The sequence below is a fragment of the Serratia sp. Res13-Sevr-LER1-36-b genome (assembly GCF_015673035.1).
Classification (GTDB): domain Bacteria; phylum Pseudomonadota; class Gammaproteobacteria; order Enterobacterales; family Enterobacteriaceae; genus Chania; species Chania fonticola_C.
In genome coordinates this window covers 230,686-288,356 of record NZ_JADACK010000005.1, presented here as the reverse complement: position 1 = coordinate 288,356, position 57,671 = coordinate 230,686, and the positions used below count along the sequence as shown (strand labels likewise).

The following is a 57,671-nucleotide window of genomic DNA, read 5'->3' as shown; positions in this document are numbered from 1 at the left end:
AACTGGCAGAGTAACAAACGAGGGCTCAAACCTTGGCGAAGGAATTTAAACCAAGGGCTTAAAGCAGCTTTAAAGCTCATTGCCTATTTGGATGATAACGAGGCGCAAAATGAAAAAGACAGCTATCGCATTAGCAGTGGCACTGGCAGGTTTCGCTACAGTAGCGCAAGCCGCACCAAAAGACGACACTTGGTACACTGGTGCTAAACTGGGTTGGTCCCAGTTCCATGACACCGGTTTCTACGGTAACGGTTACACCGTTGATAACGACGCACGTAAAGACCAGATTGGTGCTGGTGCGTTCGTTGGCTATCAGGCAAACCAATACCTGGGCTTCGAAATGGGCTACGACTGGTTAGGTCGTATGAAATATACCGGCGCTAACACCGGTTCTTTCAAAGCTCAAGGCGTTCAACTGGCAGCTAAACTGAGCTACCCAATCATGAACGATCTGGACATCTACACTCGTCTGGGCGGCATGGTATGGCGTGCAGACAGTGATGGTGCTGGCTCTAACGGTGGCAACCATGACACTGGCGTTTCTCCATTGGCAGCAGTGGGTGTTGAATACGCACTGAACCGTGACTGGGCTACCCGCCTGGACTACCAGTGGGTTAACAACATCGGTGATGCAGGTACCGTTGGCGCACGTCCAGACAACGGCATGCTGAGCGTAGGTGTTTCCTACCGCTTTGGCCAGGAAGTTGCTGCTCCAGTAGTAGCTCCAGCTCCGGCCCCAGCTCCAGTTGTTGAGACCAAGAAGTTCACTCTGACTTCTGACGTTCTGTTCGCGTTCAACAAAGCGACCCTGAAGCCAGAAGGCCAACAAGCTCTGGATCAGCTGTACACCCAACTGAGCTCACTGGATCCGAAAGACGGTTCTGTTGTAGTTCTGGGCTTCACTGATGCAGTAGGTTCAGCAGAATACAACCTGCGCCTGTCTGAGCAACGTGCACAAAGCGTTGTGGATTACCTCGTGTCTAAAGGTATCCCTTCAGACAAGATCTCCGCACGTGGCATGGGTAAAGCTAACCCAGTTACCGGTGACTCTTGTGGCTACCGTTCAGGCCGCGCAACTGCAGCTCAGATCGCATGTCTGGCTCCAGATCGTCGCGTAGAGATCGAAGTTAAAGGTATCAAAGAAGTTGTTTCTCAGCCTCAGGGCTAAGTAAGCACTTCTTAGTAAAAAACCCCGCATTGCGGGGTTTTTTTTGGCCTAAACATTGGGTAATGCTATTTATCATCCTTACCCAGGATCGCCTGTAGATCCTGTTTCAGCGATGACATCTGGGTGGCATACTTCTCTTTGCGCTCGGCATCTTCGATCAGCTGTACGACGGTTTCCGACAGGGTGACACCGCGGCGATGCGCCAGCGCAGCCAAACGTTGCCAGACCAGGAACTCCAGATCGATCGATTTCTTGCGCGTATGCTGATGTTCTGAGTTAAAATGACGCTTACGCCGGGCGCGGATGGTTTGTTTCATCCGGTTATCCAGCGCCGGATTCATGTGCTCATCGATCCATGCCAGCACTTTGACCGGTTCATTTTCCAGCTTCAGCAGTTGGTCAATGACCTCCTGAGCAAGGCTGTTTTCAATGTAGCGGGTGATCGCTTCACCTTCCCGGTGCTTTTTCACCAGGTACTTCCATTTCCAACCGCTCTCCAGATTTTCCAGTTGCTGATATTTCATCATGAACTCTGCTGTGACCGTGTAACTTTAATAAGCATAACAGCTTTAGCCAACTTTTCCTCGGCAATTACCCTCCGTTTTTGACTGTTTTTTGCACAGTCATCGAGCAATGTCAAACTCCAATGCTCAACAATGACTCTGGAGGTATCAAGCTGGCGTTATTCTTGTATAATCGCGCTTTCCCTTTTTGACGATTGCATCTAACACTTTGACCAATAACCGACTTGAATGGCAATCTCTGTTGCCTGCTGCTACGCCTTATCAGGCGATTTTCGATTCCGCTGCTCAATTGGCACCCGTGGCCTTTTCTGCAATCCAACCCCGTTTGGAGAATGCGCTGACGCTGTTTTTGCATCCGCTGTCTCTGCCACGTTTTATGCTGTTGAAAGCACAGGAAACACGTGAGTATCTGGCGTTGATCGCCCGAGCGGCAGAAGAATTGCAACCGCAGAATACCGTTAAAGGCAGTCACTACGTGATTGAAGGCGACACCGTCAGCATTAAAAATGCCATGCGCGGCGATGAACCTTTTGCCGCCGGCGGGGCTTGCGTATACCAGGAATGGGTTGAGCCAGAACAGTTATTTGGCTGCGTCAGAATGCATAATGGTGCTATCACCTTGCAGCCGGGCCTGGTCCATCAGGCTAACGGCGGCGTGCTGATCCTGTCGGCGCGTGCCCTATTGGCACAGCCGCTATTATGGCTGCGTCTTAAACAGATGATTACCCAGCGCCAGTTCCAGTGGCTGACGCCAGATGAAACCCGGCCACTGCCGCTTTCCATCCCCCCCATGCCGCTGGAGTTACGCCTGATTGTAGTAGGCGATCGCCATGGCCTGGCTGATTTCCACGATATGGAGCCTGAAGTCTGTGGGCAGGCCGTCTACGGTGAATATGAAGACGATCTGCAGCTCACCGAGCCAGACGATATGGTGCAATGGTGTGGCTATATCAATAGTGTGGTCGCCGAGCAGCAATTACCACCGCTGGCAGCCGACGCCTGGCAGCCCCTGATGGTCCAGGCGGTGCGCCATACCGGTGACCAGGGTAACCTACCGCTCTCGCCACTGTGGGTCAGCCAGCAGCTTTCTGAGGCCGCTCTGTACGCCGAAGAGGAGCAGATCACCGCTAAAGCGTTAGAAGCGGCGCTGAATGCCCGCGAATGGCGTGAAAGCTATCTCGCAGAACGCATGCAGGACGAGATTGAGCTGGGTCAGATCATGATCGAAACCGAAGGTGAGGTAATTGGTCAGATTAACGGCCTGTCGGTACTGGATTATCCAGGGCATCCGCGCAGCTTTGGCGAACCTTCGCGCATCAGCTGTGTGGTCCACCTGGGCGATGGCGAATTCACCGATGTGGAGCGCAAGGCCGAGCTTGGGGGCAATCTGCATGCTAAAGGCATGATGATCATGCAGGCGTTCCTGATCTCCGAACTGGATCTCGATCAGCAACTGCCCTTCTCCGCTTCGATCGTCTTTGAGCAATCCTACGGCGAAGTTGACGGGGATAGCGCCTCACTAGCCGAACTCTGCGCCCTGATCAGCGCATTGTCACAGCAGCCGATCACCCAGCAAATCGCCGTGACCGGTTCCGTTGACCAGTTTGGTAATGTGCAACCAATCGGTGGCGCAAACGAAAAAATCGAAGGTTTCTTCGAGGTTTGTCTACGCCGTGGCCTCACGGGCAAACAGGGCGTGATCCTGCCAGCCAGCAACGTACGGCACCTTTGCCTGCGCCCAGACGTCGTCGAAGCGGTACGTGAAGGGCAATTCCATCTGTGGGCGGTAGATAGCGTTGCGGAAGCCTTGCCGTTATTGACCGGCCATCCGTTCGCCGATGAGCAGCAGCCTAGCTTGCTGGCCGCCATCCAGGAGCGAATTGCACAGGCCATGTTGCCAGAACGGCGTCCGTTGCCGTGGCCATTGCGCTGGCTTAACTGGTTCAGCCGTGGCTGATCGGACTTGTTCAGCGTACACGTGTAAGTTAATCTGCGTCCTTCATCAAAATAAGGTTTACTGAGAACATGGTAGATAAACGCGAATCCTATACGAAACAAGATCTCGAAGCATCGGGCCGTGGCGAACTGTTTGGCGCCGGTGGCCCACCGTTGCCATCAGGCAACATGTTAATGATGGACCGCGTGGTCAAGATGACCGAAGACGGTGGTAGCCACAATAAAGGCTACGTAGAAGCTGAGCTCGATATCAATCCGGATCTGTGGTTCTTCGATTGCCACTTTATTGGCGATCCGGTCATGCCAGGCTGCCTGGGTCTGGATGCCATGTGGCAGTTGGTAGGGTTCTACCTCGGCTGGATGGGCGGTGAAGGCAAAGGCCGTGCGCTGGGCGTCGGCGAAGTGAAGTTCACCGGTCAGGTATTGCCAACCGCCAAAAAGGTCACCTACCGCATCAACTTCAAACGCGTGATCATCCGCAAGCTGATTATGGGCGTGGCTGATGGCGAAGTGCTGTGCGACGGCAAAGTGATCTATACCGCCAGCGATCTGAAAGTGGGCCTGTTCAAGGACGCAGCGGCGTTCTAATGCCCTACGGCGACCTCTCTCGGTCGCCGTTTATTTCCCCCTGTATTATTACTGAGCTGGTCGTTTAATCGCCACCCAGTGACTACAATAAATGTATTCACCAAGAGGGCAGCATGAAAAAAACCAGTTTTGCAACGACCCCCTGCCCAATCGCCCGTTCGTTGGGGCGCGTGGGGGAATGGTGGAGCATCCTGATCCTGCGCGATGCCTTTCATGGCCTGAGCAAATTTGACGAGTTTCAGCAAAGCCTGGGGCTATCCCCCACGCTGCTGACCCGCAGGCTTAAATTTCTGGTGGAAAGCGGCATTCTGTATAAGCAACGCTACCAGACACGCCCGGTACGCTATCAATACCTGCTCACCGATCGCGGCAAGGATTTCTTCCCGGTGTTGGTGACGTTGTTCCAGTGGGGCAATACCCATCTGACCGAAGGGGCGCACAGCGCAGAACTGGTTGATCGGCGCAGCGGTCAACCGATACAGCCTCAATTAATCGATGCGCTAACCCAGCAGCCTATCGCCTTACAGCACATCACGTTGGCGGCAGGTCCTGCGGCCGGAGAAGCCATGTCACGCCGTGCTTCTCTGATGCAGCATCACTACGCCTTACTTAATGAATCATCCAAGGAGTCACTATGAGCAGTCGTCGTATAGTTATCACCGGTATGGGGGCCGTCTCTCCTTTAGGTTGCGGCGTAGAGCCGATCTGGCAACGCCTGTTGGCTGGTCAGTCAGGGATCGGGCCACTGCCCGAAGAGATGGTGGCAGATTTGCAGGTCAAGATCGGCGGTCAGGTGCCCACGCTGGAGCAGGATGCCGCTGCCGGTTTTAATCCAGACCTGAGCGTGGCACCGAAAGACCAAAAGAAAATGGACCGCTTCATTCTGCTGGCGATGGCCGCCGCTGACGAAGCCATCAAGCAGGCAGGTTGGAATGCCGATAGTGAGGAGAAACAGGAACGGACGGCCACCGTGATCGCTTCCGGCATTGGTGGCTTCCCCGCTATAGCTCATGCGGTACGCACCACGGATAGCCGCGGGCCGAAGCGCCTCTCTCCTTTCACCATTCCCTCATTCCTGGTTAACCTGGCCGCCGGCCATGTTTCCATCAAGCATCAATTCAAAGGGCCGATTGGCGCACCGGTCACCGCCTGTGCAGCAGGCGTACAGGCCATTGGCGATGCGGTGCGGATGATCCGTAACGATGAAGCCGATATCGCCTTATGCGGTGGAACGGAAGCCGCTATCGATACCGTTAGCCTGGGAGGCTTTGCCGCTGCCCGAGCCATGTCAACCATGCCTGCAGATGCCGCAACCAAAGCGTCACGCCCGTTTGACAGTGCCCGCGACGGCTTTGTGATGGGTGAAGGTGCCGGGATGTTGGTGATCGAGACGTTGGAACATGCGTTGGCACGCGGTGCCAAGCCGTTAGCTGAGATTGTCGGTTACGGCACCAGTGCAGATGCCTACCATATGACTTCCGGGGCTGAAGATGGCGACGGCGCCTATCGTGCGATGAAGATTGCGCTGAAACAGGCTGGCGTCACGCCAGATCAGGTTCAGCATCTGAATGCACACGCCACCTCAACCCCCGTTGGCGATCTGGGTGAAATCAACGCCATCAAACACCTGTTCGGCACCGATGGGCATATCGCTATCACCTCCACCAAATCGGCCACCGGCCATCTGCTGGGAGCCGCAGGTGGCCTGGAAACCATTTTCACCGCTCTTGCACTGCGCGATCAAATCGCTCCGGCCACGCTGAATCTGGATAATCCAGACCCTGCCGCCGCCGGTTTACATCTGGTGGCCAATAAGGCGGAACCGATGGCAATGACCTATGCCCTGTCGAACGGATTTGGTTTTGGGGGAGTCAACGCGAGTATTTTGCTAAAACGCTGGCAGGAATAATTTTACGCTTAAAACGAAAACCTCCGCTTGTTTGGCGGAGGTCGTTCCTTAATTCATGACAGAGAGCCGCTTAAGCGGTCACAGCCCTGTCCTCCATGGCTTGTCGCCAACCTCCCAGCCAGTTAGCTCGGGCGTCTAAAGATTGGTAGGGACAAAGTTCCCTTGAACGCCCTGCAATACCGGCTTGGTAACCACGTGATTCAGCCCGTTCCAAACGATCTCTTTTCTGTCTCTTCATGCCTCACTTCCCTCGTTGTTACTTTGTGGAAAGAAAACAATGACTGCACGAAATACAGCCACATTTAAGAAATAGCCCTAAATGGCGAGAAGATCAATGTTCAAATTTCATACCGCTGTCATATTTGTGAGCTATGCACGGCGCATAAGCTAAGTGGCTGATATTGCTGAGCTGGATTTAATTGCATGATAATAAAACAAAAAAATCCCGGCAAGGCTTTTACTTTGCCTTACCGGGATGGCTTTAGAACGAATTATTACAAGCTATGATTAAAGGCGAGCTGCCTGCGCGGCAATCTCCTGCGCTTCCTGCAACCAGCCCTGGGCCAAGGTGCGAACCAAGGCGTCATAGCCATCTTCACCCTGTTTCAATTCCAGGTTGAATGGCCGCTTGATCAGCCTGCCCTGATGGCTCAGCACCCATTCACCACGAACGATCGCTTTACCATCGTAGCGGCCATGGAAGCCGCTGATGGTGACGTTAAGCACATCCTGATCGCTGCTCATAGGCTGTGATGACACCACCCAACCCGGCAAAGCGCTGCCCAGGTTGGTCACCAACGTCTGTTGCAATTGCTGATCCAACGGGCTGGCCCACAGGTTGTTTTGCCCAATCACAAACTGCACGTCGTTAGTCTGGTAGACCACCCCACTCTGCGCCAGGAAATCCGCCACGCTGACGTGCTCCAACCACAGCTGGCGTGACGCCTGAGTGCCACTCACCTGAGCCGGGGTCCCCAACGCCGGTAACTGATAGTAAGTCTTGTTAGGCGTACTGCTGCAGGCGCTAAGCAACAGCGCCAGAACTACCGGGATCCATTTTTTCATTTTTTGGCCTTCTTCGGCTGAGGGTCATTACTGCCCGCGGCTTCAAATACCAGGGCGTTGCTCTTATCGTTCAGGGTACGCAGCACCGGTTGCAGCTCACGCAGCACCTGATCGAGACGTTGCATATCGCCAACCATTTTGTTGTAGGCCGGTGAACCTGGCTGGAACCCTTTCATGCTGCGATTGAGTTCTTGCAGGGTTTTTTGCATATCTTCCGGCAATGCCTTCATCTCTTTACTGCTGATGATGTCATTGAGCGACTGCAGGGTTTTCTGCGTTTCTTTCATGGTCTTCTGGCTTTCTGCCAGCGTTTTGGTCGCTTCGTTGATCATTGGATTGATCGGCATCGAATTGATCTTATCCAGCGTCTGCATCAACTTCTGCTGGATCTGCGCCAGGCCACTGCCGGTAGTTGGCAACAGCGGATAGCCGAACAGCTCACGCGGCCCCTTCCACGCTTTCTCATTTGGATAGAAGTCCAGATCGATATACAACGCGCCGGTCAGCAGGTTGGCGGACTTCAGCGCAGCACGCAGGCCACGCGACTCAGCATCTTTCAAATGCTGCGCGATATCGAAGTTCTTGCCCAACTGTTGATTAAAGCGCTCAGGCTCAATACGGATCAGTACCGGAATACGGTAATCGTTATCCAACCGCTGGCGCATACCTTCTTTGTAGAATGGCACTTGGCCTACGGTACCCAGGCGAATACCCCGGAACTCGACTGGCGCCCCCGGTTGCAGCCCACGGATCGATTCGGAGAAGAACACCAGATAATCGGTATGCTCGGTATATAGCGAATCCTGAATATTGCGCTGGTTATCGAACAAGGCAAACTCGGCCTTTTCTTTCACCGCAGGGCCACGATCCCAACCTTCAGGCACGTCAAAGCTCACGCCACCGCTAAACAGCGTCGCCAATGATCCCATTTCCACACGCATACCCTGTGCGGACATATCGAAGGCAACGCCGCTGTCTTTCCAGAACCGGACGTTGGTAGTGATCAACTGATCGTAAGGCGCGGTAATAAACAGCTGATAGCGCATGGCACGTAGCTTGGGATCGAAATAACTGGTTTCCACTGAACCGACGCGGTAGCCACGGAACAACACCGGATCGCCAGCGTTCAACTGGCCGGACTTGTCACTGTCCAGTATGACGCGCAACCCCTTGGCATCAGGAGAGGCCAGCGGCGGAGCATCCAGCAGTTGATAATCTGCTTTCCCTGCCTTGCCCTTGTTGCCCGGTTGCAATTCAATGTAGGCACCTGAAAACAAGGTCCCCAGCCCGGAGACGCCTTCACGGCCAATCTGCGGTTTCACCACCCAGAAGGCCGAATCGTCACGCAGCAGCTTTTCCATGCCGGAATTCAGGCGAGCCTGCACCAGCACTTTACTCAAGTCTTCACTCAGGGTAACGCTTTCCACCGTACCGACATCCACACTGCGGCTTTTGATCTTGGTTTTTCCCGCTTCCAACCCTTCGGCAGAGGTCGTGACTAACGTCACTTCCGGCCCTTGATGGCTGAAGTGATAAAACAGGATCCACGCACCGATCAACGCGGTGACAATGGGAATGATCCACACCGGCGACCAGCGCTTGATCTTCTCAACATCCGCGACGCCATGATTACTTTCCGTCACCTTGCGGCTCCTTTTTTATTGTTTCACTTGCGCGATCCCAGGTTAAACGGGGATCAAACGCCATAGCAGCAAACATGGTGAGAATGACCACCATGGCGAACAGTAGCGCCCCAATGTCTGGATAAATACTCATCAACTGTCCCATACGTACCAACGCCGAAAGCACGGCGATCACAAACACGTCGATCATGGACCAACGGCCAACAAACTCCACCACTTCATAAATCAGATGCATACGCTCGCTATCGGCATTGGCCTTGCCTTTGCCATTGGCATCCAGGCATAGCCAGCCAATCGCCAACATCTTGAGCGAGGGCACCATAATACTGGCAATGAAAATCACCATCGCCACCGGATAGGACCCTTCTCCCCATAGCAGCACCACCCCGGCCATAACCGTTGATGGCATTTTATTGCCCAACGCCTCGGTGATCATAATCGGCATCAGCATCGCCGGAATATACAATATGATCGAGGTGACCAATAACGCCATCGTCCATTGCAGGCTGTGGCGGCGGCGTACATAGCCCATCGTGTGACAACGCGGGCATTTGGACTGCTGGGCGGGCAGGATGGCCGTACAGCAGGAGCAGGAACGAACGCCTTGCCGCAGGCCAGTACGCCCAACCTGCAGCGGTTGTTCGATCAACGGGGCCGGTTCAATATCTTGCCACAGCCAGCGACGATCGACGCATTGGAAGGCTCGCACCTGCAGCAGGCAAAACAGACAGTAAGGGATGAAACTGGAACCAATGCCGATATCACCATAGGCCATCAGTTTGACGAAGCTGACCAGCACGCCAGCCAGAAAGATCTCGACCATGCACCAGGTCTTCAACTGGAACAGCACCTTGGCCATCCATATCTTCCATTGTCGTGGCAGCCGCACCCTGGCGCACAACAGAATAATCGCCAACATGCAAAACGCCGGGATCAGTTGCACAAACACCATAAACAGGGTGGCCATGCTGGCATAGTCTTCCGCCACCATCACCTGAGGAATTTGGATCAGTTTGATTTCATTGCCCAGACCGGCAACGCGCATATTGATAAACGGGAATATATTGGCTAACACCAGCATGAATAACGCGCTGAGGGCAAAGCCAATTGGTTGTTTACGCGGTTCTGCCCAGCGGGCGCTGAGCGTCGTTTTACAACGGGGACAAACGGCCTTGGAGCCTGATTGCAAAGGCGGCAACGCCACCAGCATATCGCATTGTGGGCACAGTATCAGGTTATCCTGTTGACGCTCGCCATGCATCGCATGACTCTGCTGCTTATGACTTTCGTGGGAACACACCATTATCCTCCTTAACCGTGTCGCTCATCGGTACAGCCTGGGTTGCCCACAGCAGCAGCGTGCGGGCAACCCGTTACCGATCAGCCGTTTTTCATTGCTTCCAGCTCTTCCCAACGGGCAAAGGCTTGTTCCAGTGCCTGCTCCGCAGTGACAAGATCGGCCAGCACCTGCTGGGTTTCGCTGTGCGGGCGTGAGAAGAACCCTGCGTCGCTCACCTGTGCCTGCAAGGCTGCAATATCCATTTCCAACTGTTCAAGGCGCTGTGGCAACTGCTCCAGTTCACGTAGCAGGTTATAACTCAGTTTGGCCGCTGATTTCTTGGGCTGCTCGGTTTTTTTCTCCACCGCAGCCTTGGTTTGGCTGGCGGCAACCGTGCGGATCGGCTTGGCGGTGGCACGTTGATGGTGTGCATCGTAGTAGCCCCCAACGTAAGTGTCGATCACGCCATTGCCTTCGAAAATCCAGCATTCGGTCACTGAGTTATCAACAAACTGACGATCGTGGCTCACCAGCAATACGGTGCCCTGGTAGCTATCGATCATCTCTTCCAACAGTTCCAGCGTTTCGACGTCCAGATCGTTGGTTGGTTCATCGAGGATCAGTAAATTACTCGGCTTAAGGAATAGTTTAGCCAGCAGTAGGCGGTTACGCTCCCCGCCCGACAACGCTTTGACCGGCGTCATTGCCCGTTTAGGGTGGAACAGGAAGTCCTGCAGATAGCCCAGCACATGGCGCGAACGGCCATTGACCATCACTTCCTGCTTCCCTTCCGCCAGGTTGTCCATCACCGTACGTTCTGGATCCAGTTCGGCGCGGTGCTGGTCAAAGTAAGCGACTTCCAGCTTGGTGCCGCAGTGCACTCGCCCGCTGTCGGCTTTCAGTTGACCGAGCATCAATTTCAGCAAGGTGGTTTTACCACAGCCGTTTGGCCCCACCAGCGCGATTTTGTCACCGCGTTGCACCTGGGCGCTGAAGCCCCGGACCAGCACTTTGTCGGCGACCTGATAATTGACGTCTTCCATTTCGAACACAATCTTGCCCGAACGCACGGCCTCTTCCACCTGCATCTTGGCGGTACCCATCACTTCACGACGTTGTGAACGCTCGTTACGCAACGCCTTCAGAGCGCGCACCCGGCCTTCGTTACGCGTGCGGCGTGCCTTGATGCCCTGACGGATCCAAACTTCTTCCTGCGCCAGTTTGCGGTCAAATTCAGCATTTTGCAGCTCTTCGACCCGCAGCGCTTCTTCTTTGCTTTCCAGGTACAGCTCGTAGTTGCCCGGCCATGACACCAGCTTGCCGCGATCGAGATCGACGATGCGCGTGGCCATATTGCGGATAAACGAACGGTCGTGCGAGATGAAGACGATGCTGCCCTGGAACTCTTTCAGGAACCCTTCCAGCCAGTCGATGGTAGTGATATCCAGGTGGTTGGTAGGTTCATCAAGCAGCAACACGCGCGGTGAACTGACCAACGCACGGCCCAGTGCCGCTTTGCGCAGCCAACCACCAGAAAGGGAGGAGAGCTCCGCATCGCCGTTCAGGCCCAGTTGCAACAGGACTTCACTGATACGGCTGTCTAGCTGCCATAAGCCCTGGTGATCGAGGATTTCCATGACCTGCGCCATACGCGTCAGGTTCTTTTCACTCGGATCCAACTCTACCTGGTGCGAGATAGCGTGATACGCCTTCAGGTGTTCCGCCTGCTCGGCCACGCCTTCGGCCACAAAGTCGAACACGGTACCGCCGATATTGCGCGGAGGATCCTGCTGCAAACGCGCCACAATCAGATCCTGCTCATAAATGATGCGCCCATCGTCCAATGGGATCTCTTTACCGAGGATCTTCAGCAGGGTCGATTTACCGGCCCCGTTGCGCCCAACCAGGCAGACGCGTTCATTATCTTCAATATGAATTTCGGTGTTGTCTAACAAAGGTGCATCGCTGAAAGAGAGCCAGGCACCGGACATGCTGATTAACGACATAGTAATTATTTTCCTTCGCCGGCGTGGGTGACCAGCCAGCAGTTGTGGATCTGACGGTTACGGGCAAAGTCTTCTGACTGTGTCTTGGCGGTAATTTCTTTCGCCTCCAGACCCAGAGCGTTCAGACCTGCCAGATCCATCTGGAAACCGCGTTTGTTGTTGGAGAACATAATGGTCCCGTTACGGCGCAGTATCCGTTGTAAATCTTTCATCAGCGCCAGATGGTCGCGCTGTACGTCAAAGGTGTTCTCCATCCGCTTGGAGTTGGAGAACGTCGGCGGATCGATAAAGATCACATCGAACTGTTCGTCGGCATTGTGCAGCCAGGACAGGCAATCTGCCTGGATCAAGCGGTGCTGTCTACCGGTCAGGCCGTTAACCCGCAGGTTCTTCTCCGCCCATTCCAGATAGGTGCGCGACATATCCACCGTGGTGGTGCTGCGTGCGCCCCCCAACCCGGCATGTACGCTTGCGGTGCCGGTGTAGGCAAACAGGTTGAGGAAGTCTTTGCCTTTGCTCATCTCACCCAGCATACGGCGAGCGATGCGGTGATCGAGGAATAATCCAGTATCGAGATAATCCGTCAGGTTGACCCACAGCTTGGCATTGAATTCTTCTACCAGCAGGAACTCCCCCTTCTGCGCCAGCTTCTCATACTGATTCTTGCCCTTCTGACGTTCGCGGGTTTTCAGGATCAGCTGATTAGATGGCAGCTCTAACACCGCCAACGTGGCATTAATCACGTCAAACAGGCGCTGGCGGGCTTTCTGCGCGTCGATGGTTTTCGGCGGCGCGTACTCCTGGACCACCACTTTACTGCCATAGCGATCCACCGCCACGTTATAGTCAGGCAGATCGGCATCATACAGGCGATAGCATTCGATCCCCTGCTGCTTCGCCCATTTGTCCAATTTCTTTAGATTCTTGCGCAGGCGGTTGGCAAAGTCTTCCGCTACCTGCACGCCACCAGCACCCTGCGGGTTTTCTGCCAACTGGTAGTTTTTCTGTACGCAGTCCAACGGGCCATTTTTCGCTTTGAACTGGCGCTCGGCGCGCAGTTGCAGGCAACTGAGCAATTCCGGTGAAGCGCTGAACAACGAAAGCTGCCAGCCACCAAAGTGGCTCTTCATAATGCGCCCTAACATATTGTGCAGCGCAATCAGGGCCGGTTCGCTCTCAAGGCGTTCACCGTATGGCGGGTTGCTGACCACCGTGCCTACCGGGCCTTCTGGCAGTGGGTTGGTCAGTTTGCTGACGTCATTAACGTTAAAGGTGATCAATTCGGCCACGCCAGCGCGGCGGGCGTTCCCCTTCGCCATTTCAATGACGCGGCGATCGATATCCGAGCCGAAGAAGCGTGACGGGGTTTCCTGCAGACCACGTTTCGCCCGCACCTGCGCTTCGGTGATCACTTCACGCCACAGTTCGGCATTGTGGCCGTTCCAGGCGGTAAAGCCCCAATGTTGGCGATGCAGGCCAGGCGCACGATCGGAGGCGATCATCGCCGCTTCGATCAACAGCGTACCGGAGCCGCACATCGGGTCCAGCATCGGCGCCCCTGGTTGCCAACCGGAGCGTTGGACGATCGCCGCCGCCAGGTTTTCCTTCAACGGAGCCTGGCCGGTAAGATCGCGATAGCCACGCTGGTGCAAACCTTCGCCGCTCAGATCGAGCGCTACGCTGGCCATATCACGCTGCAGGAAAACGTTGACGCGAATGTCCGGCTGCTGTTTCTCTACCATTGGCCGATCGTTGAGCTTGCGGGTAAAGCTGTCCACAATGGCGTCTTTGACTTTCAACGCACCATATTGGCTATTGCGGATCTCTTCATTGAGGCCGCTGAAGTGCACCGCAAAGGTTTTATCCAGGCCAAATATCGATGGCCAGTCAATGGCCTGCACACCGAGGTACAGATCCAAATCGCTGTGCACGCGAAATTCATTCAGCGGCAACAGAATACGCGAAGCCAGGCGGCTCCAGAGCAGGCTTTGGTACAGAAGACGATCGTCACCCTGAAAATGTACTCCCCCCTGCACCACTTTGCAGGAGTGAGCGCCAAGCCGCTCCAGTTCGCTTTTTAACAGTTCTTCCAGTCCACGCGCCGTGCTGGCAAACAGAGTGTTCATATCGTGCTTATCACCAAAAAGAAAATTGTTGCGCATTATAGCTAATCCAGACCGCTTGTCATAAAGTTGCTCCCTTCTATTTCATTTATCGCACGGAGGCAGGGGTGATCACGCTCTCCCGACTTTACGTTCATCCGGTCAAATCACTACGGGGTTTGCAGCTTTCTCACGCCCAGGTGGCCAGTCACGGCCTGGCTTTTGATCGCTCCTTCATGATCACCGAGCCAGACGGTACCTTCATCACCGCCCGCCAATACCCGCAGATGGTGCTGTTTACCCCGGCGTTGTTGGCCGATGGCCTGTTTCTGACCGCACCGGACGGTGAAAGTGCGGCGATCCGCTTCATTGATTTCGCCCCCGATGCGCAGCCGACCGAGGTGTGGGGCAACCATTTCACCGCGTTGATCGCGCCGGTGGCCATCAACAGTTGGTTAAGCGGTTATTTTCAGCGCGAGGTACAGCTGCGCTGGCTTGGGCCTGAATTAACCCGTAGGGTAAAGAAGCACCCGGAAATTCCGCTCTCCTTTGCCGACGGTTACCCTTATCTGCTGATTAATGAAGCCTCGTTCCAGGATCTGCAACAACGTTGCCCAAGCAGCATCAGGCTGGAGCAGTTCCGCCCGAACCTGGTGGTGACCGGTAGCCCGGCCTGGGCAGAAGATGGTTGGCAGGTGATCCGCGTCGGCGACGTGATGTTCGATCTGGTGAAACCCTGCAGCCGCTGCGTATTGACTACGGTCAGCGTGGAGCGTGGACGCAAACACCCGAGCGGCGAGCCGTTGAGTACGCTGCAACAGTTCCGCACTGCCGATAATGGCGACGTCGACTTTGGCCAAAACATGATTGCCCGTAACAGCGGTATTATCCGCGTCGGCGATAGCGTTGAAGTGTTGTCAACCAAACCGCCGCGGCCTTATGGGGCTGGCAAGGTCGTCGAAAGCCTGCAAGCACCGCAGGACAGCACCACCAGCGTGAGCATTGAATATCAAGGAAAGGTGTTTGCCGGTAATAACCAGCAGATCTTGTTAGAGCAGTTGGAGCAGCAAGGCATTCGCATCCCTTACTCCTGCCGTGCTGGCCTGTGCGGCAGTTGCAAGATAACGTTGGTGGAGGGCGAAGTTGCACCGCTAAAGAAAAGCGCAGTGGCCGCCAACGGCACTATTCTCTGTTGCAGCTGTATTCCTAAAAGCGATGTGAAGCTGGCGTAACGCTTATTACACTGCCCTGTCGTAAGCCGGGGCAGACTGTTCATCTGGGATGCAAGGCTTTAGGCGATCGTGCATCACTTTTATCGCATCCCCCAGCACCATGGTTCGCCCAGCCAACACCAGCTGATTTTGTGCCAGCAAGCACAGGCTGGCATTATCCCCGGCTTCCACCACCAGCAGACGCGCATCGACACCGCTATCCATCACCTTCACCGCCGCCAACTCGCCATTTTTAGGGCGTAGCGGATAGTGTTGCTGAGCAAAATGCCAGCTCTTGGGCATCAGAGGTTTAAGAAAACGAAAGGCCACCAGCGCATTTAATACCAACTCGGCACGTTGTTCATGGCTGAGCTTTATCTGTTTGCACTGTTCTTCATAATCAAAATAAAGCGCCGCATCATCGACGCAGAATGCGCATTCAGCGAAGGCATCCGGGGTTAGCATTTTTGCCGGAAAGCGTGAACGGAAGATCATACCATTGGCTAAATCGAGCATCAGTCGATCGTGCTCAGCGTCAAAATACCAACGCCAATTGTCATCAGGTTTTATCTTCATTACTTATCCTTCTCACCACATGCCAACGCAGTATTACGCAAAGGGCGATTTTATCACCAGAAAGGTTGCTTAAACATCGGATAATTCCGCTACCGAACAAAATATAGACGAGCCGGGGGCAGAAATAAACCCCCGGTCGAAAATGAAAGGCAAAATATTAGATATGGGTAACGATATCTTTAATCAAACGCGGTCCGTGGAAGATAAAACCGGAATAAATTTGTACCAAAGTTGCCCCGGCCTCCATTTTTTCCCGCGCCGCCGTCAGGGAATCAATTCCACCAACGCCGATAATCGGCAAGCGCCCTTGCAACTCCTGCGACAGACGACGGATCACTTCGGTGCTGCGTAACTGTACCGGACGGCCACTTAATCCCCCTGCCTGATCGCAGTAATTCAATCCCTGAACCAGTTTACGATCGAGGGTGGTATTGGTGGCAATGACCCCATCTATATTATGACGCACTAAACTGTCCGCTATTTGGATCAGTTCTTCCTCTGAAAGATCCGGCGCGATCTTTACCGCAACCGGCACATATTTGTGATGGCGAGCCTGCAATTGGGCCTGCTTATTTTTTATCGCCGCTAGCAGATCGTCCAACGCTTCACCATACTGTAAGGATCGTAATCCCGGGGTATTGGGTGATGAGATATTAATCGCGATATAGCCGGCATACGGATAAACCTTATCCATACAGATCAGATAATCGTCTTTTCCCTGCTCGACCGGCGTGTCTTTATTCTTGCCGATATTGATCCCCAGCACGCCGCCAAAATGGGATTTTTTAACGTTTTCAACCAGATTGTCTACGCCGTGGTTATTGAACCCCATGCGGTTGATCAGCCCTTCGGCCGGGACCAGGCGGAACAGACGCGGTTTATCATTGCCCGCTTGCGGACGCGGTGTAACGGTACCGACCTCAACAAAGCCAAAGCCCATCGCGCCAAAGGCATCAATGCACTCGCCGTCTTTATCCAGACCGGCGGCCAACCCTAATGGGTTGCTAAAAGAGAGCCCCATGCAGCTCACCGGTTTGCTCGGCACCGACTGACGGATAAGAAACTCTAGTGGGGTGCCGGTAATACGGCGCAGTTGACTGAAGGTCAATTCGTGTGCGCGCTCGGGATCGAGCTGGAACAAGGCTTTCCTGACGATGGGGTAGTACATGTACTCTCCTGATTTCCCGGTGATATCCTGCTGACTTGAGGTCGCAAGTAAATCGCTGTGCCTGATGGGGATACAGGTGTTGCGGTTATTTAGCGACAACCTCAAGTCAGCAGAATAGGCCTGTCGACCGGGGGCGTATTATCCGGTATCCCCTCGCCAATTGGAATTGATTAAAGGCAAAAAAAAGCGCGTTTAGCGCAATCGTTTCCCTTGTATGGAGCTACTTCCCCGCTTTTCCCTCTTTACGCATATCAAAATCAAAAAATGAGATTTAAAAATCACCCCCTTTTGCTGTTAGCTTTAAAACACTTTTCGAACATTAATTTAACATTGATAACTTTTCGATATAAGGAGTGGCGATGCGCGTTATTTCTCTGGCTGGCAGCCCAAGGCTCCCCTCACGCTCGGCGGCGCTGTTACAGCTGAGCCAACGTTGGTTGCAACAACAGCAGGTGGAAGTGATCCCCTATACCCTGCACGATTTCCAGGCGGAAGACCTGCTACGCGCCAATTTTAACAGCCCTGACATCAAAGCCTTCGCCGCGCAACTGGCCGCTGCGGATGGCCTATTGGTCGCCACGCCGGTTTATAAGGCATCGTTTTCTGGCGCGCTGAAAACCTTACTCGATCTGCTTCCTGAACGAGCGCTGGAACACAAAGTGGTTCTACCGCTGGCCACCGGCGGCTCCATCGGCCACATGCTGGCGGTGGACTATGCGTTGAAGCCAGTATTGACGGCGCTGAAAGCTCAGGAGGTGCTGCACGGCGTGTTTGCCGATGACGGCCAGATAGTGCTTAACGGTGAACAGGCCCAGCTATCCGATGGGGTGGCCGCGCGCCTGAACGAAGCGTTGGACAGTTTTTATCTGGCGCTCAGCCGCCGTAAACCGCCGGTGCTAAACACCGCCGCCTCTCTGTTAACCCGGCAAACCGCCTAAGGACATCATCATGCCGCTCTCTTTCCGCCGTTGGCTTAACACCGGTGCGTTGGCCGCCATCATGACGCTGGTGCTGATCAATACCGCTGTCGCACAAGATAACGCGCCTGCTCAGTTTCGTATCGGCTACCAAAAAGGTTCAGTGAGTCTGGTGTTGGCCAAAACCCATCAGTTGCTGGAACAACGCTTTCCTGCCACCCACATCAGCTGGATCGAATTCCCGGCGGGCCCACAGATGCTAGAGGCGCTGAACGTCGGCAGCATCGATCTGGGCAGCACCGGCGATATCCCGCCAATCTTTGCCCAAGCCGCCGGGGCCGACCTGCTGTACGTCGGCGTAGAGCCGCCAAAACCCAAGGCGGAAGTGATCCTGGTGCCGGAAAATAGTCCGATTCACCGCGTCGCCGAGTTGAAAGGCCACAAAGTAGCCTTCCAGAAAGGCTCAAGCTCACACAACTTGCTGCTGCGGGCACTGCAAAGGGACGGCCTCAAGTTTACCGATATCCAACCGGTTTATCTGACGCCCGCCGATGCCAGAGCAGCCTTCCAACAGGGCAACGTCGATGCCTGGGTGATCTGGGATCCCTACTATTCTGCCGCGTTGCTGCAAGGCAGTGTGCGGGTATTGACCGATGGCAGCGAATTGAACCAGACCGGCTCTTTCTACCTGGCCGCTCGCCCTTATACCGAAGCCAACGGCCCGTTCATCCAGCAGGTGCTGGCGGTGCTGACCCAGGCCGATGCGCTGACGCATAGCGATCGGGCGCAGAGCATTACCCTGCTGGCCAAGGCGATGGGCTTACCGGAAGCGGTGATTGCCAGCTATCTGGATCATCGCCCGCCAACGGCCATCAAACCCTTAGGGGACGCCACCATTGCTGCCCAGCAAAAAACCGCCGATCTCTTTTTCGCCAACCGGTTGGTTCCGGTTCAGGTCGATATTTCTCAACGCGTCTGGCATCCAGCCGCACAATAATCAGGAGAGAACCCTATGAGCATTAACGTATTCTGGTTTTTACCGACTCACGGAGATGGCCACTATCTGGGAAGTTCGGAAGGGGCACGTGCGGTCGATTACGGTTATCTTCAGCAGATCGCCCAGGCTGCTGACCGGCTCGGTTTCGGCGGCGTGCTGATCCCAACGGGGCGTTCCTGCGAAGACTCTTGGCTGGTTGCCGCGTCATTAATTCCGGTCACGCAACGGCTGAAATTCCTGGTGGCCCTTCGCCCTGGCATCATCTCCCCGACCTTGGCAGCCAGGCAGGCCGCCACGCTGGATCGCCTTTCCAATGGCCGCGCCCTCTTCAATCTGGTGACCGGTGGCGATCCGGAAGAGCTGGCAGCGGAAGGTTTGCACCTTAACCACACCGAACGCTATGAGGCCTCCGCCGAATTTACCCATGTGTGGCGCAAAGTGCTGGAAGGTGAAACCGTCGATTTCGCCGGTAAGCATATTCAGGTGAAAGGCGCCAAGCTGCTGTTTCCCCCGGTGCAGCAACCTCGCCCACCGCTGTATTTTGGCGGTTCTTCAGAGGCGGCACAGGATCTGGCAGCCGAGCAGGTCGAACTGTATCTGACCTGGGGAGAACCCCCTGCCCAAGTGAAAGAAAAAATAGAGGAAGTACGAGCTAAAGCAGCTGCCCTGGGGCGTAAAGTCCGCTTCGGTATTCGCCTGCACGTCATCGTGCGCGAAACTACCACAGAAGCCTGGCAGGCAGCCGAGCGTTTGATCGCCAACCTCGATGATCAAACCATTGCGGATGCGCAGAAAGCCTTTGCCCGCTTCGACTCCGTTGGCCAACAGCGTATGGCGGCCTTACACGGCGGCAAGAAAGACAATCTGGAAATCAGCCCTAATCTGTGGGCCGGTGTCGGACTGGTGCGTGGCGGTGCAGGCACGGCGCTGGTGGGCGATGGTCCGACGGTCGCTGAGCGTATTCAGGAATATGCCAATCTGGGTATCGATACCTTTATTCTTTCCGGTTACCCGCATCTGGAAGAGGCCTATCGCGTAGGTGAACTGCTGTTCCCGCATCTCGATCTGGCGGCCAGCGAACAACCGACCCAGCTGCGTGCGATCAAGCCGCAGGGCGAAGTGGTCGCCAATATCTATGTCCCACAAAAAGTGTCACAAAGCTGAGGAGAACAGTGATGGCGATCGGTGCACAACAAATTCTGCATCGGCTGGCCCCCTGGGCTTTGCCGGTCGCGCTGGTGATTGGCTGGCAGACCGCCGTTGAGGCTGGCTGGTTATCTAACCGTATCTTGCCCGCGCCGAGCGCCGTAGTGGCTGCCTTTTGGGCCTTGACCAAGAGTGGCGAACTGTGGCAACACCTGACCATCAGCAGTTGGCGCGCGCTGATTGGCTTCAGTATCGGTGGCAGCATTGGCCTGGTGCTGGGATTCATTACTGGCCTGTCCCGCTGGGGAGAACGTCTGCTCGACAGCTCGGTACAGATGATCCGTAACGTGCCGCATCTGGCTCTGATCCCGCTGGTGATCTTGTGGTTCGGCATTGACGAGTCCGCCAAAATCTTCCTGGTGGCGCTGGGTACGCTATTCCCGATCTATCTGAATACCTATCACGGCATCAAGAATATCGATCGTGGCCTGCTGGAAATGGCGCGCAGCTACGGCCTGAGCGGCTTTGGCCTGTTCACGCAAGTGGTACTACCCGGCGCGTTGCCTTCGATCATGGTCGGCGTGCGTTTCGCCCTCGGGTTTATGTGGCTGACGCTGATCGTCGCCGAAACTATCTCTGCCAACTCGGGCATCGGTTATCTGGCGATGAACGCCCGTGAATTTCTACAGACCGATGTGGTGGTGGTCGCCATTATTCTGTATGCCCTGCTCGGCAAACTGGCCGATGCCTGCGCACAACTGCTCGAACGTGTCTGGTTACGCTGGCATCCGGCCTATCAACTGAAATCAGGAGAAGCATAATGACGGCCCCGACTCGTATTCCGCAAGGCACCCCCATTACGCTGGAAGGCATCGCCAAACGTTATGGCAGCCGCTCCGTGTTGGACGATCTGCAACTCCGCATCACCGCAGGCCAGTTTGTGGCCGTGGTTGGCCGTAGCGGCTGTGGTAAAAGCACCTTATTACGCCTGCTCGCAGGGCTGGAAACGGCCAACAGCGGGACACTGTTGAGTGGGAATGCCCCGCTCAGCCACGCCAAAGACGATACCCGTCTGATGTTTCAGGATGCTCGCCTGCTGCCGTGGAAAAAGGTGATCGATAACGTGGGGCTTGGCCTGCGCGGCAACTGGCGTGATGCTGCATTGCAGGCGTTAACCACCGTTGGGCTGGCCGATCGTGCCAATGAATGGCCAGCCGCGCTGTCTGGCGGGCAGAAACAGCGTGTCGCCCTGGCCCGTGCGTTGATCCATCGCCCACGGCTGTTGCTGTTGGATGAACCTTTAGGGGCACTGGATGCGTTAACCCGTATTGAAATGCAGGGGCTGATCGAAACGCTATGGCAACAGCATGGCTTCACCGTACTGCTGGTCACGCATGACGTTAGTGAGGCGATCGCACTGGCCGATCGGGTGCTGTTAATCGAAGAGGGACGTATTGGGCTGGATCTGACTATTGATTTGCCTCGGCCACGCCGCAAAGGTTCGGCAAAGCTGGCGGAGTTGGAAGCAGAAGTATTGGCAAGAGTGTTGGCACCACCGCAAGCCGTTGGGACTTCCCGCCAGGTGGCTAACTAATCAGGGGACGGCAAATGCCGTCCCCTTGCTTTTTATGCGTCTAACGCCTTGGTGATCTTCTCAAACAGATCGCCAGACAGGTTCTCCAGCCCTTTCAACTGCTCCAGCGCCTGACGCATCAACGCCTGACGAGAGGCATCATAACGCTTCAGGCGGATCAGTGGTTCAATCAGCCGCGCGGCAACCTGTGGGTTACGCTTGTTCAGATCGCTGAGGATCTCTACCAGGAACTGATAGCCACTGCCATCTGCCGCATGGAACGCCGCCGGGTTAGCCGAGGCAAACCCACCAATCAGCGAGCGGGTGCGGTTTGGATTACTCAGGCTGAATGAACGGTGTTGCAGCAGCGCACGCACCTTACCGAGTACGTCTGCCGCCGGGCTGGTGGCCTGGAGGATGAACCACTTGTCCATCACCAGACCATCGTGATGCCAGCGCTCATCAAACTCGGCCATCAAGGTATCACGGCAAGGCAACTGTGCCCCCATCGCCGCTGCCAGTGCCGCCAGCGAATCGGTCATGTTGTCGGCCTGCTGGAACTGTTGCACCACCAGCTTGTCGGCCTGCTCTGCATCACCGAAGGCCAGATAATGTAGGCAAATATTACGCAGCGAACGCTTGGCAATATCGCCATGCTCAACCCGGTACCCTTCGGTTTTGTTAGCGTGATACACCGCCAGCCACTCATCGGCCAGCTCTTTAGCCAGGCAACGGGTGATTGCCTCATGCACCGCCGAAATGGCTTGTGGATCGATAATGGCGAACAGCTCGGCAATTTCGTTTTCCGATGGCAGCGTGAGGATCTGCGCGGCCAGGGCCGGATCCAGCTTCTCATCCAGCAGCACCGCCCGGAAGGCATCTGCCACGTGCAGCGGCAGCGACAATGGCTGCTTCTGCTGATATTTGGCCACGTTCAGCTTAATGTAGATGGCCAGCAGGCTCTGCGCGGCATCCCAGCGAGAAAACTCATTGCGTGCATGCTGCATCAGGAAGGTCAGTTGCTGATCGCTGTACGGATAATCCAGCTTGACCGGTGCCGAAAACTCACGCAGCAGCGAAGGAACCGGCTTATGCGCGACGCCATCAAACACAAAAGTCTGTTCGGCGGCGGTGACGTTCAATACGTTATTGACCGGTGAACCGTCTTTCTGCAAAGCAATGACGTTGCCTTCGCTGTCGTAAAGCTCAATATCCAGCGGGATATGCAACGGCAGTTTTTCTGGCTGATCGGCCGTCGGCGCGGTTTTCTGGCTGACGTGCAAGCGGTATTGCTGATCCTCGGCGCTATAGTCATCACGCACCGTCAGCAGCGGCGTACCAGACTGACTGTACCAGCGGCGGAACAGCGATAAATCGACGTTGGAAGCGTCTTCCATTGCCTGCACAAAATCATCGCAGGTGGCCGCACTGCCGTCGTGGCGTTCGAAATAGAGCTGCATCCCCGCCTGGAACTGTTGTTCTCCCAGCAACGTATGCAGCATGCGGATCACTTCGGATCCTTTCTCATACACCGTCAAGGTGTAGAAGTTGTTCATCTCGATCACTTTATCCGGCCGGATCGCGTGTGCCATCGGGCTGGCGTCTTCGGCGAACTGCGCCCCACGCATCACCCGCACATTATCGATGCGGTTGACCGAACGAGAACCCAGGTCGGAGCTGAACTCCTGATCGCGGAACACCGTCAGCCCTTCTTTCAGGCTTAGCTGGAACCAGTCGCGGCAGGTCACGCGATTGCCGGTCCAGTTATGGAAATATTCGTGGCCGATCACCGCTTCAATATTCAGGTAATCCTTGTCGGTGGCGGTTTCGGCCTTGGCCAACACATACTTCGAGTTAAAGATATTTAACCCTTTGTTCTCCATCGCCCCCATGTTGAAGAAATCCACGGCGACGATCATGTAGATATCCAGATCGTATTCCAGGCCAAAGCGGGTTTCATCCCACTTCATCGAATTTTTCAGCGAGGTCATGGCCCAATCGGCACGATCCAGGTTGCCACGATCGACAAACAGCTCCAAGGCCACCTTACGACCAGAACGGGTGGTGAAGCTATCACGCAACACGTCGAAATCCCCTGCCACCAGCGCAAATAGATAGCTAGGTTTAGGGAACGGATCCTGCCATTGTACCCAGTGACGGCCGTCTGCCAGGTCACCTTCAGCCACCCGGTTGCCGTTCGACAGCAGGAACGGGTAACGCGCTTTATCGGCAACAATGCGGGTAGTAAAACGGGCCAGCACGTCTGGGCGATCCAGATAGAAGGTGATATGGCGGAAACCTTCGGCCTCGCATTGGGTACACAACGCTTCGCCAGACAGATATAGCCCTTCCAATGCGCTGTTTTTGGCCGGATGGATGTCGTTGACGATCGTCAGGGTAAACTGGGCAGGTAGCTGTTCAATCACCAGTTGGTTTTCCTGCTGGCGATAGGCGCTCCACGGCTGCCCATCCACTTGAATACTCACCAGAGTCAGGTCTTCGCCATTCAACGTTAATGGGGCACCGGCGGCACCCTGCCGTTTGATCTGGCTGACGGCGGTCACGCGCGTGGTGTCTGCATCCAGTTCAAAATCCAGGTCGATATCGGTGATGGTATAATCTGGGGCGCGATAATCGTGGCGATACTTCGCCTGTGGCTGTTGTGTCATAAAAACCCTTTGACGTCTCAGTGAGTTACAGATCCCGGACTCGGAGCGTACCGCCGTGCAGGACGACGTGGTACCTCAATGGCCCGATTGTGAATAAACTGTATCACAGCTATAAAAAAAACCCAGAAATGGCAGCAAATCGCACCAAGAAATCACGCGATTCACGCAGACATTCGCTGTTGTTTGCTATGCTCCAGCTACCCTGGCGCTTCGCTTAACGTCAAACTCAGCATTTAATGCTTAAACAGGCGCAGCTCCGTCCCCGTTGACAACCGAATTGCGGAGGAAAACCAGCGGTAGCAATGATATAATCATCCAAGAGCCAGTAGGAGAAACAGATTGGCATGAAAGTAAAATACCTGATCTATTTCTTCACCTTTGCCATCATGCTGTCTTTTGCGGTTTTTATCGCCAATGGGCTGATAAAGGCCCAGGCCAGTTATGACCGAAGTCTGGAAAACCTGTATAAAATCAGCAGAACCAAAGAAGTGGCCGAGGCCTTTCAGGCTACGCTGCTGGCACACCGGTTAAAAAGATTAGGCCTGGCGGATAAATCCGTGACCCAAGCCCAATGGCAACAGGCCGATAAACAGGCGCGTGAAAAAATCGCGATTGTTAAATCCAATGTTGACGCCGATCTCGCCCTGCGTCTGGGCATTCGGCAAAAGATTGCCATACTGTCCATGCTCGATTGGATGGAAAGGCTACTGGATAACGATTCACGCCAGGTCACGCAAGTCGACACTGCCAACAGCAATCTGTTCAATATCAACAGCGCCTATTATATCGTCCAGACCACCAAAGCCTTCTACCGCTATACCTATGACACCCGGCTGATCAATGCGGACTCATTTCTGTTTTTGGAGGCTGTTCGCCTTAATAATCGGCTGAATATGTCGCTGACCGAACTGATCGATCAGATTATCGACGTCAATCTCAGCAGCCTGGAACGCAAGAATGCTTATCTGAAGGCCATCCAATTGACCGGGGTATTCACCCCGCTCGGTACCCGTTTGGCGTTCTTAAAGCTGGCCTATAACGATCCGCAGATTGCCGAACTGGTGGATGAGATACTGCGTAACATCTCCAACAACCGGATCAGCAGCATTTCAGACGGGCTATATCAAGCCATTACCCACAATACCGTCTATGACATCAACCTGATCGCCAGCTATATCGAGGAGATGGACAAGCTTTCCCAAAGACTCTATGAGCGCAGCTTTGAGCTGGAGATGGCCGCTTCCGAAGCAAAAAAGTATGATAGCCAGACGGCCATCTACGGCATGATTTCTCTGAGTGGGCTGATTGCCCTGTTCATCCTGCTGCCTTCCATGATCTTCTGTTCCAACATTACCCGCTGGCTGACCAAAACGCATAAAAATATTCTGCGCCTGTCACAAGGCGATACGAATATTGATGACAACGACGCTTTTTACAGCAAAGAGCTGATCGCCATCAGTGATGCCATCACCCAGCTCAAACAATACAATCAGGTCAAACTCGCGCTGGAAAACGAAAAGCAACAGCTAATCAAAGAGCTGGAAGTCTCGTCATTCTTCGATCCGTTGACCAACATTTATAACCGCCGCAAATTTTTCCTTGAGTGTGAGATGCTCGCCCAGAGTAGCTATCCGCTGGCGTTCTGTCTGATCGATATCGATAACTTCAAGCGTCTTAACGATACCTATGGCCACGATGTCGGCGACCGAGTGCTGGTGATGTTCGCCCAGTCGTTAAGTAACACCTTCCGTTCCAGCGATATCTTTTGCCGCTATGGCGGTGAGGAGTTTGCCCTGCTGCTCGGCCACTGTTCCCTGGAAAATGCCCGCAGCATGATGGAAGCGCTGCGTGAGCAAACCCAACAGATGTGCCTGGAGTTGCTCAATGGAAAACGAGTGCGCTTTACCATCAGCTGTGGCATCGCTGCCGTAGGCAACCTGGCAGAACTGCATCCAGCCATCAAACAGGCCGACGAAGCGCTCTATTTTTGTAAGAAGAGCGGGCGCAATCGGGTCAGTATTTATACGCCAACCGGTTTTATCTGAATCGGTGTTTAAAATAATTAACCTCATAATTTTTATGAGTAAATCAACTAAGCCATTCAGTTTATTGGATTAAATGGCTTTTTCTGTCTGAGGCTGTGCCCCCGGTAAAATAAAGGCACGTTTTATCCTCGACCCGTTCAGGCCATTTGTGGTGTGATGAGGCTTCAATAACAGGATAATCCGGGTATACTCCCCCCACTTTTTTGATTATCCGGATTTGGACACGCGCCTGACGAGGATGCTGTAACGCGATATGACTCTATACGCTTCCCCGATTTTGACTTCACTGCTTGATACTGACGCCTACAAGCTTCATATGCAGCAAGCAGTGTTCCATCGCTACCCCGCAATTACCGTTGCGGCGGAGTTTCGTTGCCGTGGCGACGAACTGCTGGGCGAATATGCCGACGAGATCCGCGCGCAGGTTGCCATGATGAGCGAGTTGGCGCTAACCGAAGCCGAACACCGCTATCTCTCCAGCCTGCCTTTCTTCCATCAGGATTACCTGAACTGGCTGCGGGAGTTTCGCTACGATCCGCAACAGGTCAGCATTAGCAATCACGACGGCAAATTGCATATCCGCATCGCTGGCCCCTGGCGCGAAGTGATTATGTGGGAAGTGCCGTTGTTGGCGGTGATCAGTGAAGTAGTGCACCGCCACCGTTCGCCACAGGCCACGCCAGAGATGGCAATTAGCCAGTTGCGCCAGAACCTGGCGCAGTTCAAGCAACTGAGCAGGGATATTGATATCTCACGCTTCAAGCTGATGGACTTTGGTAGCCGTCGCCGCTTCTCCCGCGAGGTGCAACAGGCCATTGTCAGCACGTTGAAAAACGAATTCCCCTATCTGGTTGGCACCAGTAACTACGATTTGGCGCATCGGCTGGATCTGATCCCGGTAGGCACGCAAGCCCATGAGTGGTTCCAGGCTCATCAACAGATTAGCCCGGTGCTGGCCAACAGCCAACGTGCCGCCTTGCAGGCCTGGCTGGATGAATATCCCGATCAGCTCGGCATTGCGCTTACCGACTGTATCACCATGGATGCGTTTCTGCGTGATTTCGGCAAACAGTTTGCCCAGCGTTATCAAGGGTTGCGCCACGACTCTGGCGACCCGATCGAATGGGGTGAAAAAGCCATTGCCCATTACCAGCAATTGGGCATCGATCCCATGAGCAAGACGCTGGTGTTTTCAGACAATCTGGATCTGGATAAGGCGTTGGCACTGTATCGCCACTTTGATCGGCGCATCAACCTGGCATTCGGTATCGGTACGCGTCTGACCTGCAATATCCCCGGCGTCAAGCCGCTGAATATTGTGATCAAGCTGGTCGAGTGTAAAGGCAAGCCGGTGGCCAAACTGTCCGATAGCCCAGGCAAAACCATCTGCCAGGACCCCGCGTTTGTCAAAGCGCTGCGCAAAGCCTTCGATCTGCCGCTGGTGAAGAAAGCCAGTTAGGGTGCCCCCTCTCTCCAACCCTCTCCCACTGGGAGAGGGTACTTTACGGAGGAGCATTAAGGAACAGGAGCCAACCGGTGATACAAACCGTGTGGCATTTCTCACCAGCGATCCCTCTCTTCCTTTATATACCCCCTGTTTTTTTACCCCACCGCGATAAATGTTGTCCCATTCTGATGATTTCTACTTGTGCTCTGCAACGCGGCAAGTAACATAGCAATATCCCCAAATTCTTGGGTTGTTAGCCTATTTCTGAAAAACTTATAAGAGAGAAATCTATGAGCGTAGTGCCTGTAGTCGACGTACTGCAAGGTCGTGCTGCGGTTGACAGTGAAGTCACCGTGCGCGGTTGGGTACGTACCCGGAGAGATTCTAAAGCTGGTATCTCCTTCCTCGCCGTTTATGACGGCTCCTGCTTTAATCCGTTACAGGCCGTCGTTAATGATTCTCTGCCGAATTATCAGGACGAAGTGCTACGCCTGACTACCGGCTGTTCCATTGAGGTGACCGGTACCGTGGTGCCATCGCCGGGTGAAGGCCAGAGCTTCGAACTGCAAGCCACGGCCATCAAGGTGGTCGGTTGGGTTGACGATCCAGACACCTATCCAATGGCGGCCAAACGCCACAGCATCGAATACCTGCGCGAAGTTGCCCACCTGCGCCCACGCACCAACCTGATTGGCGCGGTTGCCCGCGTTCGCCACACCTTGGCACAGGCAATCCACCGCTACTTCCACGAGAACGGTTATTTCTGGGTTTCAACCCCGCTAATCACCGCCTCTGATACCGAAGGTGCCGGTGAAATGTTCCGCGTTTCCACGCTGGATATGGAAAACCTGCCACGCACCGATAAAGGTGCGGTCGATTTCAGCCAGGATTTCTTCGGTAAAGAAGCCTTCCTGACCGTATCCGGCCAGTTGAACGGCGAAACCTACGCCTGTGCGCTGTCAAAAATTTATACCTTTGGCCCCACCTTCCGTGCCGAGAACTCGAACACCAGCCGTCACCTGGCGGAATTCTGGATGATTGAACCGGAAGTCGCCTTTGCTACCCTGGACGACGTTGCCGGGCTGGCCGAAAGCATGCTGAAGTATGTCTTCCAGGCGGTGCTGGATGAACGTGCCGACGATCTGCAATTCTTTGCTGAGCGGGTAGATAAAGACGCTATTGACCGTCTGAAGCGCTTTGTCTCCTCCGATTTCGCCCAGGTGGACTACACCGAGGCGGTCGAGATCCTGATTGCTTCGGGCCAGACCTTCGAAAACCCGGTTTCCTGGGGTATCGATCTGTCATCTGAACACGAACGCTACCTGGCCGAACAACACTTCAAGGCTCCGGTAGTTGTGAAAAACTACCCGAAAGATATCAAAGCCTTCTATATGCGCATGAACGAAGATGGCAAAACCGTCGCGGCAATGGACGTGCTAGCGCCGGGCATTGGTGAAATCATCGGTGGTTCACAGCGTGAAGAACGTCTGGATGTGCTGGATCAGCGTCTGGCAGAGATGGGCCTCAATAAAGAAGATTATTGGTGGTATCGTGACCTGCGCCGCTATGGCACCGTGCCACATTCTGGTTTTGGCTTAGGTTTTGAGCGTTTAATCGCCTATGTCACCGGGGTGCAGAACGTCCGTGACGTGATCCCGTTCCCAAGAACGCCACGTAACGCCAGCTTCTAAGTGATAAAAATCAGCATAATTTAAACATTTTTTTTACATAATAAAGGCCAGCTTAGCTGGCCTTTCGCATTTTTGATTATTGACCTACATCACAAAGTTCCCCAAAATACACAAATTGTTACACATCGTTTCTTTCTGAAACCAGATTGCGACATTGGTAGCATTTTCGTTCTAGATAAACCTGCCCGTGAATGGAACACTGCGTGCAGACACAGGACGACACCAATCTATCAACAATAGTTCCAAAAGAATTATTGGCGGCAGTGGCAAGGTGTCCGAATAAAACCAATGAGGGTAATAATGATGATGAAGCGCAACATTCTTGCAGTAGTGATCCCAGCTCTGTTAGCAGCTGGTGCAGCCAACGCAGCTGAGATCTACAACAAAGACGGCAACAAACTGGATCTGTACGGTAAAGTTGACGGTCTGCACTACTTCTCTAACGACAAAGAGAACGATGGCGACAAGTCATACGTTCGTTTTGGCTTCAAAGGTGAAACCCAGATTACTGACCAACTGACCGGTTACGGCCAGTGGGAATACAACGTGCAAGCTAACCACGCCGAGTCTGCTGGTACCGAAGGTACTAAGACTCGTCTGGGCTTCGCAGGTCTGAAATTTGCTGAATTCGGTTCATTCGACTACGGCCGTAACTACGGCGTAGTGTATGACGTTGAAGGCTGGACCGATATGTTGCCAGAATTCGGTGGCGATACTTACACCTATACCGACAACTTCATGACCGGCCGTGCAAACGGTGTTGCTACTTACCGTAACAACAACTTCTTCGGTATGGTTGATGGCCTGAACTTCGCTCTGCAGTATCAAGGCAAGAACGAATATGATCGTACAGGCGACCTGAAAAAACAAAACGGTGACGGCTTCGGTCTGTCTTCTACCTATGCGATCCTGGATACCGGTATCAGTGTAGGTGCAGCTTACTCTGCATCTGACCGTACTGATTACCAGACTGGCCGTCGTGGCCCAGGTACTACTGCTACTGGCGATACCGCTGAAGCCTGGACCGTTGGTGCTAAATACGACGCGAACAACGTCTACCTGGCAACCATGTATGCAGAAACTCGCAACATGACTCCATACGGCAACTCAGATTTCACCGTTGCTAACAAAACTCAGAACTTTGAAGTGGTAGCACAGTACCAGTTCGATTTCGGCCTGCGTCCATCTATCGCTTACCTGCAGTCTAAGGGTAAGAACCTGACTGGTACTACTGGCAGCGACAACGATCTGGTTAAATACATTGATGTAGGTACTACTTACTACTTCAACAAAAACATGTCTACCTACGTTGATTACAAAATCAACCTGCTGGACGAAAACGACTTCACTCGTGCTAACGGCATCGCTACTGACAACATCGTAGCTACCGGTCTGGTTTACCAGTTCTAAGTTGTTGCACTTGATGACGGCTCGCCGTCAGTTAAGTTAAAAAAACAGGGCTTCGGCCCTGTTTTTGTTTTTAGCGCTTTGCGCCATTTTTTATTCTGCCAACCCGCCCTTCCCCGTCATTTTTTGTGCTGAATCTGCCGCCGTCACAAGATCGAGGTGTTTTTCTCGCAAACGGTTGGCAAAGACGATAACTGGCGCTACCCTGATGTTTCTGTCTGCTTAACTCTAGGCCATGGAAGCATCTGACATGTTTGAAAAAATCACCGCTGCACCTGCCGATCCGATTCTGGGTCTGACCGACATTTTCCGCGCCGACAAGCGTGAGAATAAAATCAACCTGGGTATTGGCGTCTATAAAGACGAAACTGGCAAAACGCCGGTGCTGACCAGCGTCAAGAAAGCTGAGCAGTATCTGCTGGAAAATGAGACCACCAAAAACTATCTGGGTATTGAAGGTATTCCTGAATTTGCCAGCTGCACGCAAGAGCTGCTGTTCGGCAAGCAGAGCCCAATCATAGCCGACAAGCGTGCCCGTACCGCACAAACTCCTGGTGGTACCGGTGCTCTACGTGTCGCAGCCGATTTTATCGCCAACCAGACCAACGCCAAACGTATCTGGGTCAGCAATCCAAGCTGGCCAAACCATAAAAACGTCTTTGGTGCCGTTGGCCTGGAAGTGTTGGAATACAACTATTACGACGCCGCCAACCATGCGCTGGACTTCGACGGTCTGCTCACCAGCCTGAACCAGGCTCAGGCCGGCGACGTAGTGCTGTTCCACGGCTGCTGCCACAACCCTACCGGTATCGATCCAACCGAAGCACAATGGGCTCAGTTGGCTGAACTGTCCGTAGCCAAGGGCTGGTTGCCGCTGTTCGACTTCGCTTACCAAGGCTTTGCCAAGGGCCTGGAGGAAGATGCACAGGGTCTGCGTATCTTTGCTGCCAAACATCAGGAACTGATCGTTGCCAGCTCCTACTCGAAGAACTTCGGCCTGTATAACGAGCGTGTCGGTGCCTGCACCGTGGTAGCTGCCGATGCAGAAACCGCCGAGCGCGCCTTCAGCCAGGTTAAAGCCGCGATCCGTGCCAACTACTCGAACCCGCCGTCACACGGTGCGGCCGTAGTTGCTACCATCTTGGGTAACCCGGCGCTGCGCGCCATTTGGGAACAAGAGCTGACTGACATGCGCCAGCGCATTCACCGTATGCGCCAGCTGTTCGTTAATACCCTGCAGGAAAAAGGGGCGGAGCAGGATTTCAGCTTCATCATCAACCAGAACGGCATGTTCTCTTTCAGCGGCCTGACCAAAGAGCAGGTTCTGCGTCTGCGTGATGAATTTGGCGTGTATGCCGTTAACTCCGGCCGCGTTAACGTGGCGGGGATGACGCCGGACAATATGGCGCCGCTGTGCGAAGCCATCGTTGCCGTGCTGTAAGCAGTTTTGGCATTGAAAAAGGGGCGCATTTGCGCCCCTTTGTTATTTATCGGGAAGTACCCTTACCAGATGGCCGGTTCTTCGCGCAGGAACGGGTTGGTTTGACGTTCATGGCCAAAGGTAGACATTGGGCCATGTCCTGGAATAAACGCCATATCGTCGCCCTGAGGCAGTAATTTGCTGCGGATTGAAGCGATTAGCGCCTGATGGTCACCGCGCGGGAAATCGCTGCGGCCAACGCCACCGTTGAACAACACGTCACCCACCAATGCCAAACGCGCCTGTTCGTTGATAAAAACGATATGACCAGGCGTATGACCAGGGCAATGCAGTACGTTCAGCGACATTTCGCCCACCTGCACTTTATCCCCCTCTTCCAGCCATTTGGTCGGCGTTAGAGCGGCGCATTCATCCAGGCCAAACATACGGCTCTGTGCTGGCAAACCTTCAAGCCAGAAGGCATCTTCCTTATCCGGCCCATAGATTGGCACCTGATAATGCTCGGCCATTTCTGCCGCCGCGCCTACATGATCGAGATGGCCGTGCGTCAGTAAAATCTGGTTGACCTGCACGCCCTTTTCGGCAATGGCGGCCTTCAGTTTTTCCGGATCGCCACCAGGATCGACCAACGCCGCCTGTTTGGTCACGTCGCACCAGATGAGCGTACAGTTCTGACTGAACGCCGTAACGGGGATAATATGGTATTTCATAAAGCTCCAACGACAACGGCACCACGCCCAAGGGGCGGGTGCCATTCAGCGATCATGATGCACAATGATTACCAGGTCCGCACCGGGCCGGTATCGATGTGCACAAAGTTACTACGTGGATAATAGCCAACCCCGCCGGCGCGCATTTTTAACGCTGCCTTACGGATATTACTCAGCTGGATCCCTTCGATATGGAAATCCATCGCCTGGCCTTTGGTGTGGTAGCTCTGCTTGGCCACGCCACGGCTGTGCTCACGCATTTCGGTATTGGTCGCCATTGAACGGTAGCCGGAGATCAGCTGTACCGGTTTGCTGGTACCCAGCATCACCTGTAGGCGATAGAGATGATCAAACAGAGCCGGATCGATGCTCTTGACCTTGTTGGCCCGATAGTCACGGAAGATATGGTTCAGGCGCGCCAATTCTTCTTTATTGTAACCTTTACCGTTGAAGAACTCGGCCTTGATGGATTCGCCGGTATTGAGGTTGTTCAACAACAGAATACGTGGGCGAGAGGTAGAAAGACTGGCAAACGCCTGCCCAGGAAGCAGTGCGATACCCACGGCGGCGCTACCTAACGCCAGCCATTTACGGCGATGATGATCAATTTTGTCCATGACTCTTTAAACTCGGCAAGAATGTCAAAATATATGCACAAAACTGCGCACTGCCCGAACCATAACCGCCAGCGTATGCGGAGTCAACCCGCGATACGCTGTGGTTTACCAGTGCTCACAAAAAACAGAGCCTGCTACTGGCCAGACATTCAGACCGTTATTTATCTAGAATTACTGCATTTATTGCATCAATTTTTCGGCCTGAGCCAAAATTTGTGCACCCGATCTCACTGTCGCATCATAATTGTAAATATCTGTGCGGAACTGTGGCTTACCATCATCAGAGACCCAGGCCGTCAGGTAATACAGCTGCACGGGGATATTCTGGCGGATGTTCACATACGTCGTATTACCGCCTTTCAGCGTAGAGGAAACACGCGCGTTGTTCCAACCGGCATCCTGCAGCAACATATTGGCCAAATCGGAAGCCTTGTTAACGCGCACACAGCCAGAGCTTAACGCCCGGATATCCTTCTGGAACAGACCGTGGTTCGGGGTGTCATGCAGATAGATGGCATCCGAGCTCGGCATATTGAACTTGAAACGCCCTAACGAGTTGCTGGTCCCCGGCGCCTGCTGGATGCGGTAAGGGAAGTTGCGTGGTGAAACCACACTCCAGTCAATCATTGCCGGATCGATCACTTGCGCATCGTTGCTCCAGCCAGAGAATACACGGTAGCCGTGTTTCTGGAAGTAGCTGGCATCATGCATGGCCTTGGGCACGATATCTTCACGGATCAGCTTGGTTGGCACGTTCCACGGCGGGTTGACCACCACGTTATTCAGTGCGCTGCTCATCAATGGCGTTTTGCGGCTCGGACGGCCAACAATCACCCGCGAAGATAACACTTCATTACCATTCAGATAGTAGGTGAGCGAGTAGTTCGGGATGTTGACCATAATGCCGGTATCAACGTGCCCTGGCAGAATGCGCAGGCGCTGGATATTCAACGCCAGCAGTGAAGCACGAGTTTGTGGCGAAACGTTCAGCCATTCACGCGTCCGGGCACCGATGACGCCATCAGGCGTCAGCCCTTGCCAGGTTTGGAAACGTTTGACTCCTTCCACCAAATCTTCTGTGTAACGATTATCCGTTACCGAAACCGGACTGGCAGGTTGTACCTGCGCGGTCGCTTCTGGAGAGGGAGCGAGATCTTTGATCGATGCCGCGCCCGGGCTAACAACAGCCACTGCGGTAGCACGATCCTTCTCTTCATCCACCGACAGATCGTCATCCGCCGCCGGGGTCGTCGCGCTGGCGTTGGTAACTTGAGCCTCAGGCGAAGCAGATGCTACCGCCGGAGTGGCGATTAGCATTCCGGTACGCGCCAGAATCTCGCGCAGTGCGGGAATATCGTCGCTGAGCTGACCTGGACGCAGGCTTGCGCCATTGGTCATTTGTGGCCACGGGCGCCCAGCCGCCAGCATTTCGCGTAGCGCCAAATGCATTTTGGCGTACTGAGGATGCTGCGGGGCCAACGAATTAATATACGCCAGCGTTTTGCCCTGATGTATCGAGAGCTGCCACTGGTTGATCACCGTATTCGCTGGTACCTTCAGCTTGTAAGGAACATTGCTGTACAGCCAGTTGTTGCCGTTGGCCCCGATTGAGGAGACAAACTGCAAATAACCCAGCATCGCATCCGACAGCACAATATCACGTGCCATATCGGTGATAAGCGGATCGGTCAGCAGTTTTACCCATTGAGTAAACTGCGGCTGTACGCCAGAAATTGCCAACTCAGCCAGTTGCTGCTGAAATTGCTGTACCGCTTCCCGATCTTGCCACATAGGCTGCATCTGGTTGGCAGCGTACAGCGGTGCCAAAGTGGAGAGATAATACGGCACAACGCTTTTCGGCAATGCCGCCAGTAGTTCGGCACGACTTTGTGCCACGGACATTCCCGATGACGATGACGCCACCGGTAACGCCGGAACGGTTGCCCATGCGGAAAACGACACGGCAAAACCACACGCTATTGCGCAACTCAATGCCAGACGTCGTACTGAGTTTCCATTTTTAAGCAACATCCCTTGCCCCCTGTAGGCTCACAAAAATACCGCACAGACTATTATTAGTTTCAGTATACAAACAGAACGGCGCTTTTGCTCTCGGCGCCGTGAATAACCGTTTAATCCCAGCTTACCACTGGCAAAAAAACACGCCTATCATCCTCGCCATGTAAAAAAATAGCCACCTTCAGGCGGCTATTTTCAGATTTATAGTGCACTTTTTTAACTTTGTGGCGTTTATTCCGACACCGAGTCTAAAGCCGGTTGTTCACTGGCGAACCCACGCAGGCCAACCACGTGCACATGCTCATGGTTCTGGAACACCTTACGCACCAGTTTATAAGTAGTCCCTTTTTCCGGGCTGATGTTTTCTGGCGCGGCGATAATCAACTGCATCTCCAGACGATCGCACAGCTCAAACAGCGTAGCGATGGATTTGGCATCCAGACGCGCGGCTTCATCAAGGAACAGCAGGCGGCAAGGTGAAATATCTTTACCCCGCAGGCGGCGTGATTCCTCTTCCCAGCTCTGCACCACCATCACCAGAATTGACATGCCGGTACCGATCGCTTCCCCGGTAGACAACGCGCCACTTTCTGCACGCAGCCAGCCGTCGGAGCCACGGAAGACTTCCACTTCCAGCTCCAGATAGTTACGGTAATCCAGCAGCTCTTCACCAATGGTTTGTGGCGTACGCTGGCCCATATCGATCTGCGGGTTCAGGCGCTGATACAGCTTGGCCAACGCTTCCGAGAAGGTCAGACGGTTGCTGTTAAACAGATCCTGATGCTGTTCCTGCTGCTCGGAGAGCACATCCAGCAAGGTGGCATGTGCTTCCCGTACGTTGACGTTCAAGCGCACACTCTTCACCTGACCGAAGGAAACCGCTTGCAGCCCCTGGTTGAGCATCCGGATACGGTTCTGCTCGCGCTGAATGGTCTTGCGGATAATGTTCGCCACGCTCTTCGAACTGATCGCCAGTTTCTGTTCGCGCGCGGTCAGCTCTTCGGTCAGACGGCCCAGCTCGATCTCCATTTGTTCGATAGCTTCGACCGGATCGTCAGTGCGGATAATATCCTGGCGGATACGCTCGCGCAGATGCTGATAGACCGCGATAAAGAACTGGATCTTGCGCTCTGGCCGTTTCGGATCTTCCGACAGGCGCAGCACATCACGCAGATGTTCGTTATCTGCCACCGCCAGACGCAGCGCACCCAATGCCTTATCCGACATCGAACGCAGCTCGTCACCGTCCATATAGGCCAGTTCACGACGGTGCAGACGGCGTTCAACCCCGTTGTCTTTCACCAGACGCATCACGGCACACCAGCCCGCCTTGGCCGTCACCACTTGCTCACGCAGTTGGTAATAATCACGCTCCATCTTGCGCAGTCTCTTTTGCAGGCTGTCCATTTCCGCTTCGCAGAAGGTCAGCTGCTTCTCCAACTGGTTACGGCGGTTACGGTTATTACTCAGCGAGGCATGTAATTCGTCCCGGCGCTGCCGCGCGCGGGCTTCGGCATTGGCATCGGCCTGCACGCCAATGTCCACCAGTTCCTGGCTCAGCTCTTTAAGCATGTCGCGTTTGGCGTCATAAGAGCTTTTCAGCGAGGCCAGCACCTGGCTGTATTGCGTAAACTGGGTCTGATACTGGCGCAGTTGCTCGCGGGCGCGGGTACGTTCCGCTTCCGCATGTTCCAGGCGTTGACGCAGTTTATCGTTGAGATCGTTATCAGCATTCTGCATACCGGCAGAGTCGGTATAGCTGAAGTGCGCGCGGCGCTGTACCACTTCCGTCAGGGCAAAGGCTTGCTGTTTGGCCTGACGTTGGGTGGCCTGGGCCTGTACATAGTCCTGCTGTAGCTGCTCATGCTGCTCCGGATCGCTTTGCAGCACCGACAACATGGGCTCCAGCTTGGCCAAGGAAACGCCGTGCTGTTGGATATAGCGCGCAGCATCCTGCGCCTCTTCCATTTCCTCACGGATCTCTTCGACACGATCCTGCAAGGTTTCATCATTCAACAGTGAGACCAGCGGCATCAGGCGGTTGAGCGCAGAAATGCCCTCTTTTGCCTGATCGTATTGCTGACGCTGCTGTTGGTTCTGCGCTTCGTGGTTATTGAGCGCACGCTCAATTTCACCCCGCCGGCTGTTCAGAGCACGGATATCCGCTTCAGGATCCGCGTCAAACGCCACGGCGAGGTGTGAACCGATAAAGCGGCTGAACGCCTGGTGAGAACGCTGGGTTTTCTGCACGTCAAATGACAAGGTAGCGTAGCGTTCGGCCAATGAGTCACGTTCTGCGTACAGCACTTCCAGGCGATTTTCCCGGGCAGCACGGCCAAATAGCGGCACCTCAGGGTAGCGCGAGTAACGCCACTGGCGATCGGCAATTTTCACTACCACCGCTTTTTCTTGCTCTTCGACGGCGAACACACTGTCGTCAAACGACTGCGGATCCCCTTCGATCAGGTAGAGATCTTCCGGGCAATCTTCCAACCCTTCCAGCATCTCGCGCACCAGAGACAGATCCGGCACCACAATGGCGTGGCGCGACGGGCCGTACAGCGCGGAGAAGTACGGGGCATCGTCAATGGTGACATCGTCATAGATTTCCGACAGCAGCACGCCGCCAAAGCGCTCCGCCAGCGTCACCAGACGCTGATCTTCTGCCCCGCTCGGCTGGCTGAGGCGTTCAACCTGCGCTTCGATTTCGCGCTTGCGGCTGGCCACTTCATCACGTTCAACCGTGGTTTCGCGTTCGCGCTCCAGCAGTTGCTGCATGTATTCGGTAACCTGCTGACCATCTTCGAAGGCTTCACCGCTCTGCTCGCTGAGCTGGGTCAGTGAATCCTGCGCGGCCAACCAAATTGGTGCCCTGGCGGTCAGCTCTTTGATGCGCTGTTGGATCTGCTCCAGCTCCTGGCGCATTTCCATCCGGCGCTCACCGGCTTCGCTGACGCTTTGCGACAACGATTCCAAACGCTCTTCCAGCTCTTGCTGCAAGGCATCAAGTTCATCCGGCTGATAACTCTGCCCGTGACGTTTACAGAACTCCTGCAACAGACGTTCGGCATCCTGCTGCGAGCGCAAGCGCTGCTCCAACTCGCTCAAACGCATCCGCAACGGCTGCACACGCTCAGCCTGATGCTGCTGCGAAGGCCAATCACGCAATAGCTCACGCGCAGTTTGCCAGGCTTCACTGCGGCTGACTTCGCCCGCAATTTTACCCACCAGTTGGTAGGCCTGCTCGAACTGGCTGTGAGCGGCATCCGCCACGCTTAATTTTTGTTCCAACAGCAACAGGGACTCTGTCGCTTCCTGCTCACGCGCCTGGAAGGTATCCAGCCACTCCTCGGCATTTTCGGCGGTCAGTTCCGGCACCTGGCACAGCGCACGAGCGCGTTCAAGAGCCTGAAGTGCCTGCTGATATTGAATGGCGCGGGTTTGCTGCACGTCCAACGCCTGCTGGTAATCGGCGAGCTGGCTTTTCAGCTCATCCACCTCCAGCTCTGCGGCTTCGGCACGCGCTTCGTTTTCCGCCTGCTGCTCGCTCGCTTCGGCGACAACCTCATTCTGTTCTTCCAGACGGTAGGTCAGCTCTTCCAGATCGCCTTCATAGCGTTCGATCTTTTCCTGCTGGCGCATTGCGGTCTGCACCAGATTGAGGTGATCGCTGGCAGCCTGATAATCGGTTTCCAGATCGGATTCGGCACCGCTTTGCTCAGCCAGCTCACGCGCCATTTCAACGTGGCGGAACTGCTCGGCGGCCAGCTGTTTGCGACTGCTCAGCAACTCGTTGCGCAATACCAGCGCCCCATCCAGATGGATACGCCGTTCATTGGCGTGTCGCATGTAGTCTGCGGCAACGTACGAGGTCGCTTCGGAGATCAGATGCTTGAACAGATCGCGGTCCGACTGGGTGACGCGGATCGCTTCCAGCGTCATGCGGTTCTCGCGCAGTGCGGCTTCCATATCCTGGAACGCTTTACGTACACCGCCGTTTTCCGGCAGCAGGTAATCACGTAGAGAGCGGGTGATGGCGCTGGAAATCCCGCCGTACAGCGAGGCTTCGATCAGACGATAGAACTTGCTGCGGTCGGAAGAAGTGCGCAGGCGCTTGGGCAGCACCCCCAGATCAAACATCAAGGCGTGGTAATCGGTGATGGAGTTGAACTGCTTGAACTGCACCCCTTCCATCTCTTCAACACGCTCTTTCAGTTCCTGCAACGAGAGGACTCGAGCCTGGCGCTCACCCACGGTCTCGGTCAGCAGTTCGGTCGGTTGCACCGCCGTTGGCAGCCCCTGAATGGTGAAAGGTTTGATATCGACCTTACGATCGCGCCCCGCAACCTGTTGCAGACGAACCCCGACCACCACACGCTGGTGGCGTGAGTTGACTACGTCCAGCGTTGAGTAGCAGACACCGGCGCGCAATTTACCGTGCAGGCCTTTATCGCGTGAACCGCTGGTGGCACCGGCTTCGGTGGTGTTACGAAAGTGCAGCAGCGTCAGATCCGGGATCAGCGCCGTGACGAAGGCCGCCATGGTGGTGGACTTACCGGCCCCGTTACCGCCCGAAAGCGTGGTGACCAGCTCATCGAGATCAAAGGTTCGGGCAAAGAAACCGTTCCAGTTAACCAGCGTCAGTGAGCGAAATTTACCGCGTTCAATCATTCCTGTTCATCCTCTGCACTGTCCGGGGTGGCTTCTGCCTGCGCATCTTCCGCATCAACGTCATCGTTCAGTGACAGGCTGTTTTCAACCGGCATCGCCTCACCGTCGCGGATCATCCGTAACTGGGCTTCGCGCGGGTCGTCACCGCTACGCACATCGGCACCGAAGCGGAACACCGCCTCGGTAATGCGGAATTTGCTGTTGTCATTGCCCATGAAATACACCATGCCCAGACGGCGCAGGCGATTGAGCGAGGAGCGCACTTTCTCGTGCAGCTTCTGACGATCGAGATCCGAACCGGTGGAGCGCTGGTTGACGAACTTCAGCAGCTTGCTCTCATCCGCCAGGCTCAGCAGCTCATCGTACAGCTCCTGCTGGCTGAAAATGCCTTCGTGCGCCAGGCGTTCGGGGCTCAGGTAGAGGTAGCACAGGATCTTGCCGACCATCATGTCCAGCTCGGAAAGCACCGAGCGTGGAATGAGCGTGGTCGAGCGCGGGCGCAAATAGAAGAACCCTTCCGGCGCCCGTATCAGCTCGACGCTGTAACGGGTATAAAACTCTTCCAGCTCGTCTTGAAAATCCATGAGGAATGCGTGGTTGTCCAATTCATCGATACCGATGTGACGACCTGCGCGCAATTGGCTGTCCAACGCCGGAAACAGCGTATTAGACAATGCCTTGGCCAGCTTGACTGGCATTACTTGTTCAATATTTGTCGATGACATGGGCCTGTACCTTGGCTCCGTAATCATTGATTGCCTGCCACTGCGCGGGCAACCCTGAAAAATCAGCTTCAGCCACACCAAGGCGCACTGCCTGGTCGACCACAATGCGGGCAACGTCAAAGTGACGCACACGCGGATATTGCGCCAGATAATCGCGCATCACTGCCCCTAAATCGAGCGGCATTTTTTGTTCCTGGTAAACCTTCAGTGCCTGTTCGATCATCGCTGCCAGCTGTTCGCGAATTTCGCTGAACTCTTCATATTCCAGATCTGGCGGCAGTTCCCCGGTGACCTCCTCACTGCGTAACGCCAGCTCCTCGTCTCGCATATCGAGCAGACGATCGGCGTTGGCATGGGTCAGCGTCCAAGGGTTATCGAAGTAGTTTTGTACCGATTGGCGCAGGCGTTGGGCGAACACGCGGTTTTTATCCATATCGATGGCGGTACGGATAAACTTGTGCACGTGGCGATCGTAGCCGATCCACAGATCAATCGCCTGTTGGCCCCAACTGATGATGCGATCCAGCTTGCTTTGCAAATCAAACACCAGCTTATCGACAAAGCCCAGCTCCATCTCACCCAGCGTGGCGTCCTGAATGCGCAGCAGGTTGGCCTGGAGTTTATCACCTGCGGCCTCCAGCGTATCCTGAAGTTCACGCAAGGTACCGGAGGTTTCAGACAGCAGCATTTCACAGCTGGAGATCGCCGCTCGCCAATCCTGATTCAGCAGCGCCGCAATATCGGTTTTCACACTCTGCTGCTGTTCATCCATCAGGCGCTGGGTCAGATCGATACTGTCGAAGATCTCTGCTACAGAGTATTTCAACGGAGCAAAGACGTTGCGGTGCCAATGGAAATCATCGCCGCCCTCTTCGGCTGCGTCTGCGGCACGCTTTAACTCTTCCGCCACGATCGATAGCTGCATGGAAAGGCGCAGGGTCGAAAACTCACGCTGGCGGATATAGTAATCGGTTATACCAATACCCAGCGGCGTCAGGCGATAGATGGCATTGCCGTCTGCCAACTCGCTGGTAAAACGGTTCAACAGGCGCTGGCGCACCATGTCGTTAATCGCATTGTTGGCGCGTATCGCCACCGTTTCATGCGTCTGTTCAAACCCTTTGCTGACATGGCGAAATGCATCAACCAGCTCACCTTCGCTCATCTCGCCGTCCAGCCGCTCACCATTTAACGTGGCGATAGCCAGCAAAAACGCAAGACGCTCAGTGGGGAGCGAAATAGAGAAATCATTTTTCCGTGCCCAGGCGACCAGTTCGGGTACTGTCTGGGAAAATTCACTCATAGTTCGTCCTTCAGGTTCGGTTTATGCGCCGAGACGTGAATATAGCGCCCCAAACTCACGTAAGGCTCTTGCCGACAATAAAGCTGTTCAAGCGCCAGTAACTCTTCAAATTTTTGGGTCTGTAGCTGCCTGCTTTGCAGATAATCATGGAAAACCCTCACGCCGGTTTTGCCTGAAATCTGCATGCCCATCTGCTCCAACCAGCCGTAGACCAGCGGTGGGCTGTGTGGATACTGTGGCGACAGCGAGCGCTTGCGACGCCGCCTGACCTCGGGATCCACCAGTTGGAAATTGCCCAACACCACATTACGCATCAACAAACCGTTGGCATTAAAGAACATCAGTGACAGTGCGCCGCCGGGCACCAGGCAATCAAACAACGCCTGTAATGCCACCTGTGGTTCGGCGATCCACTCCAAAACCGCATGAAACAATATCAGATCGACCGGTTGTGCCAAATGCTGACCAATCTCTTGCGCCGAACTTTGTATGAATTGCATGTTCTGGCTCACACCTTTCTGCTCGGCCAGCAACGCAGCGCGTTGGATCATCTCACCAGAAAGATCGCACAACAAGACCTGATGTCCTAATTCTGCCAGTTGGCAGGCCATATGGCCTTCGCCCCCACCAGCATCCAGAATGCGCAGCGGCCGCTGTGGCAACTGGGCCAGCAGCGTGGTCAGATCCTGCCAGACCACCGCCTGACGGATTTTCCCCTTGGTGGTGCCGTAAATATTACGCGCAAACTTCTCGGCAATATCGTCAAAATTGCGATCCTGCATGGACAACGGCTCCGCTGATTTTATCTTGGCCGACGGCAAAGCGCCTGCCCATTCAAACCTGCTATTTTGGCACAGACTGGCTTAGAATAAATCTTCTTGCAGCATGAATGCGGCCAGATGTCGTTTTTTCGCCCAAAAGGACCTGATTTTTGATGTTATTTAACTTAAAAAAATTTATTGGTGGCCTGATGATGCCTCTACCCGCCCTGCTGTTGTTAATGGGGCTGGCATTATTGCTGCTGTGGTTTACCCGTTGGCAGAAAAGCGGCAAAGTCATATTAAGCCTGAGCTGGCTGCTGTTGCTGTTGCTCAGCCTGCAACCGGTCGCCGATCGCCTGTTGAAGCCGTTAGAATCCAGTTACCCGACCTATAGAGGCAACGGCCAGATTGACTATATCGTGGTGCTTGGCGGCGGTTATACCTATAACCCGGACTGGGCTCCCAGCTCTAACCTGCTCAACAACAGCCTGCCACGGGTGACCGAAGGCGTCAGGCTATACCTGTCGCACCCGGGTAGCAAGATGGTCTTTACCGGTGGAAAAGGCGCGAAAACGCAAAGCAGCGCGGCCACCGCAGCACTGGTGGCGGAAAGCCTGGGCGTACCTGCCAACGACATCGTGCTGGTGGACCGCCCGCGGGATACCGAACAGGAAGCCGCAGAGGTCGCCAAATTGGTGGGGAAACAGCCGTTTGCGCTGGTGACATCCGCCAATCACTTGCCACGTGCCATGCGTTTCTTTGAGGCCCAAGGCCTGCACCCAATCCCGGCTCCGGCCAATCAACTGGCCATTACTTCACCGCTGAATATCTGGGATCGGGTAATGCCTTCCGCCATGTTCCTTGGGCACAGCGAACGGGCGGCATATGAAACGCTGGGCAGCCTGTGGCAACAGCTAAAAGGGGATGGTGAGGTCAGCAGCGATTAGTGAGCCAGCCAGGGCCGTAGCTGTTGTGCGGCCTGATCGAACGCCGGGCGATCCAGCTTGCCGGTATGGATCATCCTGGCTACCGCCTCCCACACCACATAAAGCCAACGACGAGACAGGAAGGACTCCGCCACCGGCGCACGCTGTAGGTAGTGGAACAGCAGTTGATCCGGCATCCCCGCCTCGCAAAGCCTGAACAGCTCATATTCCCGTGGCGCCCACAGCATCATGCCTGGGTTGAGCATCGCCAGCAGTTGGTCGGTTTTGGCATCTTTCAGCATGCTGCGCAAGCCCAGATTGCCGTGCACCAGCACGCAAGGGTCGTCAAAATCGGCAAAGAAGTCGATGAGCATTTCGCGCGTGCGGTACAGCAGACGGCGATCTGCCATGCTTAACAGCGGCGAGTTCATATTACCCAGAGTTGACCAAAGTACCTCGATACGCTGATGGTACCAGCTGCACCAGTCATTCTCCTGCGTGCTGTCAACCGTGCCCACGCAGCCGTGGCTGTCGATACGGTGCCAGGCCAGCATGCCGTCGACAATCTGGTCCATCAAGGCTTCCCAACGGGCCAAAGTCCGGGTTGGCGCCTCGACCGACACGCCACGCAGGCGTTCTATCAGCAAAATCTCTTTGTAGGGCGCTTGCCGGGTGTAGACCACGCCAAACACCGTTGGCAGACGAATGTCCCCTTCGCGCGCCAGCATGGATAGCTTGTAAGCTTCCTGCTGGGCAATGCCCTCACAAACGAAGCTTTTCGCCATCAGCGGGATCGCATGATCCTGGTGATCGTACAATGAATACAGATGGGCATAAGGCTGTTCGCTGACGCGTTCCAGACGACCGACGGACTCTCCCAGCACAATACTCAATTCGGCACGCAGCTGCTCCATAGGACGACCCCCTCCAGATTAAGGATAAGCACCTGTCATCATTGAACGGTGAGCGGAGAAATTCTTCAATGCAGATCAATAAAAGGGGGGAATCAGGGAATTGAGATGGCCGGGATCTCCGGCCAATAGACGACTCAACGCTTGATGCTGTCCCGCACTCGTTGCAGGTCTGCTGGAGTATCGACACCGACGCTCGGAATGGCCTGCGCCACCGCGACGTGGATCTTTTCGCCGTACCACAGCACACGCAACTGCTCCAGCAGTTCAATCTGTTCCAGCTGGCTTGGTTGCCAACTGACGTAGCGGCGGACAAAACCGGCACGGTAGGCATAAATCCCGATATGCCGCAGCAGGCTATTGCCAATACTCTCTTTTGACTGAGCAAAACGCTCACGATCCCAAGGGATGGTGGCGCGTGAGAAATAGAGCGCATAGCCTTGCGCATCCATCACCACCTTGACCGCATTCGGGTTGAAGGCTTCTTCTGCGGTTTCGATCGGCACCGCCAGCGTGGCCATCCCTGCGCTACTGGCCGCCAGGTTTTCTGCTACCTGACGCACAATAACCGGCGGGATCATAGGCTCATCGCCTTGCACATTGACAATGATTTCATCATCGGCAAAGCCACATTTCTCGATCACTTCCGCCAGGCGTTCGGTGCCGGAATGGTGGTCCGGGCTGGTCATGCAAACTTCACCGCCGGCAGCCTCGACCGCTTTGGCCACCTCTGGGTGATCGGTGGCGACAATCACGCGGGAAGCCCCTGATTCACGGGCTCGTTCCATCACATGCACCACCATCGGCTTACCGTGGATATCCGCCAACGGTTTACCCGGCAAGCGGGTGGACGCGTAACGCGCCGGGATGATAGCGATAAAACTCATGCGTGTTTCTCGTCCAGTGGGATGGTGCGCGCTTCGTTTTCCAGCAATACCGGAATACCATCACGTAATGGGTAGGCCAGGCCGTCCAATTTGCAGACCAGTTCCTGATGTTCTTTGTTGAAATAGAGCTTACCGTTGCAAACCGGGCAGGCAATGATTTCGAGTAAACGGTGATCCATGCTTCCTCCAGGGGAAGATATGCTAACAAGGAAAGTGCGTGAGGATAGCATAACGCCATAGGGCCGGTTAATCACCGCCTGATTTGCTCAGAGGGTTGCCGAACGGGAAATTTTTCTGCGGGGGTTGAATCACTCCATTGGCAGGCGTAGAATTTTTTGTGACTTACATCACAAAAAAATGAGAACCTGCAAATGATCAAACGTCTCCATAAAATCATCGCGCTGTTTGCCAACTACAGCAACTGAGGAACGCGGGGCGAGTATATGCGCCCCTACAAGTTAGCGGGCGGCGTTGAAATTCGTTTTACCCTCGGTGACAACGTCGTTCGTTATTCTATTCCCCAGCCTTGCCCCCACTCTGCTGCCAGCGATGCGGGTACATCTCCTAGCGAGACCTGCTGCGCCCCGTGCCATTTCGCCGTACGGGTAATTGCCTGACGAATATCCTGACAACGCTGCTTACCCAGCTTGATCCCAGTTTCAAGATGGAAACTGATCACTTCAAAAACGCCCTGCTTGCGGTGCATTTTCACATCTACTCGGCCAATCAGTTCGCCCCGCTGCAACAGCGGCAAGGTGAAATAGCCGTACTGGCGTTTTTCTTTTGGCGTGTAGCATTCCAGCCTATAGTCAAAGCTGAACAGTTCCAGCGCGCGCCGCCGATCCCACACCACCGGATCAAAAGGAGACAGCAGGCAGGTTACCGTGGATTTCAACTTCCCTTGTTCCGCCAGCGCCAACTCGGCCGCCAGCGACTGATGGACATAAAATTCCCCTTCCAGCCCGTCGATAGCGATCTGGGAGATCTCTCCCTGCTGTAATAGCGTTGCCAACAACGGTTTGGGGGCGACGCGTTTCAATCGGTAATAATCCGCCAGCCATTCGGCTTTAAACACGCCGAGATAGCGGCAACTGCGGGTGAGCATCTGTTGCTGCGCTGTCGCCTGAGATAAGGCATGCACATCATCATCCCACTGCGGCAATAAACGTTCGGTGAGATCATAGACACGGTGAAAATTACGGCGTTCAGCCACCATCAACTTGCCAGAGGTAAACAGAATTTCCAGATGACGCTTTTCCGGCTTCCAATCCCACCAGCCGTTAGCGCCTTTCTTTTCGGCGCTAAAATCGGCCGAACGCACCGGCCCTTGCACCGCGATATGCTGTAGCAGTTCATCGATAGCCTGTTGGTGCTGTTGTACCCATTCCTGCGAGTATTTCCACCCCATCCCCTGCGGTTGCAGCATGCGATGGCGTAACAAACCAAAGTCATCGATGGGGAGAAAACAGGCTTCGTGCGCCCAGTACTCGAACAGTTTGCGGCTAGCCAACGCCTGTTCCAGCCATTCTGGCCGATAATCGCCCAGGCGACTGAACAGCACCAGGTAAGGGCTACGGGCCACCACGCTGATGGTGTCAATTTGCAGCAACCCCATACGATCGATGGCGTTCACTACATCATCGGGGCAAGCCTGGCGTTTAATTGGGGATAGCAGCCCTTGAGCGGCAAGATGAAGCGCGCGGGCAGAGGAAAGCGAAATAACGGGGATTGGCATCCTGATATCCAAGGGTCATTGAGCAATGGCCTGATGATAGAGGATCCTGGGGAAATTTTCTTCGCCAGTGCATGGGGTGGCGGCACCGGCACTGGCGAGGAAAGTTTGGGTCAGAACGCGATAACGTCTGCCGCTGACAGCCCGTGAGAGCTACGATAAATCGAGAACTCGACGTTCTGACCTTCGTTTAATGACTTGTTTTTGGTATTGGCGATAGCACGGCGGCTAACATAAATTTCGTCACTACCATCGACCGGTGAAATAACACCATAGCCTTGAGCCTGATCAAACCATTTTACCTGGCCCATTTTTAGCATTGTATTCTTAAACATATTTTATATCCTTTCACTTGAGCATCCTTCACAACGTTATTTTTGTTATTGTGTGGACGCTACCAGCCCATCCTAAAGTTTTTCGTAACAAACCTCTCGTGAGCAAAAATTAAAAAACCCGCACTGCGGCGGGCTTGTTGAGCTTAATATCTTCCGCATAACTCAGCATTAACGCGTCATTATGGTTGTATTAAGCTCTCTATACGCTATTCCCTGTAAACTTACAGAGCAACAACGTTGGCGGCAGCCGGCCCGCGCGGGCTGTCCTGAATGGTATACTCAACACGCTGGCCTTCTGCCAGAGTCTTGAAACCTTCGGTCATGATTGCAGAGAAGTGTACGAATACATCTTTGCCGCCATCTTGTTGTTCAATGAAACCAAAACCTTTACTTTCGTTGAACCACTTAACCTGACCAGTCTTCTTAGACATTACTATTACCTTTTAAATATTTACAAAAACCTGCCCTATGGCAATTTGGCCGTTTTTCAGAATCATTACTTATGGGAGGTACTTAGAAGGTTCGTCTTTGAAGCGGAATCAGATGATAACGTCTTGGGAGGAACTACTTAATCTATACTCGTACATAAATAGCGCTGCATCACAGGCCGGTATGCATTTACTCATAAACTCATCATCAAGACAAGAGGTTTATCACACTTTTTAGCTACATCCGCCCAGAATATTCCTATCATACTGATTTTAATAGTTTAAATTCCTCTTGTTTTTAGCGCATTGCAGGAGCATCTCGCTCATCACTCACCACTTGGGGTTATGCCTGCAAATGAGAGCCAACGCATAAAACACTAATATCGTTAGCCAATCGATAACAAATCACGAACCAACTGACTAGACTTGAGTCAAAAACACGGTGAGGTGTCATCTAGCCAGCACTATTGGCGGCCTAAACCGCATTTTTCAGATTTTATTGAGCTAAGGAGCTAGCAGTATGATCGACCAGCACTTCGTCTCGCCGAATGACATTCGCGCCAAATTTTCCCTGGCAATGTCGGCCATGTATCAACAAGAGGTGCCACTGTACGGTGACTTGATCGAACTGGTCGCTGAAACCAATCGGGAGGTGCTGAGTAAAGATTCAGCCCTGGCACATGGGTTGCAGATTACCGGTGAAATCGGTCGATTATCGATGGAGCGCCACGGCGCTATCCGCGTCGGCACGGCAGCTGAATTGCAGACCTTACGACGACTGTTTGCCGTCATGGGCATGTCTCCGGTGGGTTATTACGATCTGACAGCTGCTGGCGTCCCCGTCCACTCCACCGCCTTTCGTGCCGTACACGAAGCCGATCTGCAAGTCAGCCCGTTTCGCATATTTACTTCGTTGCTACGACTGGAACTGATTGAGAATGTGGCGCTGCGCGAGCTGGCACAACGACTGCTGGATCGCCGCTGCATTTTTACCGAGCGGGCTTTGGAGCTGATAGCGTTACATGAAATCCAGGGCGGGCTGGATGCCGAACAGGCGCAAGAATTTGTTGCCCAGGCGCTCGAAACCTTCCGTTGGCACCGTTTGGCCACCGTCAGCGCCAGTGAATATCAACAGTTGCACAATCAACATCGCCTGATCGCCGATATCGTTGCCTTCAAAGGGCCACATATCAACCATCTGACGCCAAGAACGCTGGATATCGATCGGGTACAGGCGGCAATGCCAGAACGCGGGATCCCACCCAAAGCGGTGATCGAAGGCCCGCCTACGCGCCACTGCCCTATTCTGTTACGCCAGACCAGTTTCAAAGCGTTAGAGGAACAAGTCCTGTTTATCGAACCTGACGGTCATCAGGTTGTGGGGCATCATACCGCGCGTTTCGGTGAGATTGAGCAACGGGGAGTCGCCCTAACCGCCAAAGGGCGTGCGCTTTACGATCGCCTGCTGCAGGCCGCGCAGGATGCATTACAGGTTCCGGCTACGGAAGATAATGCTCCACGCTATTACCAACTGCTGGCTGAACATTTCCAGGCCTTCCCGGATGATTACAATGCACTACGTGTGCAGCAATTAGCCTGGTTCCGCTATTTCCCTACCGAATGCGGGCTGGCAGCTAAAGAGACCGTTGAGCAGCACAGCACGCTCGAACAGCTCATCGCACTGGACTACATCCGCTTCCAGCCGTTGGTTTATGAGGATTTCCTGCCGGTCAGCGCCGCCGGAATTTTTCAGTCTAATCTGGGGGGCAGCCGCCATGCGCAATACGCGGCGTCATCGAGCCGTACGGCGTTTGAACAGGCATTAGGGGCAGGCGTGATTGATGAATTGGCGCTTTATCAGCAAACGCAGCAGCGCTCACTGCAAGCTTGCGCGCAAGCCTTGGGCTTGCACGCTTTAGAAGCTTAGATTATTTGATTAACTTCTGGATCCCTTGCAACAGTTGCTCGGCCTGCTCGGTGGGAAGTACCGCTTCAACCGGTAAATACCACCAGTCAGGCTGGGCAAAGGCACGGCATTTCACCGCATCCTTCTCGGTCATCAGCAGCGTTTGGCCTTGGCTCGCCAATGCGGCTAACTGCCCGTGGTTGTATTCCTGGTGATCGGCAAAGGCCACCTCGCGCTCGACCTCAACTCCCAACTTTTCTAGCGTGGCGAAAAACCTTGGGGGATGACCTATCCCTGCCATCGCCACTACGTGGGGTAATTCGATCGCCGGGCGGCGTTCACCGCTGGCGATATTCACCGCATCCTGCGCCTGGAGCTTCATGGCGATTTCCCCCGGCTGGGCAACACCGCCATTTGCCACACAGGCATCCACCGTCTTTAAGCGGGACACACGCTCACGCATTGGGCCAGCGGGTAACCACCAACCATTGCCGAAGCGACGAACGCCATCGATCACCACCAGCTCAAAATCACGCTGTAAAGCATAGTGCTGGAGACCATCGTCGGTGATGATCAAATCAAGCTCGCCTTGGTTCAACAAGGCTTGCACCGCTTCGGCGCGCTTTGGCGAAATAGCCACCGGCGCCCCGGTACGCTGATAGATCAGCACGGGTTCATCACCGGCTTGCCGGGTGGTAGTCTGAGCATCCAGCACCAGCGGATAGACCGCCGACTTGCCGCCGTAACCTCTGGAAACCACGCCGACCCGGTAGCCACGCTGTTGCAGCTGTTCAACCAACCAGATCACCATCGGTGTTTTACCGTTGCCACCCGCAGTGAGGTTCCCCACGATAACCACCGGCACCGGCGCACGCCAACTCTTGCGCAAGCCACAGCGGTAGCTAAGGCGGATCAGGCCGCTCACCAGGCCATACAGCCAGGAGAGCGGCAACAGCAGCAGGTAAACCAGTGAACTACCGGACCAGATGCGCTCTATCATTACTGACCAAACTGCATGCGGTGAAGTTGTGCGTAAGCCCCTTTCTGCTCGATCAACTCGGCATGCTGGCCACGCTCAACGATACGCCCATCTTCAACCACCAGGATCTCATCGGCTTTCTCGATAGTCGACAGACGGTGGGCAATCACCAATGAGGTACGGTTTTTCTGCAGTTCGTCCAAGGCCGCCTGGATCGCACGCTCAGATTCGGTATCCAGCGCGGAGGTGGCTTCATCCAGGATCAGGATTGGGCAATCTCGCAGCAAGGCACGAGCGATGGCAATACGCTGACGCTGACCTCCGGAAAGCATCACGCCGTTCTCACCGATCACCGTATCCAGACCATGCTCCATTTTATCAATGAAGTCGGTGGCATAGGCCATACGCGCCGCTTTCTCAATTTCTTCACGGCTGTAACGCTCTTCACGAGCATAGGCAATGTTGTTGGCAATGGTGTCGTTGAACAGGTGGACGTTCTGTGAGACCAGGGCAACCTGATCGCGCAACGAGGCCAGGGTATATTCCCGCAGATCATGGCCATCCATCAGGATCTGCCCTTCCTGCACGTCGTAGAAGCGCGTCAACAGGTTGGCAATCGTCGATTTACCCGAACCAGAACGGCCAACCAACGCCACCGTTTTACCTTCTGAAATGCTCAGATTGATATCACGCAGCGCCGGGATCTCACGCCCTGGATAGGCAAAGGTCACATTACGGAATTCGATATCACCTTTGGCACGCTCAACCTGGCGAGTACCGGTATCCTTTTCCTGTTCCAAATCCAGGATAGAGAACAACGTCTGGCAGGCCGCCATCCCGCGCTGGAACTGGGCATTCACGTTGGTCAAGGATTTCAGTGGACGCATCAAGGCAATCATGGCGGAGAACACCACGGTAATGGTACCGGCTGTCAGCGTATCCATCACGCTAGGGAAGCTTGCTGCAAACAGCACAAACGCCAATGCCAATGAGGCGATCAACTGAATAATAGGATCGGCAATAGAAGAAGCCGAAACCAGCTTCATCCCCTGCTGACGCATGCGGTTACTGACGGTGTTGAAGCGCTCGGTTTCCACCTGTTGACCACCAAAGATCAGCACTTCTTTATGCCCTTTCAGCATCTGTTCTGCACTGGTCGTCACCTGCCCCATGGTGTTTTGCATATTTTTACTGATATTGCGGAAACGTTTGGAGACCAGGCGGATCGCGAAGGAGACGATCGGTGCCAGCACGATCAGGATTAGCGAAAGCTGCCAGCTGTAATAAAACATCATGATGAACAGGCCGATGATCGAGGCCCCTTCACGCACCACGGTAACCAACGCGCTGGAGGAGGATGAAGCTACCTGTTCCGAGTCGTAGGTAATACGTGAAAGCAGAGTTCCTGTTGATTGCTGGTCAAAAAAGGCCACCGGCATTCGCATCATATGGCCGAACAGACGACGGCGCATCTGCATCACCACCATGCCTGACACCCAGGAAATACAGTAGCTGGAGACATAGCTGGTGATGCCACGCATCAACATCAGGCCAATCACGACCAGCGGCATCCAATGCAAGACTCGGCTATCGGCTTTACCAAAGTCGTCTAATAACGGTTTGAGCAGGGACAGCATTAACGTATCCCCCGCTGCGTTTAAAACCAGCGCAATGGCGGCGACCACCAACCCGGTTTTAAACGGTGTGATCATCGGCCAGAGGCGGCGGAACGTCTGCCAGGTGGACAGATCTTTATCATTCATCATGCAAATACCAGCATCGGAAGAAATAGCGGCCCATTCTACTCATTATCCCCCTCAACGCCAAACCGCTGATGATACCAACGTGGATTTAGTTGTTCGCGAAAGCCTTTAACTTGCCAATCATGACGATAAAAAAACACGCTAAGCTGCCCTGAGCGGGCCGTATCACGCCAGGGAATGTGATTTTCCCGATAGCGTTTGACTATTTTTGCTGCCGGTAACCGCCAGGCGTTATAGCGGGATGCCGAGGCAAACGCCAGCTCGGGGGAAACTGCACGCAAAAATGGCGGCGTTGAAGATGTCTTACTGCCGTGATGAGGCACCTGAAGGATAGTGCTGGGTAAATTCGCACGTTGTTTCAGCAACGCCTGCTCGGCCCGGCGTTCAATATCCCCAGTCAGTAACAGGCTGAACTTGCCATCATCGACACGCACTACGCAGGAGTCATCGTTAGCGGCATAATCCACCCGTGCTGGTGGCCACAACACCTGAAAGTTTAGGTCTCGCCACACCCACCGCTGCCCTTGAACGCAAGGCAGGTAGCCAACGTTCACGATCGGCGTACGCACGCTGGCCTGTGGAAATGCGGCTGCCAATATCGGCAAACCGCCGATATGATCCAGATGGCTATGGCTGATAACGATTTGCTCCAGCGAAATCTGCCGCCAGCGCAGAAATGGCAAAATGTTGCGCTCTGCCGCACTGGAGGCTTGCCAGCGGTTGCCCGTATCAAAGATGACGGCCTTTCCTTCCCGCTCGATCACCACCGCCAAGCCGTGCCCTACGTCGAGCACATCGACCCGCCAGCGATAATCTGGCGATCTTTCCCGCCAGAACAGACAGCCTAGCACCACAACGGCGCAACCGACAGGAAAGTGATACCACCAGCGAAAACGCCAGCAAACCACGGCTAACCACCCAAGGACGCTAAATTGCAGTAAGGCAGCCCCAACCTGTAGCCACCCTTGCTCAAGCCCAGGTAGCGGCCATAAGGCCCAACTGACGGTAAGATCGGCCAATTGCCAACACCAGTGGCTTACCGGCGGAATAAAAAACAGCATCAGTGCCAACAATATCAGCGGAACCGACAACAGAGAAACGATCGGTACTGCCCAAAGGTTGGCGGGTAACGATGTCCAGCTCAAGCCATGAAACAGGCCAAATTGTAACGGCATCAGCAACAGCGTCATTCCTAGTTGCATGTGTAGCCAACGCAGAGGTGCCCAGCCCCAAGAAGTGCTGAAGCGCCTGGGCAACGGCGCCCATTCAAACCAAAAGATTAAGGCCGCAACCGCCAGGGCGGAGAGCCAGAAGCTGTCCGAAAGCACTGACATAGGATCGCACAGCAACAGCAGGCTGATACACCACAGCCAGATTTGCCAGGAAGTGCAGGAAACGCCTTTGAGGCGCAACCAGAGCCACAGAGACAAGGCAATAAAGGCCCTCATTGCCGGAGGTTGCCCACCTGCCAGCCACACATAGCACAGCGCCATCAACCAACTGACGATCAGCGGCAAACGGTAGCCGATGTAACGCGCGGGCAATAAAAACTGCACGCCACGCGCCAGCCCCCAGGCAAAGGCAGCGGCCAGGGAAATATGCAGGCCAGAAATCGCCATCAGGTGAGCCACGCCGGTTTTCATCAGTTGCCCACGCAGCTCATTACTCATCAGCGTCCGTTCGCCAAACGCCAGCGCCAGCAACACCGGGCGTTGTGTCAGCGGCATGAGCGATTGATCCCTCTGTTTGACGATCAGCTGGCGCCAGTTGCAGCCCTTATCCAGTGCCGTTGCAGAACGTACAAAGCCACGCAACGGTTGACGATTAGCAATGGCCCAACGCTGCCCGTCAAAACCCCCTTCATTCAGGCTGCTGTGTACCGGGCGAAAGCGAACTTTCATCGCCCAACGTTGCCCTGCACAGGGCTTTTCGCCGCGCCAGTTTGCCGTAAAGGACAAAGCAGGCACCAGCCAACGCCCGCTAACCTGCTCAATACGCAGTTGTACCTGTGGCGTTTCAGCCCCGTTCAACCGGATGCTACGCACGGAAGCAATCACGGCTTTATCGCCGCTGGTCGTCAACGTTGCGACTTGCTGCATCAACAGGCTGGCACTACCAGTGGCGTAGATAAAGCCCAGCAGGCAGCAGCACAGTGCCTGGCGCCATGGATTCGGCTTATATCGCCATAGCCACAAAGCCGGAACGGCTAGCCCCATCAATAAAGGCCACGACGGTAAGTGGGGCAAAAACAGTATCGGCAGCATCCCCATCACCGAAGCGATGGCGGCCCTATCCAGTGAGATCCTGATTTCCACACTCCTTGCAAATTTTATCCTGCAACAAATGTGACTTCTCAAACGGATAACCACCAGTTGCAGGTTGCTACTCAGGAAAGGAGGTCGTAAACAATCGGTTGGCTATTTGGCATTTGCAGGAAAGGTTGCGTAGCGGAGCGCAAATTTTTGCCGGTATGGGAGGGTTTTCAGGCGAAAAAAAACGGCACCCTAAGGCACCGTTTTATATTCTTTACAAGCAACAACACTATGGGTGGTCAGCGACTAGCCATAGATATTGGCACGGTCACGTAACTCTTTACCTGGCTTGAAGTGAGGAACGTACTTGCCGTCCAACTCAACTTTATCACCCGTTTTAGGGTTACGGCCGACGCGCGGAGCACGGTAGTGAAGAGAAAAACTGCCGAATCCGCGGATCTCGATGCGCTCACCCTCGGCTAGCGTAGCTGCCATGTGTTCGAGCATCTCTTTCACTGCATCCTCAACGGCCTTCGCCGGAATATGAGATTGCTGGCCAGCAAGTCTTTCAATAAGTTCAGACTTGGTCATAGTTCCTCCAAGCTTTGCAGCTAAACTACCGTATCGGGGCGGTCAGAAACCGCCCCCCGTCATTACTCGCCTTTAGCCGCTTTGAAGGCTTCAGCCATAGCGTTAGAGAAGTTGCTTTCTTCCGGCTTGGTGTTGTTAACCGTAGCAATTGCATCTTTCTCGTCAGCTTCGTCCTTCGCACGGACGGACAGGCTTACAACGCGGTTCTTACGGTCAACGCCAGTGAATTTAGCTTCAACTTCGTCACCAACGTTCAGAACCAGAGTTGCGTCTTCAATACGGTCGCGAGAGGCTTCAGAAGCACGCAGGTAACCTTCTACGCCGCCTGCTAATTCAACTGTAGCACCTTTGGCGTCAACTGCAGTGACTTTACCAGTAACAATAGTACCTTTCTTGTTCATAGACAGGTAGTTATTGAACGGATCTTCAGCCAGTTGCTTCACGCCCAGGGAGATACGCTCGCGCTCTGCGTCAACTTGCAGAACCACAGCTGCGATTTCGTCGCCTTTCTTGTATTCACGAACTGCTTCTTCGCCTGCAACGTTCCAGGAGATGTCAGACAGGTGAACCAGGCCGTCGATGCCGCCGTCCAGGCCGATGAAGATACCGAAGTCAGTGATAGACTTGATTTTACCTTCAACGCGGTCGCCCTTGTTGTGGGTTTCTGCGAACTGCTGCCATGGGTTGTTTTTGCACTGCTTCAGGCCCAGGGAGATACGACGACGCTCTTCATCGATGTCCAGAACCATCACTTCCACTACATCGCCCACGTTAACAACTTTGGACGGATGGATGTTTTTGTTGGTCCAATCCATTTCAGAAACGTGTACCAGACCTTCAACGCCTTCTTCGATTTCCACGAAGCAGCCGTAATCAGTCAGGTTGGTAACACGACCAGTCAGCTTGGTGCCTTCTGGGTAACGTTTAGCGATAGCAACCCATGGATCTTCGCCCAGTTGCTTCAGGCCCAGAGATACACGAGTACGCTCGCGGTCGAACTTCAGCACCTTAACAGTGATTTCGTCGCCCACGTTGACAATTTCGCTTGGGTGCTTAACGCGTTTCCAAGCCATGTCAGTGATGTGCAGCAGGCCGTCAACGCCGCCCAGATCCACGAATGCACCGTAGTCAGTGAGGTTCTTAACGATACCTTTAACTTCCATGCCTTCCTGCAGGTTTTCCAGCAGTTGATCGCGCTCTGCGCTGTTTTCAGATTCGATTACTGCACGACGAGAAACAACAACGTTGTTGCGCTTCTGATCCAGCTTGATGACTTTAAACTCAAGCTCTTTGCCTTCCAGGTGCAGAGTGTCGCGAACTGGACGCACGTCAACCAGGGAACCTGGCAGGAACGCACGAATACCGTTCAGCTCTACAGTGAAGCCACCCTTAACTTTGCCGTTGATAACACCGACGACAGTTTCAGCTTCTTCGTAAGCTTTTTCCAGCGTGATCCAAGCTTCGTGACGCTTAGCTTTCTCACGGGACAGCAGAGTTTCACCGAAGCCATCTTCAACAGCGTCCAGCGCAACGTCAACTTCGTCACCAACCTGGATTTCCAGCTCGCCCTGGGCGTTTTTGAATTGCTCAGCCGGGATGGCAGATTCAGATTTCAGACCGGCGTCAA

The 57,671-nt window shown here is 54.4% G+C and carries 46 protein-coding genes (1 of these 46 running past the window's edge); 18 read left to right on the top strand and 28 right to left on the bottom strand.

The features are described from left to right. Positions 1-109 precede the first annotated feature (109 nt). The gene (ompA, locus tag IMQ33_RS02380) at positions 110-1,168 is read left to right on the top strand and encodes a porin OmpA (protein WP_024485662.1); all 1,059 of its coding nucleotides are present in this window, start codon (positions 110-112) and stop codon (positions 1,166-1,168) included. Between the two features lie 65 nt (positions 1,169-1,233). Here the strand turns inward: ompA and matP are convergent, their stop codons facing one another. After that, complete coding sequence (gene matP, locus IMQ33_RS02375; RefSeq protein WP_065685423.1) at positions 1,234-1,692, bottom strand: macrodomain Ter protein MatP; 459 nt, start codon at positions 1,690-1,692, stop codon at positions 1,234-1,236. A 208-nt stretch (positions 1,693-1,900) separates the two neighbouring features. Between matP and IMQ33_RS02370 the strand changes: the two genes are divergently transcribed. The 4 genes from IMQ33_RS02370 to fabF all read left to right on the top strand — a co-directional run bounded on the left by IMQ33_RS02370 (position 1,901) and on the right by fabF (position 6,145). Then, on the top strand, positions 1,901-3,649 hold the full coding sequence (locus IMQ33_RS02370; RefSeq protein ID WP_196061450.1) for a Lon protease family protein: 1,749 nt from the start codon (positions 1,901-1,903) through the stop codon (positions 3,647-3,649). A gap of 68 nt (positions 3,650-3,717) precedes the next feature. Next, on the top strand, positions 3,718-4,236 hold the full coding sequence (gene fabA, locus IMQ33_RS02365) for a bifunctional 3-hydroxydecanoyl-ACP dehydratase/trans-2-decenoyl-ACP isomerase (RefSeq protein ID WP_024485665.1): 519 nt from the start codon (positions 3,718-3,720) through the stop codon (positions 4,234-4,236). 113 nt (positions 4,237-4,349) lie between these two features. After that, entirely contained in the window at positions 4,350-4,874 is a 525-nt protein-coding gene (locus IMQ33_RS02360) for a helix-turn-helix domain-containing protein (RefSeq protein ID WP_065685302.1), read from the top strand. Next, a complete protein-coding gene (fabF, locus tag IMQ33_RS02355; protein WP_196061449.1) occupies positions 4,871-6,145 on the top strand; it encodes a beta-ketoacyl-ACP synthase II in 1,275 nt (424 codons plus the stop codon). The genes IMQ33_RS02360 and fabF overlap by 4 nt, the downstream gene beginning before the upstream one ends. Before the next feature lie 70 nt (positions 6,146-6,215). On the opposite strand, the gene rmf is transcribed toward fabF, so the two are convergent. From rmf to rlmKL, 6 genes are all read right to left on the bottom strand, one after another. Next, a complete protein-coding gene (gene rmf / locus IMQ33_RS02350; protein ID WP_071784464.1) occupies positions 6,216-6,383 on the bottom strand; it encodes a ribosome modulation factor in 168 nt (55 codons plus the stop codon). Positions 6,384-6,652: 269 nt separating this feature from the next. Next, entirely contained in the window at positions 6,653-7,210 is a 558-nt protein-coding gene (gene pqiC, locus IMQ33_RS02345) for a membrane integrity-associated transporter subunit PqiC (protein WP_024486050.1), read from the bottom strand. After that, positions 7,207-8,853 carry an intermembrane transport protein PqiB gene (gene pqiB / locus IMQ33_RS02340; RefSeq protein ID WP_161712260.1) on the bottom strand — a complete coding sequence of 549 codons (1,647 nt, stop codon included), beginning with the start codon at positions 8,851-8,853 and terminating at the stop codon, positions 7,207-7,209. Before pqiB ends, pqiC begins: the two co-directional genes overlap by 4 nt. Then, positions 8,840-10,114 (bottom strand): membrane integrity-associated transporter subunit PqiA, encoded by a 1,275-nt coding sequence (gene pqiA / locus IMQ33_RS02335; RefSeq protein WP_230326627.1) that lies wholly within the window; start codon positions 10,112-10,114, stop codon positions 8,840-8,842. Before pqiA ends, pqiB begins: the two co-directional genes overlap by 14 nt. A gap of 119 nt (positions 10,115-10,233) precedes the next feature. Continuing rightward, the gene (locus IMQ33_RS02330) at positions 10,234-12,138 is read right to left on the bottom strand and encodes an ABC transporter ATP-binding protein (RefSeq protein WP_196061448.1); all 1,905 of its coding nucleotides are present in this window, start codon (positions 12,136-12,138) and stop codon (positions 10,234-10,236) included. Between the two features lie 5 nt (positions 12,139-12,143). Continuing rightward, the gene (rlmKL, locus tag IMQ33_RS02325) at positions 12,144-14,264 is read right to left on the bottom strand and encodes a bifunctional 23S rRNA (guanine(2069)-N(7))-methyltransferase RlmK/23S rRNA (guanine(2445)-N(2))-methyltransferase RlmL (RefSeq protein ID WP_024486046.1); all 2,121 of its coding nucleotides are present in this window, start codon (positions 14,262-14,264) and stop codon (positions 12,144-12,146) included. Between the two features lie 104 nt (positions 14,265-14,368). Between rlmKL and IMQ33_RS02320 the strand changes: the two genes are divergently transcribed. Beyond that, positions 14,369-15,472, top strand: coding sequence for a YcbX family protein (locus IMQ33_RS02320; protein ID WP_024530386.1), 1,104 nt, complete (start codon positions 14,369-14,371; stop codon positions 15,470-15,472). 6 nt (positions 15,473-15,478) lie between these two features. Here IMQ33_RS02320 and IMQ33_RS02315 read toward each other — a convergent pair whose 3' ends face one another. Further along, entirely contained in the window at positions 15,479-16,027 is a 549-nt protein-coding gene (locus IMQ33_RS02315) for a cell division protein ZapC (RefSeq protein WP_161712262.1), read from the bottom strand. Positions 16,028-16,184: 157 nt separating this feature from the next. Beyond that, positions 16,185-17,195 carry a quinone-dependent dihydroorotate dehydrogenase gene (pyrD, locus tag IMQ33_RS02310; protein WP_021804888.1) on the bottom strand — a complete coding sequence of 337 codons (1,011 nt, stop codon included), beginning with the start codon at positions 17,193-17,195 and terminating at the stop codon, positions 16,185-16,187. Positions 17,196-17,554: 359 nt separating this feature from the next. On the opposite strand from pyrD, the gene ssuE reads away from it, so the two are divergent. Genes ssuE through ssuB form a run of 5 tightly spaced genes read left to right on the top strand, consistent with a single transcriptional unit; the run spans position 17,555 to position 21,849 of the window. Further along, on the top strand, positions 17,555-18,133 hold the full coding sequence (ssuE, locus tag IMQ33_RS02305) for an NADPH-dependent FMN reductase (RefSeq protein ID WP_098927808.1): 579 nt from the start codon (positions 17,555-17,557) through the stop codon (positions 18,131-18,133). Between the two features lie 10 nt (positions 18,134-18,143). After that, complete coding sequence (locus IMQ33_RS02300) at positions 18,144-19,109, top strand: sulfonate ABC transporter substrate-binding protein (RefSeq protein WP_196061447.1); 966 nt, start codon at positions 18,144-18,146, stop codon at positions 19,107-19,109. A gap of 15 nt (positions 19,110-19,124) precedes the next feature. Further along, positions 19,125-20,273, top strand: coding sequence for an FMNH2-dependent alkanesulfonate monooxygenase (gene ssuD, locus IMQ33_RS02295; RefSeq protein WP_196061446.1), 1,149 nt, complete (start codon positions 19,125-19,127; stop codon positions 20,271-20,273). Positions 20,274-20,284: 11 nt separating this feature from the next. Then, positions 20,285-21,076, top strand: a complete 792-nt coding sequence (gene ssuC, locus IMQ33_RS02290) for an aliphatic sulfonate ABC transporter permease SsuC (protein ID WP_065685310.1) — start codon at positions 20,285-20,287, stop codon at positions 21,074-21,076. Continuing rightward, positions 21,076-21,849, top strand: a complete 774-nt coding sequence (ssuB, locus tag IMQ33_RS02285) for an aliphatic sulfonates ABC transporter ATP-binding protein (RefSeq protein ID WP_196061445.1) — start codon at positions 21,076-21,078, stop codon at positions 21,847-21,849. The genes ssuC and ssuB overlap by 1 nt, the downstream gene beginning before the upstream one ends. Before the next feature lie 32 nt (positions 21,850-21,881). On the opposite strand, the gene pepN is transcribed toward ssuB, so the two are convergent. Next, positions 21,882-24,497: an aminopeptidase N gene (gene pepN / locus IMQ33_RS02280; protein ID WP_196061444.1), complete on the bottom strand. Its 2,616-nt coding sequence runs from the start codon at positions 24,495-24,497 to the stop codon at positions 21,882-21,884. Between the two features lie 344 nt (positions 24,498-24,841). Here pepN and IMQ33_RS02275 point away from each other — a divergent pair, with 344 nt between their 5' ends. The 5 genes from IMQ33_RS02275 (at position 24,842) to IMQ33_RS02255 (ending at position 32,528) form a co-directional block, all read left to right on the top strand. After that, positions 24,842-26,542 (top strand): GGDEF domain-containing protein, encoded by a 1,701-nt coding sequence (locus IMQ33_RS02275; protein WP_098927815.1) that lies wholly within the window; start codon positions 24,842-24,844, stop codon positions 26,540-26,542. Positions 26,543-26,795: 253 nt separating this feature from the next. Beyond that, positions 26,796-28,001 carry a nicotinate phosphoribosyltransferase gene (gene pncB, locus IMQ33_RS02270; RefSeq protein ID WP_196061443.1) on the top strand — a complete coding sequence of 402 codons (1,206 nt, stop codon included), beginning with the start codon at positions 26,796-26,798 and terminating at the stop codon, positions 27,999-28,001. Between the two features lie 278 nt (positions 28,002-28,279). Further along, the gene (gene asnS / locus IMQ33_RS02265) at positions 28,280-29,680 is read left to right on the top strand and encodes an asparagine--tRNA ligase (protein WP_161712269.1); all 1,401 of its coding nucleotides are present in this window, start codon (positions 28,280-28,282) and stop codon (positions 29,678-29,680) included. Between the two features lie 303 nt (positions 29,681-29,983). Then, the gene (gene ompC / locus IMQ33_RS02260) at positions 29,984-31,090 is read left to right on the top strand and encodes a porin OmpC (RefSeq protein WP_304621656.1); all 1,107 of its coding nucleotides are present in this window, start codon (positions 29,984-29,986) and stop codon (positions 31,088-31,090) included. 247 nt (positions 31,091-31,337) lie between these two features. Then, positions 31,338-32,528 (top strand): amino acid aminotransferase, encoded by a 1,191-nt coding sequence (locus IMQ33_RS02255; protein WP_098927819.1) that lies wholly within the window; start codon positions 31,338-31,340, stop codon positions 32,526-32,528. Between the two features lie 62 nt (positions 32,529-32,590). Here the strand turns inward: IMQ33_RS02255 and IMQ33_RS02250 are convergent, their stop codons facing one another. The 7 genes from IMQ33_RS02250 to cmoM all read right to left on the bottom strand — a co-directional run bounded on the left by IMQ33_RS02250 (position 32,591) and on the right by cmoM (position 43,355). Beyond that, positions 32,591-33,238, bottom strand: a complete 648-nt coding sequence (locus IMQ33_RS02250) for an MBL fold metallo-hydrolase (protein WP_196061442.1) — start codon at positions 33,236-33,238, stop codon at positions 32,591-32,593. A gap of 68 nt (positions 33,239-33,306) precedes the next feature. Further along, positions 33,307-33,855 carry a YcbK family protein gene (locus IMQ33_RS02245; RefSeq protein ID WP_021804901.1) on the bottom strand — a complete coding sequence of 183 codons (549 nt, stop codon included), beginning with the start codon at positions 33,853-33,855 and terminating at the stop codon, positions 33,307-33,309. Positions 33,856-34,035: 180 nt separating this feature from the next. Continuing rightward, positions 34,036-35,886: a L,D-transpeptidase gene (gene ldtD / locus IMQ33_RS02240; RefSeq protein ID WP_098927823.1), complete on the bottom strand. Its 1,851-nt coding sequence runs from the start codon at positions 35,884-35,886 to the stop codon at positions 34,036-34,038. 219 nt (positions 35,887-36,105) lie between these two features. Next, entirely contained in the window at positions 36,106-40,545 is a 4,440-nt protein-coding gene (gene mukB / locus IMQ33_RS02235) for a chromosome partition protein MukB (RefSeq protein WP_196061441.1), read from the bottom strand. Continuing rightward, complete coding sequence (mukE, locus tag IMQ33_RS02230; RefSeq protein WP_024484592.1) at positions 40,542-41,270, bottom strand: chromosome partition protein MukE; 729 nt, start codon at positions 41,268-41,270, stop codon at positions 40,542-40,544. Before mukE ends, mukB begins: the two co-directional genes overlap by 4 nt. Then, entirely contained in the window at positions 41,251-42,573 is a 1,323-nt protein-coding gene (gene mukF, locus IMQ33_RS02225; RefSeq protein WP_024484593.1) for a chromosome partition protein MukF, read from the bottom strand. The genes mukE and mukF overlap by 20 nt, the downstream gene beginning before the upstream one ends. Further along, positions 42,570-43,355 carry a tRNA uridine 5-oxyacetic acid(34) methyltransferase CmoM gene (cmoM, locus tag IMQ33_RS02220; RefSeq protein ID WP_024484594.1) on the bottom strand — a complete coding sequence of 262 codons (786 nt, stop codon included), beginning with the start codon at positions 43,353-43,355 and terminating at the stop codon, positions 42,570-42,572. Before cmoM ends, mukF begins: the two co-directional genes overlap by 4 nt. A gap of 152 nt (positions 43,356-43,507) precedes the next feature. Between cmoM and elyC the strand changes: the two genes are divergently transcribed. Next, positions 43,508-44,281: an envelope biogenesis factor ElyC gene (gene elyC, locus IMQ33_RS02215; RefSeq protein ID WP_065685320.1), complete on the top strand. Its 774-nt coding sequence runs from the start codon at positions 43,508-43,510 to the stop codon at positions 44,279-44,281. On the opposite strand, the gene IMQ33_RS02210 is transcribed toward elyC, so the two are convergent. The 6 genes from IMQ33_RS02210 to IMQ33_RS02185 all read right to left on the bottom strand — a co-directional run bounded on the left by IMQ33_RS02210 (position 44,278) and on the right by IMQ33_RS02185 (position 48,556). Continuing rightward, positions 44,278-45,174, bottom strand: coding sequence for a YcbJ family phosphotransferase (locus tag IMQ33_RS02210; protein ID WP_196061440.1), 897 nt, complete (start codon positions 45,172-45,174; stop codon positions 44,278-44,280). The genes elyC and IMQ33_RS02210 overlap by 4 nt on opposite strands. A 134-nt stretch (positions 45,175-45,308) precedes the next feature. Then, complete coding sequence (gene kdsB, locus IMQ33_RS02205; protein ID WP_196061439.1) at positions 45,309-46,058, bottom strand: 3-deoxy-manno-octulosonate cytidylyltransferase; 750 nt, start codon at positions 46,056-46,058, stop codon at positions 45,309-45,311. Further along, positions 46,055-46,237: a Trm112 family protein gene (locus IMQ33_RS02200; protein ID WP_021804911.1), complete on the bottom strand. Its 183-nt coding sequence runs from the start codon at positions 46,235-46,237 to the stop codon at positions 46,055-46,057. The genes kdsB and IMQ33_RS02200 overlap by 4 nt, the downstream gene beginning before the upstream one ends. A gap of 329 nt (positions 46,238-46,566) precedes the next feature. After that, entirely contained in the window at positions 46,567-47,793 is a 1,227-nt protein-coding gene (locus IMQ33_RS02195) for a winged helix-turn-helix domain-containing protein (RefSeq protein WP_065685322.1), read from the bottom strand. A 110-nt stretch (positions 47,794-47,903) separates the two neighbouring features. Then, entirely contained in the window at positions 47,904-48,125 is a 222-nt protein-coding gene (locus IMQ33_RS02190) for a cold-shock protein (protein ID WP_021804913.1), read from the bottom strand. 221 nt (positions 48,126-48,346) lie between these two features. Further along, positions 48,347-48,556 (bottom strand): cold shock domain-containing protein, encoded by a 210-nt coding sequence (locus tag IMQ33_RS02185; protein ID WP_021804914.1) that lies wholly within the window; start codon positions 48,554-48,556, stop codon positions 48,347-48,349. A 517-nt stretch (positions 48,557-49,073) separates the two neighbouring features. Between IMQ33_RS02185 and IMQ33_RS02180 the strand changes: the two genes are divergently transcribed. Next, positions 49,074-50,480 (top strand): VOC family protein, encoded by a 1,407-nt coding sequence (locus IMQ33_RS02180; protein WP_161712273.1) that lies wholly within the window; start codon positions 49,074-49,076, stop codon positions 50,478-50,480. A gap of 1 nt (position 50,481) precedes the next feature. Here the strand turns inward: IMQ33_RS02180 and lpxK are convergent, their stop codons facing one another. From lpxK to rpsA, 5 genes are all read right to left on the bottom strand, one after another. Continuing rightward, positions 50,482-51,459: a tetraacyldisaccharide 4'-kinase gene (gene lpxK, locus IMQ33_RS02175; RefSeq protein ID WP_024529851.1), complete on the bottom strand. Its 978-nt coding sequence runs from the start codon at positions 51,457-51,459 to the stop codon at positions 50,482-50,484. Continuing rightward, positions 51,459-53,204 carry a lipid A ABC transporter ATP-binding protein/permease MsbA gene (gene msbA / locus IMQ33_RS02170; RefSeq protein ID WP_024484602.1) on the bottom strand — a complete coding sequence of 582 codons (1,746 nt, stop codon included), beginning with the start codon at positions 53,202-53,204 and terminating at the stop codon, positions 51,459-51,461. Before msbA ends, lpxK begins: the two co-directional genes overlap by 1 nt. 35 nt (positions 53,205-53,239) lie before the next feature. Further along, a complete protein-coding gene (locus IMQ33_RS02165) occupies positions 53,240-55,516 on the bottom strand; it encodes a ComEC family protein (protein WP_192958272.1) in 2,277 nt (758 codons plus the stop codon). A gap of 243 nt (positions 55,517-55,759) precedes the next feature. After that, on the bottom strand, positions 55,760-56,044 hold the full coding sequence (gene ihfB / locus IMQ33_RS02160) for an integration host factor subunit beta (protein WP_004928264.1): 285 nt from the start codon (positions 56,042-56,044) through the stop codon (positions 55,760-55,762). Positions 56,045-56,106: 62 nt separating this feature from the next. Beyond that, a protein-coding gene (rpsA, locus tag IMQ33_RS02155; RefSeq protein WP_021804919.1) for a 30S ribosomal protein S1 crosses the window boundary here: on the bottom strand, positions 56,107-57,671 show its 3' portion. The gene runs 112 nt beyond the window's last position; only the last 1,565 of its 1,677 coding nucleotides appear in the window; the start codon falls outside the window, past its right edge; its stop codon occupies positions 56,107-56,109.

Bases quoted from the DNA above. Each gene is read 5' to 3' on its own strand.
- pqiC (WP_024486050.1), bottom strand. From the start codon at position 7,210: ATGAAAAAATGGATCCCGGTAGTTCTGGCGCTGTTGCTTAGCGCCTGC.
- pepN (WP_196061444.1), bottom strand. From the start codon at position 24,497: ATGACACAACAGCCACAGGCGAAGTATCGCCACGATTATCGCGCCCCA.
- IMQ33_RS02210 (WP_196061440.1), bottom strand. From the start codon at position 45,174: ATGGAGCAGCTGCGTGCCGAATTGAGTATTGTGCTGGGAGAGTCCGTC.
- mukE (WP_024484592.1), bottom strand. From the start codon at position 41,270: ATGTCATCGACAAATATTGAACAAGTAATGCCAGTCAAGCTGGCCAAG.
- lpxK (WP_024529851.1), bottom strand. From the start codon at position 51,459: ATGATAGAGCGCATCTGGTCCGGTAGTTCACTGGTTTACCTGCTGCTG.
- rmf (WP_071784464.1), bottom strand. From the start codon at position 6,383: ATGAAGAGACAGAAAAGAGATCGTTTGGAACGGGCTGAATCACGTGGT.
- rlmKL (WP_024486046.1), bottom strand. From the start codon at position 14,264: ATGAACACTCTGTTTGCCAGCACGGCGCGTGGACTGGAAGAACTGTTA.
- mukB (WP_196061441.1), bottom strand. From the start codon at position 40,545: ATGATTGAACGCGGTAAATTTCGCTCACTGACGCTGGTTAACTGGAAC.
- IMQ33_RS02190 (WP_021804913.1), bottom strand. From the start codon at position 48,125: ATGTTTAAGAATACAATGCTAAAAATGGGCCAGGTAAAATGGTTTGAT.
- IMQ33_RS02300 (WP_196061447.1), top strand. From the start codon at position 18,144: ATGCCGCTCTCTTTCCGCCGTTGGCTTAACACCGGTGCGTTGGCCGCC.
- IMQ33_RS02180 (WP_161712273.1), top strand. From the start codon at position 49,074: ATGATCGACCAGCACTTCGTCTCGCCGAATGACATTCGCGCCAAATTT.
- IMQ33_RS02315 (WP_161712262.1), bottom strand. From the start codon at position 16,027: ATGAAGATAAAACCTGATGACAATTGGCGTTGGTATTTTGACGCTGAG.
- pqiA (WP_230326627.1), bottom strand. From the start codon at position 10,114: ATGCATGGCGAGCGTCAACAGGATAACCTGATACTGTGCCCACAATGC.
- ldtD (WP_098927823.1), bottom strand. From the start codon at position 35,886: ATGTTGCTTAAAAATGGAAACTCAGTACGACGTCTGGCATTGAGTTGC.
- cmoM (WP_024484594.1), bottom strand. From the start codon at position 43,355: ATGCAGGATCGCAATTTTGACGATATTGCCGAGAAGTTTGCGCGTAAT.
- ssuD (WP_196061446.1), top strand. From the start codon at position 19,125: ATGAGCATTAACGTATTCTGGTTTTTACCGACTCACGGAGATGGCCAC.
- msbA (WP_024484602.1), bottom strand. From the start codon at position 53,204: ATGATGAATGATAAAGATCTGTCCACCTGGCAGACGTTCCGCCGCCTC.
- fabA (WP_024485665.1), top strand. From the start codon at position 3,718: ATGGTAGATAAACGCGAATCCTATACGAAACAAGATCTCGAAGCATCG.
- kdsB (WP_196061439.1), bottom strand. From the start codon at position 46,058: ATGAGTTTTATCGCTATCATCCCGGCGCGTTACGCGTCCACCCGCTTG.
- elyC (WP_065685320.1), top strand. From the start codon at position 43,508: ATGTTATTTAACTTAAAAAAATTTATTGGTGGCCTGATGATGCCTCTA.
- fabF (WP_196061449.1), top strand. From the start codon at position 4,871: ATGAGCAGTCGTCGTATAGTTATCACCGGTATGGGGGCCGTCTCTCCT.
- ompC (WP_304621656.1), top strand. From the start codon at position 29,984: ATGATGAAGCGCAACATTCTTGCAGTAGTGATCCCAGCTCTGTTAGCA.
- IMQ33_RS02195 (WP_065685322.1), bottom strand. From the start codon at position 47,793: ATGCCAATCCCCGTTATTTCGCTTTCCTCTGCCCGCGCGCTTCATCTT.
- pyrD (WP_021804888.1), bottom strand. From the start codon at position 17,195: ATGTACTACCCCATCGTCAGGAAAGCCTTGTTCCAGCTCGATCCCGAG.
- IMQ33_RS02185 (WP_021804914.1), bottom strand. From the start codon at position 48,556: ATGTCTAAGAAGACTGGTCAGGTTAAGTGGTTCAACGAAAGTAAAGGT.
- IMQ33_RS02255 (WP_098927819.1), top strand. From the start codon at position 31,338: ATGTTTGAAAAAATCACCGCTGCACCTGCCGATCCGATTCTGGGTCTG.
- pncB (WP_196061443.1), top strand. From the start codon at position 26,796: ATGACTCTATACGCTTCCCCGATTTTGACTTCACTGCTTGATACTGAC.
- IMQ33_RS02245 (WP_021804901.1), bottom strand. From the start codon at position 33,855: ATGGACAAAATTGATCATCATCGCCGTAAATGGCTGGCGTTAGGTAGC.
- IMQ33_RS02360 (WP_065685302.1), top strand. From the start codon at position 4,350: ATGAAAAAAACCAGTTTTGCAACGACCCCCTGCCCAATCGCCCGTTCG.
- matP (WP_065685423.1), bottom strand. From the start codon at position 1,692: ATGAAATATCAGCAACTGGAAAATCTGGAGAGCGGTTGGAAATGGAAG.
- IMQ33_RS02275 (WP_098927815.1), top strand. From the start codon at position 24,842: ATGAAAGTAAAATACCTGATCTATTTCTTCACCTTTGCCATCATGCTG.
- IMQ33_RS02330 (WP_196061448.1), bottom strand. From the start codon at position 12,138: ATGTCGTTAATCAGCATGTCCGGTGCCTGGCTCTCTTTCAGCGATGCA.
- IMQ33_RS02200 (WP_021804911.1), bottom strand. From the start codon at position 46,237: ATGGATCACCGTTTACTCGAAATCATTGCCTGCCCGGTTTGCAACGGT.
- ssuE (WP_098927808.1), top strand. From the start codon at position 17,555: ATGCGCGTTATTTCTCTGGCTGGCAGCCCAAGGCTCCCCTCACGCTCG.
- IMQ33_RS02250 (WP_196061442.1), bottom strand. From the start codon at position 33,238: ATGAAATACCATATTATCCCCGTTACGGCGTTCAGTCAGAACTGTACG.
- ssuB (WP_196061445.1), top strand. From the start codon at position 21,076: ATGACGGCCCCGACTCGTATTCCGCAAGGCACCCCCATTACGCTGGAA.
- ssuC (WP_065685310.1), top strand. From the start codon at position 20,285: ATGGCGATCGGTGCACAACAAATTCTGCATCGGCTGGCCCCCTGGGCT.
- ompA (WP_024485662.1), top strand. From the start codon at position 110: ATGAAAAAGACAGCTATCGCATTAGCAGTGGCACTGGCAGGTTTCGCT.
- asnS (WP_161712269.1), top strand. From the start codon at position 28,280: ATGAGCGTAGTGCCTGTAGTCGACGTACTGCAAGGTCGTGCTGCGGTT.
- mukF (WP_024484593.1), bottom strand. From the start codon at position 42,573: ATGAGTGAATTTTCCCAGACAGTACCCGAACTGGTCGCCTGGGCACGG.
- ihfB (WP_004928264.1), bottom strand. From the start codon at position 56,044: ATGACCAAGTCTGAACTTATTGAAAGACTTGCTGGCCAGCAATCTCAT.